General features: G+C 74.1%; 50 protein-coding genes (2 of these 50 running past the window's edge). 26 read left to right on the top strand and 24 right to left on the bottom strand.

Annotated features, from left to right (window positions below):
- Positions 1 to 244, top strand: the 3' portion of a protein-coding gene (locus ACWF41_RS00740) for an SRPBCC family protein (protein WP_380316794.1). The gene continues 215 nt to the left of window position 1, outside the view; only the last 244 of its 459 coding nucleotides appear in the window; its start codon lies off the left edge, out of view; the stop codon is at positions 242 to 244.
- A gap of 71 nt (positions 245 to 315) precedes the next feature.
- On the opposite strand, the gene ACWF41_RS00735 is transcribed toward ACWF41_RS00740, so the two are convergent.
- A complete protein-coding gene (locus ACWF41_RS00735) occupies positions 316 to 1,347 on the bottom strand; it encodes an acetylxylan esterase (protein ID WP_380316797.1) in 1,032 nt (343 codons plus the stop codon).
- A 96-nt stretch (positions 1,348 to 1,443) separates the two neighbouring features.
- Between ACWF41_RS00735 and ACWF41_RS00730 the strand changes: the two genes are divergently transcribed.
- Positions 1,444 to 2,241 (top strand): DeoR/GlpR family DNA-binding transcription regulator, encoded by a 798-nt coding sequence (locus ACWF41_RS00730; RefSeq protein WP_380316800.1) that lies wholly within the window; start codon positions 1,444 to 1,446, stop codon positions 2,239 to 2,241.
- Positions 2,242 to 2,279: 38 nt separating this feature from the next.
- Here the strand turns inward: ACWF41_RS00730 and ACWF41_RS00725 are convergent, their stop codons facing one another.
- From ACWF41_RS00725 to ACWF41_RS00690, 8 genes are all read right to left on the bottom strand, one after another.
- A complete protein-coding gene (locus ACWF41_RS00725) occupies positions 2,280 to 3,134 on the bottom strand; it encodes a LacI family DNA-binding transcriptional regulator (RefSeq protein WP_380316803.1) in 855 nt (284 codons plus the stop codon).
- A gap of 74 nt (positions 3,135 to 3,208) precedes the next feature.
- On the bottom strand, positions 3,209 to 5,500 hold the full coding sequence (locus ACWF41_RS00720; protein ID WP_380316806.1) for an FAD-dependent oxidoreductase: 2,292 nt from the start codon (positions 5,498 to 5,500) through the stop codon (positions 3,209 to 3,211).
- A gap of 90 nt (positions 5,501 to 5,590) precedes the next feature.
- The gene (locus ACWF41_RS00715; protein WP_380316809.1) at positions 5,591 to 7,507 is read right to left on the bottom strand and encodes a BNR-4 repeat-containing protein; all 1,917 of its coding nucleotides are present in this window, start codon (positions 7,505 to 7,507) and stop codon (positions 5,591 to 5,593) included.
- 80 nt (positions 7,508 to 7,587) lie between these two features.
- Entirely contained in the window at positions 7,588 to 8,907 is a 1,320-nt protein-coding gene (locus ACWF41_RS00710; protein WP_380316812.1) for an extracellular solute-binding protein, read from the bottom strand.
- Positions 8,908 to 8,975: 68 nt separating this feature from the next.
- Positions 8,976 to 9,917 (bottom strand): carbohydrate ABC transporter permease, encoded by a 942-nt coding sequence (locus ACWF41_RS00705; protein WP_380316815.1) that lies wholly within the window; start codon positions 9,915 to 9,917, stop codon positions 8,976 to 8,978.
- Positions 9,914 to 10,837, bottom strand: coding sequence for a carbohydrate ABC transporter permease (locus ACWF41_RS00700; protein ID WP_380316818.1), 924 nt, complete (start codon positions 10,835 to 10,837; stop codon positions 9,914 to 9,916). The genes ACWF41_RS00705 and ACWF41_RS00700 overlap by 4 nt, the downstream gene beginning before the upstream one ends.
- Positions 10,838 to 11,071: 234 nt before the next feature.
- Positions 11,072 to 13,348 carry an alpha-galactosidase gene (locus tag ACWF41_RS00695; protein WP_380316821.1) on the bottom strand — a complete coding sequence of 759 codons (2,277 nt, stop codon included), beginning with the start codon at positions 13,346 to 13,348 and terminating at the stop codon, positions 11,072 to 11,074.
- Positions 13,349 to 13,383: 35 nt separating this feature from the next.
- Positions 13,384 to 13,782 carry a RidA family protein gene (locus ACWF41_RS00690; RefSeq protein ID WP_380316824.1) on the bottom strand — a complete coding sequence of 133 codons (399 nt, stop codon included), beginning with the start codon at positions 13,780 to 13,782 and terminating at the stop codon, positions 13,384 to 13,386.
- Positions 13,783 to 13,869: 87 nt separating this feature from the next.
- Between ACWF41_RS00690 and ACWF41_RS00685 the strand changes: the two genes are divergently transcribed.
- The 5 genes from ACWF41_RS00685 (at position 13,870) to ACWF41_RS00665 (ending at position 19,195) form a co-directional block, all read left to right on the top strand.
- A complete protein-coding gene (locus ACWF41_RS00685) occupies positions 13,870 to 14,958 on the top strand; it encodes a hypothetical protein (RefSeq protein ID WP_380316827.1) in 1,089 nt (362 codons plus the stop codon).
- 75 nt (positions 14,959 to 15,033) lie between these two features.
- Positions 15,034 to 15,300 carry a DUF805 domain-containing protein gene (locus ACWF41_RS00680; protein WP_380316830.1) on the top strand — a complete coding sequence of 89 codons (267 nt, stop codon included), beginning with the start codon at positions 15,034 to 15,036 and terminating at the stop codon, positions 15,298 to 15,300.
- Between the two features lie 225 nt (positions 15,301 to 15,525).
- Positions 15,526 to 16,692, top strand: coding sequence for a pyruvate dehydrogenase (acetyl-transferring) E1 component subunit alpha (gene pdhA, locus ACWF41_RS00675; protein WP_380316833.1), 1,167 nt, complete (start codon positions 15,526 to 15,528; stop codon positions 16,690 to 16,692).
- The gene (locus ACWF41_RS00670; RefSeq protein WP_380316836.1) at positions 16,689 to 17,690 is read left to right on the top strand and encodes an alpha-ketoacid dehydrogenase subunit beta; all 1,002 of its coding nucleotides are present in this window, start codon (positions 16,689 to 16,691) and stop codon (positions 17,688 to 17,690) included. Before pdhA ends, ACWF41_RS00670 begins: the two co-directional genes overlap by 4 nt.
- Before the next feature lie 20 nt (positions 17,691 to 17,710).
- Entirely contained in the window at positions 17,711 to 19,195 is a 1,485-nt protein-coding gene (locus tag ACWF41_RS00665; protein ID WP_380316839.1) for a dihydrolipoamide acetyltransferase family protein, read from the top strand.
- Between the two features lie 167 nt (positions 19,196 to 19,362).
- Here ACWF41_RS00665 and ACWF41_RS00660 read toward each other — a convergent pair whose 3' ends face one another.
- From ACWF41_RS00660 to ACWF41_RS00630, 7 genes are read right to left on the bottom strand one after another with little or no spacing between them, the layout of a single operon-like run.
- The gene (locus ACWF41_RS00660) at positions 19,363 to 20,847 is read right to left on the bottom strand and encodes an NAD-dependent succinate-semialdehyde dehydrogenase (protein WP_380316842.1); all 1,485 of its coding nucleotides are present in this window, start codon (positions 20,845 to 20,847) and stop codon (positions 19,363 to 19,365) included.
- Entirely contained in the window at positions 20,844 to 21,677 is an 834-nt protein-coding gene (locus ACWF41_RS00655; protein ID WP_380316845.1) for an HpcH/HpaI aldolase family protein, read from the bottom strand. Before ACWF41_RS00655 ends, ACWF41_RS00660 begins: the two co-directional genes overlap by 4 nt.
- Positions 21,662 to 22,477, bottom strand: coding sequence for a fumarylacetoacetate hydrolase family protein (locus ACWF41_RS00650; RefSeq protein WP_380316848.1), 816 nt, complete (start codon positions 22,475 to 22,477; stop codon positions 21,662 to 21,664). The genes ACWF41_RS00655 and ACWF41_RS00650 overlap by 16 nt, the downstream gene beginning before the upstream one ends.
- Positions 22,474 to 23,628, bottom strand: a complete 1,155-nt coding sequence (gene hpaD / locus ACWF41_RS00645) for a 3,4-dihydroxyphenylacetate 2,3-dioxygenase (protein ID WP_380316851.1) — start codon at positions 23,626 to 23,628, stop codon at positions 22,474 to 22,476. The genes ACWF41_RS00650 and hpaD overlap by 4 nt, the downstream gene beginning before the upstream one ends.
- Before the next feature lie 20 nt (positions 23,629 to 23,648).
- Entirely contained in the window at positions 23,649 to 25,157 is a 1,509-nt protein-coding gene (gene hpaE, locus ACWF41_RS00640) for a 5-carboxymethyl-2-hydroxymuconate semialdehyde dehydrogenase (protein ID WP_380316854.1), read from the bottom strand.
- A complete protein-coding gene (locus ACWF41_RS00635) occupies positions 25,157 to 25,855 on the bottom strand; it encodes a GntR family transcriptional regulator (RefSeq protein ID WP_380316857.1) in 699 nt (232 codons plus the stop codon). Before ACWF41_RS00635 ends, hpaE begins: the two co-directional genes overlap by 1 nt.
- Complete coding sequence (locus ACWF41_RS00630; protein WP_380316860.1) at positions 25,852 to 27,327, bottom strand: fumarylacetoacetate hydrolase family protein; 1,476 nt, start codon at positions 27,325 to 27,327, stop codon at positions 25,852 to 25,854. The genes ACWF41_RS00635 and ACWF41_RS00630 overlap by 4 nt, the downstream gene beginning before the upstream one ends.
- A gap of 101 nt (positions 27,328 to 27,428) precedes the next feature.
- On the opposite strand from ACWF41_RS00630, the gene ACWF41_RS00625 reads away from it, so the two are divergent.
- Positions 27,429 to 28,826 carry an MFS transporter gene (locus ACWF41_RS00625; protein WP_380316863.1) on the top strand — a complete coding sequence of 466 codons (1,398 nt, stop codon included), beginning with the start codon at positions 27,429 to 27,431 and terminating at the stop codon, positions 28,824 to 28,826.
- A 31-nt stretch (positions 28,827 to 28,857) separates the two neighbouring features.
- On the opposite strand, the gene ACWF41_RS00620 is transcribed toward ACWF41_RS00625, so the two are convergent.
- Complete coding sequence (locus ACWF41_RS00620) at positions 28,858 to 29,697, bottom strand: hypothetical protein (protein WP_380316866.1); 840 nt, start codon at positions 29,695 to 29,697, stop codon at positions 28,858 to 28,860.
- Positions 29,698 to 29,933: 236 nt separating this feature from the next.
- Here ACWF41_RS00620 and ACWF41_RS00615 point away from each other — a divergent pair, with 236 nt between their 5' ends.
- Together ACWF41_RS00615 and ACWF41_RS00610 are read left to right on the top strand one after the other, a co-directional pair.
- Entirely contained in the window at positions 29,934 to 31,361 is a 1,428-nt protein-coding gene (locus tag ACWF41_RS00615) for an aldehyde dehydrogenase family protein (RefSeq protein ID WP_380316869.1), read from the top strand.
- Positions 31,362 to 31,372: 11 nt separating this feature from the next.
- Positions 31,373 to 32,911 carry a GMC family oxidoreductase gene (locus ACWF41_RS00610; RefSeq protein WP_380316872.1) on the top strand — a complete coding sequence of 513 codons (1,539 nt, stop codon included), beginning with the start codon at positions 31,373 to 31,375 and terminating at the stop codon, positions 32,909 to 32,911.
- 3 nt (positions 32,912 to 32,914) lie between these two features.
- On the opposite strand, the gene ACWF41_RS00605 is transcribed toward ACWF41_RS00610, so the two are convergent.
- Positions 32,915 to 33,619: an IclR family transcriptional regulator gene (locus ACWF41_RS00605; protein ID WP_380316875.1), complete on the bottom strand. Its 705-nt coding sequence runs from the start codon at positions 33,617 to 33,619 to the stop codon at positions 32,915 to 32,917.
- Positions 33,620 to 33,741: 122 nt separating this feature from the next.
- Here ACWF41_RS00605 and ACWF41_RS00600 point away from each other — a divergent pair, with 122 nt between their 5' ends.
- The 4 genes from ACWF41_RS00600 (at position 33,742) to ACWF41_RS00585 (ending at position 37,692) form a co-directional block, all read left to right on the top strand.
- Positions 33,742 to 35,634: an FAD-binding monooxygenase gene (locus ACWF41_RS00600; RefSeq protein WP_380316878.1), complete on the top strand. Its 1,893-nt coding sequence runs from the start codon at positions 33,742 to 33,744 to the stop codon at positions 35,632 to 35,634.
- Between the two features lie 42 nt (positions 35,635 to 35,676).
- On the top strand, positions 35,677 to 36,273 hold the full coding sequence (locus tag ACWF41_RS00595) for a gamma carbonic anhydrase family protein (protein ID WP_380316881.1): 597 nt from the start codon (positions 35,677 to 35,679) through the stop codon (positions 36,271 to 36,273).
- A gap of 46 nt (positions 36,274 to 36,319) precedes the next feature.
- The gene (locus ACWF41_RS00590; RefSeq protein ID WP_380316884.1) at positions 36,320 to 37,048 is read left to right on the top strand and encodes an alpha/beta fold hydrolase; all 729 of its coding nucleotides are present in this window, start codon (positions 36,320 to 36,322) and stop codon (positions 37,046 to 37,048) included.
- A 77-nt stretch (positions 37,049 to 37,125) separates the two neighbouring features.
- Positions 37,126 to 37,692, top strand: a complete 567-nt coding sequence (locus ACWF41_RS00585; RefSeq protein WP_380316887.1) for a dihydrofolate reductase family protein — start codon at positions 37,126 to 37,128, stop codon at positions 37,690 to 37,692.
- A 21-nt stretch (positions 37,693 to 37,713) separates the two neighbouring features.
- Here the strand turns inward: ACWF41_RS00585 and ACWF41_RS00580 are convergent, their stop codons facing one another.
- Complete coding sequence (locus tag ACWF41_RS00580; RefSeq protein WP_380347042.1) at positions 37,714 to 39,249, bottom strand: HNH endonuclease signature motif containing protein; 1,536 nt, start codon at positions 39,247 to 39,249, stop codon at positions 37,714 to 37,716.
- 159 nt (positions 39,250 to 39,408) lie between these two features.
- Between ACWF41_RS00580 and ACWF41_RS00575 the strand changes: the two genes are divergently transcribed.
- Positions 39,409 to 39,831: an HIT family protein gene (locus ACWF41_RS00575; RefSeq protein WP_380326623.1), complete on the top strand. Its 423-nt coding sequence runs from the start codon at positions 39,409 to 39,411 to the stop codon at positions 39,829 to 39,831.
- A gap of 49 nt (positions 39,832 to 39,880) precedes the next feature.
- Here the strand turns inward: ACWF41_RS00575 and ACWF41_RS00570 are convergent, their stop codons facing one another.
- Positions 39,881 to 41,545 carry a thiamine pyrophosphate-binding protein gene (locus ACWF41_RS00570; protein ID WP_380326620.1) on the bottom strand — a complete coding sequence of 555 codons (1,665 nt, stop codon included), beginning with the start codon at positions 41,543 to 41,545 and terminating at the stop codon, positions 39,881 to 39,883.
- Between the two features lie 241 nt (positions 41,546 to 41,786).
- On the opposite strand from ACWF41_RS00570, the gene ACWF41_RS00565 reads away from it, so the two are divergent.
- Genes ACWF41_RS00565 through ACWF41_RS00555 form a run of 3 tightly spaced genes read left to right on the top strand, consistent with a single transcriptional unit; the run spans position 41,787 to position 43,298 of the window.
- Entirely contained in the window at positions 41,787 to 42,107 is a 321-nt protein-coding gene (locus ACWF41_RS00565) for an ArsR/SmtB family transcription factor (protein WP_380326617.1), read from the top strand.
- Positions 42,088 to 42,612 carry an SRPBCC family protein gene (locus tag ACWF41_RS00560; RefSeq protein WP_380326614.1) on the top strand — a complete coding sequence of 175 codons (525 nt, stop codon included), beginning with the start codon at positions 42,088 to 42,090 and terminating at the stop codon, positions 42,610 to 42,612. Before ACWF41_RS00565 ends, ACWF41_RS00560 begins: the two co-directional genes overlap by 20 nt.
- A complete protein-coding gene (locus ACWF41_RS00555; protein WP_380326611.1) occupies positions 42,609 to 43,298 on the top strand; it encodes an antibiotic biosynthesis monooxygenase family protein in 690 nt (229 codons plus the stop codon). The genes ACWF41_RS00560 and ACWF41_RS00555 overlap by 4 nt, the downstream gene beginning before the upstream one ends.
- 52 nt (positions 43,299 to 43,350) lie before the next feature.
- On the opposite strand, the gene ACWF41_RS00550 is transcribed toward ACWF41_RS00555, so the two are convergent.
- Together ACWF41_RS00550 and ACWF41_RS00545 are read right to left on the bottom strand one after the other, a co-directional pair.
- Entirely contained in the window at positions 43,351 to 43,548 is a 198-nt protein-coding gene (locus ACWF41_RS00550) for a hypothetical protein (protein WP_380319118.1), read from the bottom strand.
- Positions 43,549 to 43,727: 179 nt separating this feature from the next.
- On the bottom strand, positions 43,728 to 45,758 hold the full coding sequence (locus ACWF41_RS00545) for a primary-amine oxidase (RefSeq protein ID WP_380319120.1): 2,031 nt from the start codon (positions 45,756 to 45,758) through the stop codon (positions 43,728 to 43,730).
- 243 nt (positions 45,759 to 46,001) lie between these two features.
- On the opposite strand from ACWF41_RS00545, the gene ACWF41_RS00540 reads away from it, so the two are divergent.
- Positions 46,002 to 47,555 carry an APC family permease gene (locus ACWF41_RS00540; RefSeq protein WP_380319123.1) on the top strand — a complete coding sequence of 518 codons (1,554 nt, stop codon included), beginning with the start codon at positions 46,002 to 46,004 and terminating at the stop codon, positions 47,553 to 47,555.
- A 4-nt stretch (positions 47,556 to 47,559) separates the two neighbouring features.
- On the opposite strand, the gene ACWF41_RS00535 is transcribed toward ACWF41_RS00540, so the two are convergent.
- Together ACWF41_RS00535 and ACWF41_RS00530 are read right to left on the bottom strand one after the other, a co-directional pair.
- A complete protein-coding gene (locus ACWF41_RS00535; RefSeq protein ID WP_380319126.1) occupies positions 47,560 to 48,495 on the bottom strand; it encodes an AraC-like ligand-binding domain-containing protein in 936 nt (311 codons plus the stop codon).
- A 134-nt stretch (positions 48,496 to 48,629) separates the two neighbouring features.
- Complete coding sequence (locus ACWF41_RS00530; protein ID WP_380319129.1) at positions 48,630 to 49,949, bottom strand: alpha-L-fucosidase; 1,320 nt, start codon at positions 49,947 to 49,949, stop codon at positions 48,630 to 48,632.
- Positions 49,950 to 50,112: 163 nt separating this feature from the next.
- On the opposite strand from ACWF41_RS00530, the gene ACWF41_RS00525 reads away from it, so the two are divergent.
- The 7 genes from ACWF41_RS00525 to ACWF41_RS00495 all read left to right on the top strand — a co-directional run.
- Positions 50,113 to 51,045 (top strand): amidohydrolase family protein, encoded by a 933-nt coding sequence (locus ACWF41_RS00525; RefSeq protein ID WP_380319132.1) that lies wholly within the window; start codon positions 50,113 to 50,115, stop codon positions 51,043 to 51,045.
- On the top strand, positions 51,042 to 51,824 hold the full coding sequence (locus tag ACWF41_RS00520) for an SDR family NAD(P)-dependent oxidoreductase (RefSeq protein ID WP_380319135.1): 783 nt from the start codon (positions 51,042 to 51,044) through the stop codon (positions 51,822 to 51,824). Before ACWF41_RS00525 ends, ACWF41_RS00520 begins: the two co-directional genes overlap by 4 nt.
- On the top strand, positions 51,821 to 52,840 hold the full coding sequence (locus tag ACWF41_RS00515) for an aldo/keto reductase (RefSeq protein WP_380319138.1): 1,020 nt from the start codon (positions 51,821 to 51,823) through the stop codon (positions 52,838 to 52,840). Before ACWF41_RS00520 ends, ACWF41_RS00515 begins: the two co-directional genes overlap by 4 nt.
- A gap of 87 nt (positions 52,841 to 52,927) precedes the next feature.
- Positions 52,928 to 53,821 carry a fumarylacetoacetate hydrolase family protein gene (locus ACWF41_RS00510; RefSeq protein ID WP_380319141.1) on the top strand — a complete coding sequence of 298 codons (894 nt, stop codon included), beginning with the start codon at positions 52,928 to 52,930 and terminating at the stop codon, positions 53,819 to 53,821.
- 1 nt (position 53,822) lies between these two features.
- Complete coding sequence (locus tag ACWF41_RS00505) at positions 53,823 to 54,269, top strand: RbsD/FucU domain-containing protein (protein ID WP_380319145.1); 447 nt, start codon at positions 53,823 to 53,825, stop codon at positions 54,267 to 54,269.
- Between the two features lie 190 nt (positions 54,270 to 54,459).
- Entirely contained in the window at positions 54,460 to 55,635 is a 1,176-nt protein-coding gene (locus tag ACWF41_RS00500) for an ROK family transcriptional regulator (RefSeq protein WP_380319148.1), read from the top strand.
- Between the two features lie 160 nt (positions 55,636 to 55,795).
- Positions 55,796 to 55,959, top strand: the 5' end (the start) of a protein-coding gene (locus tag ACWF41_RS00495) for an extracellular solute-binding protein (protein ID WP_380319151.1). 1,252 nt of this gene lie beyond the right edge of the window; 164 of the gene's 1,416 nt are visible here — the first part of the coding sequence; it begins with the start codon at positions 55,796 to 55,798; its stop codon lies off the right edge, out of view.

The raw sequence follows: 55,959 nt of genomic DNA, 5'->3' as shown, positions 1-55,959 counted from the left end.
CGTGGTGTGGCGGGTGGTCGACGGCCCCGCGGAGTGGGTCGGCACGACGGTCGAGTGGGACCTGCGCCAGGACGGCGACTGGACGATCGTGCTGTTCGCACACCGCGGCTGGCGCGAGCCCGTCGAGTTCATGCACCACTGCAGCACCAAGTGGGCCGTGTTCCTGCAGAGCCTCAAGGCCCTGGTCGAGGGCGGCGACGCCGCGCCGTCGCCCCGCGACGTGAAGATCGACGACTGGAACTGAGCCCACTCCCCGAGGTAGTGCCTCCCGTCCTCCGGTAGTGCCCGCCGTGCACGACCGGAGGACGGGAGGCACTACCGCGTCGCGCGGACCACGGCGTGCGCGACGTGCGCGCGCGTTGCCGCGAACGCCGCCGCCAGCTCGCGCGCCTGGCCGGGGTACTCCGCGTGCCCGGCGGAGTGCACCGCCAGCTCCAGCTCGGCCCCGGTGCCGGACAGGCCGGCGACCCGGACCCCGGCGGCGACGCCGAACTGCCCCGGCGGGGGCACGTGCGCGTCCCACAGGGCGCACTCGACGCGCGTCGGGACGCGCAGGTAGGTCGCCGCCACGGACGCGTCGGTGAGCGCGAGCACCGCACGGGCCTCCGGGTGCCGCGCCACGTACCCGCGCTGCGCCTCGCCGCTGCCCGTGCAGGGCACGGCGAGGCGCTCGTCGTACTGGCCGAAGCTCGGCACCTCCAGCGTGGCGCCCACGAACCGGTCGTCCCATGGCACGGCCAGGGCGCCGACCCCGCCGCCGAAGCTGCTGCCCACGTAGTACAGGGGCAGGTCGGCGGGGATGCCCGGGACGTCGGTCAGCGCCTCCTGCAGCGCGGTGGCCGCGTGCCACAGGTCGACGGCGCACCGGCCCAGCACGTACGTCTCGACGTCCTCGATGCCCGCCAGCACGTGCGCCGTCGAGACGTCCGGGGCGCCGACACCCGCGTTCAGGACACCGAGCCCCCGGGCGACGGGGAAGATGACGGCGGCGTCGTGCGGCACCCGCTCGAACGACGGCGCGTCGCGGCCGCCGTAGCCGTGCCCGTGCACGATCCCGACCCGCACCTCGACGTCCACAGGCAGCGCCAGCCAGGCGCGCAGCCGCAGGCCGCCGGCGGCGGTGAACGTCACGACCGACACCTCGTGCGCCCCCTGCCGGCCCACCGGCTCGGCCACGACGTCCGCCGGCACGCCCCGCGCGTCGTCGTGCCAGGACCGCCACAGGTCGGCGAAGCCCTCCGGCTCCGCGGAGGCCGGCACGGCCAGCAGGCCGTCCCGGTCGTACCCGTACGTGCCATCGATGGGGCTGTCGGGGAACCAGGCGTCGTAGGGGGCGGGCAGCGTCACGGAGATCTCCAGGGCGGGACGGGGCAGAGCCAGAACGAGGCGGCGTCGGTCACGACGTCGCGTGACAGACTGTGCCGCGGGTCGAAAGGGGAGCGGGTGCTCGTCGCAGAACGCAGGTCACGGATCGTGGCCGAGGTGCGCCGTCGGGGCGCCGCGAGCGTCACCGAGCTGGCCGAGGAGCTGGGCGTCAGCGCGATGACGGTGCGCCGGGACATCGAGGCGCTCGCGGACGCGGGGGAGCTGGACCGGGTGCGCGGCGGCGCCACGACCCGCGGCGACGCGGGCGGGACGCAGGAGCGCGGCTTCGCGTCGCGGGTGCAGCAGCAGGTCGCGGCCAAGCAGGCCATCGCGCGCCGGGCGGCGCAGCTGGTGGAGCCCGGCATGGCGGTGGGCCTCTCGGGCGGCACGACGACGTGGGTCCTCGCGCAGGAGCTGCGCGCCGTCCCGGACCTCACCGTCGTCACCAACTCGCTGCCCGTCGCGGAGGTGTTCCGCCGCCCCGACCGCGCCGACGAGCCGTACACCCAGTCCGTGGTGCTCACCGGCGGGGTGCGCACGCCGTCCGACGCGCTGGTGGGGCCGGTCGCCGTGCGCTCGCTGGAGCACCTGCACCTCGACGTCGCGTTCCTCGGCGTGCACGGGGTGGACCTGCACGCGGGCCTCACCACGCCCAACCTGCTGGAGGCGGAGACCGACCGCGCGCTCCTGGCCGCCGGCCAGGACGCCGTCGTGCTCGCCGACCACACGAAGTGGGGCGTCGTCGGCCTCACGACGATCGTCGACCTGCACGAGGTGGAGCGCCTCGTCACCGACGACGGCCTGGACGCCGACGCCCGCGAGCTGATCGAGGCGCACGTGGGCGAGCTCTGGGTGGTCCCCGCCGACCCTGCCTGACGGCACTGCCGACCGCACCGCCGATCGCGCCACCGGGCTCAGCGGGTGGTGCTCGCGCGCTGCACGACGCGCGCCGGCACCACCACGTGCTGCACCGGCAGGTTCGCGCCGGGCGGCGTGGCGATCTGCCGCTCCAGCTCCCCGAGGGCGCGCTCGACCAGCGCCTCCTTGTCGGGCGAGACGGAGGTGAGCGACGGCGTCGTGAACCGCGCGCCGCGCACGTCGTCGATGCCGACGACGGCGACGTCCTCGGGGATGCGCCGCCCGGCCTCGTGCAGGGCGGGCAGGGCGCCGAAGGCGACCGAGTCGTTGGAGCAGACGATGCCGTCGAGCTCGACGCCGCGCTCCAGCAGGCCGCGCACGGCCCGCTGCCCCTCGGCGGGGGTGAACGCCTCGACCTGGGCCACGAGGTCCGGGTCGTCGACGATCCCGAGCGCGGCCACGGCCTCGCGGTAGCCGGCGTACCGGCGGTCCGCGGCGTCCGACGGACGGGCGTCGCGGGGGCCGACGAACGCGACCCGCCGGCAGCCGACGGACGCCAGGTGCTCGGTCGCGGCGTACGACGCGGCCCGGTTGTCGATCGTCACGTGCGTGAACGGGCTGACGAGGATGTGCTCGCCCAGCAGCACCAGCGGCCCGGGGGAGGTGCGCCGCGTCAGGTCCGCCACGGACAGCGCGCGCGGGATGTGGATGAGCCCGTCGGTCGGGGGCAGCCCGATGCCGTTGGCGACGTCCACCTCGCGCTCGTGGTCGCCCGCGGTCTGCTGGATGAGGATCGACAGCCCGCGCTCGTCGGCGCGCCGCACCAGCAGCGCCGTGAGCTCGGCGAAGTACGGCTCCTCGAGGTCCGGCACGGCGAGCGCCACGATGCCGGTGCGCTCCTTCCTGTGCACGGCGGTCAGCGTAGCCCGGGCCTGCGTGGTCGCGCTGCCGCGCACCGGGCGGGCGAGCCCTGCGTGCGCCACCGTCACTCCTGCACGCGCAGCGCGACCACGCGGGCCTGCGCTGCGCCGTTCGTGGCGCCGACGACGAGGCGGACGGCGCGCAGCGGGCCGACGTCGGCGGGCAGCGGGTGGGTGCGCAGCCGCCACCGGTTGTCGGTCTCGTCGGCGACGGTCACCCAGCCGCCCTCGTCGGGGGTGCCGGCGGGCAACACCTCGAGGCGGTAGTCCTTGACGAGCGTCGGCATGATCTCGTCGGGCGTACGGTGGTGGTGCAGGGTGTTGAGCTCGACGTCGAGGTCGTCGTCGAGCACGACCCGCACCTCGCGCGCCGTCACCGGCTCGTCCCAGTCGAGGCGCAACCACTCGTCGCGGCCGGGCACCATCGGCGACGACGCCCACAGGTGCGGGCCGCCGTGGTTGCGGTGGTACCCGCTCGTGGCGCGCTCGGGCGCGAGGGCGCGGGTGTCGGGGCCGGCGCGGAACACGACGGACCGGCCGCGCAGCGGCTTGGTGGGCCACTGCACCAGCAGCTCCTCGGAGCTGATCTGCACGTTCTGGTCGTCGTTGTCGACCCGGTGCACCAGCGTGAGCACCCCCGCCGGCAGCGGGGACGTGAGGCGGACCGCTACGTCCGGGTTGGCGCGCAGCACGACGACGGCGTTCTGCGGGACCTCGGGCGCGAACGGCACGTGCGCGGTGACCCAGCGCTCGTCGCCGGCGGGCACGACGACGTCGGTCTTGGTCTCGAGGTGCGCGGGCACCACGTTCTGCGGCTTGCCGGTGGAGAACACCTCGACCGACAGCGTGGTGTCGCGGCGGGCGGAGACGAGCAGCTCGACCGTGTCGAGGCGCGGGTCCACGGGGAGCACGATGCCGAGGTCGACGTCGAGGTCGTAGACGTCGTACGCGTCGTAGGGGTCGCCGTCGGCCGGCTCGACGACGGGCGCGGCGATCCGCGTCGTCGTGCTGGAGGCGGTGACGGTGGCCCGGCGGGCGAGGTCGTGCGGGTCGGTGTTCGCGATGCCGACGGCGGGCGCGTCCCAGCGCAGCAGCGTCTGGCGCAGCTCGTCGAGGTGGTCGGTGTAGATGCCGCGCGGGGTGGTGCCGTGCTCCACGCACAGCGCCGCCGCGGTGCCGGCCGCCTGGCCCATCGCCCCGCAGGTGGCCATGACGCGCGCGGCGCCGAAGGCGATGTGCGTGGCGGAGACGTCGCGGCCGGCGAACAGCATGTTCTCCACGTTCACCGAGTACAGGGAGCGGTAGGGGATCTCGAAGACGCCCTCGGAGAACCGCTGCAGCGCGCCCGCGCCCTCGGCGTACATGCCCTGGGCGGGGTGCAGGTCGATGGACCAGCCGCCGAACGCGACGCCGTCGTCGAACACCGTCTGGTCGATCACGTCGCCCTGGTGCAGCGTGTAGTCGCCGACGAACCGGCGGTACTCGCGCTTGCCGGGCACGTTGCCGATCCACTCGAGGGTGAGGTTGTCGGCGTCGAACTTGCCGGAGTTCTTGATGTAGTCCCAGATGCCGAGGATGACGCCGCGCAGCTCGTCGCGGATGCGCTCGTTGTCGTCGACGATGTCCATCTCGCCGCCCCACTCGATCCACCAGTAGTGGGCGCCCGAGTCACCGCTGCGGATGACGCGGTTCATGGGGATGGGCGTGGACGTGATGTCGATCGCGGTCTCCGGCGCGACGTACTTCACCGGGTGGCCGAGGTCCTTGGTGTAGAAGAGCAGCGTGGAGCCGAGGAACTCGCGCACCGGCTCCGGCGGCGCCCACTCCTCGCCGAACTCGGCCTGCGACTCCTTCCCGAGCCGGTAGCGCGCGCCCGCCAGGGCGCCGACGAGCCCGTCGCCCGTGCAGTCGAGGAAGACCGGGGCGGTGAACGTCGTGAGGATCTCCGAGCCCATCGTCCAGCCCGTCACGGACTCGATGCGGCGGGCGTCCTCGGGGCCGGTGGCGACGACGTCGCGCACGTCCGTGTTGAGGAAGAGCCGGATGTTCTTCTCCCGGCGGACGGTGTCGAGCACGACGTCGTCCCAGTACACGGGGTTGCCCTCGGGGTTGCGGTACTGGTTCTCGACGTACATCTCGCCGACGATCCCGGTCTCGCGGGCCCAGCGCTGGTTGCCGTGGGCGGTGGCGCCGCACACCCACACCCGCACCTCGGAGGAGGAGTTGCCGCCCAGCACCGGTCGGTTGCCCGCCAGCACCACCTGGCGGCCCAGCCGCGCGGCGGCGACCGCCGCGCTGACGCCGGCGAGCCCCCCTCCGACGACGACGACGTCCGCCTCGACGGTCTGCGTACGCATGATCTCTCAGTCCTCGATCCGATGGTTGTGCTGGTCGAACAGGGTGTTTCGGGTGGTGCGGGGGCGGGTGTGCGGCGCCGGTCGCGGGCGTCAGCCGGCGGCCAGCACCTCGATCTCGAAGACCCGGGCCACGTCCGTCTCGGACGCCGACGGGTCGGTGGCGACCAGGCGGACCTGGTCGGCCGTGACACCGGTGACCGGGAGGGTGACGATCCCTGCCGTGCTTCCCGTGACCGCGCCCACCTCCACCCAGCCGTCCGCGGTGTGCAGCTCGACGGAGAAGTCGCGCAGCACGGCCGAGGCCGGGTCGACGGCGGCGCGGTAGCCGCTGTGCACCCGGACCGACGCCACCGGGGCGGCGTCGTCCCAGGCGACGGTGAGGGTGGGGGTCGCGTCGTCAGCGGCCGAGATCCAGCGGCTGTCGTCGGTGAGCCGGCCGTCCACGGCCTTCTCCCCGCCCGTGTCGGCGCGCAGCGCGGACGACGCGGTGACGGAGCCGCCGAGCGCGAGGTTGCCGGTGGGTCCCGGGGTGCCCGGGTCGCCGCCGCCGTCCTCGCCGCCGTCGTCGTCGCGGACCCCCGCGACGACGTCCGCGAGGGGGCTGCCGACCAGCGGCCCGCCCGTGCGGGGCACGCGGGCGTGGAACAGCGTGCCCGACGTCGGACCCGACTCGGCGGCGCTCACGTACAGCACGTCCGTGCCCGACGCGGGGCCGGTGCGGATCGTGCGCGCCGCGAGGCGCTGCTGACCCACCTGCACGTCCCCGAGCCCGGCGAACCGCCAGGTGCCGCCGTCGAGCCCCCGCTCCGCGCGGACCACCTGCGTGCGCACCTGGCCGGCGACCGTGCCCTGCACGACCGCGTACGCGCGGGTCGTGCCCGCCGCGGACGTGGCGTCGAGGGCGGCCACGGTGTCGGTCCCGGCGCCGAGGTCGTCGGCGTCGATCACGGTCTCCCGCTGCCAGGCGGCGCCGTCCCAGCGGGCGAAGCGCACGTCGAAGCGGTCGGGCGTGCCGTCGGCCTTCGCCCCGGCGTACCGGTAGACGACGCCCGCGAGGGTGTCGCCGTGCACGGCCAGCTTGGCGGTCTGCACCGTCGGGCCGTCCGTCTGGAGCGACTCGCCGTCCACGAACGGCTGGTAGACGACGGCCCCGCCCGCGGACGGGGAGATCGGCGTGCTCAGGGCGTTCCCCGCGGCGTCGTGCCACGAGTCGTCCGCCGGGTCGTAGACCGCGTACGAGCCGAGGTGGCGGTACGGGCCCGCGGCCCAGCGGTGCCACTCCCACAGCACGTGCAGGCGGCCGTCCATGCCGACCTCGAGGTCGTCCGGGTAGACCGACGCGCCGACGCCCGAGGCGAAGACCGCCACCCGGGACCAGGTGCCCGTCGCGGTGTCGAAGCGGTACAGGCGCCCGTCGCGCACCGTGGCCTCGTCGCGGCCGCCGCGCACCATGACGTACGCGTCGCCGTCGGCGCCGCGCGCGGTGACGGGGTACGTCATCGGCACGCCCTGGTCGGGCAGGTCCGCGCTCGCGTCGACCAGCGACGTGATGTCCCCGGGCGTGGTGGAGCGGAAGTACTGCCACGGCACGTGGTGCATCGACACGAACGCGTGGATGGTGCCCTCGCCGTCCACGACGATCGACGGCTGGTCGTGCCCGCTGTCGTCGAGGAAGGTCGCGCACGAGCCGTCGTCGGCGCGCAGGCAGCCGGCGGCCCACCCGCCGTCGGGGCCCTGCGCGGCGATGTGCACCTCGTGGCGCGCGGGGTCCGCGGCGGGCGAGTCGAACGCCATGTAGGTGACGCCGTCGACCACGTCGAGCGGCGTCCACCAGCCCGCGTTGTTGGAACGGTCCACGGGGAACGGCAGCTGCTCCACGGACTCGGCGTGCTTGCCGGGGGTGGCCGGGGCCGCCAGGGCGGCCGCGGCGGGGACGGTGGCGGCGGCCACCGCGGCCGCCGCGAGGGCGGCCGCGGTGCGCAGCACGGGGGTGGGGCGTCGTCGCATGGTTCCTCCTCGAACCGTGGTCGTGACTCCGGGGTGGGCGGGGACGGGCGGGGTGAGGACGGGCAGGGCGGGGAGGTGCGTCAGCCGACGAGCTTCTGCGCGGCCTCGCCGGCCTTCTGCATGGCCGTCTTCGGGTCGGTCTTGCCGACGAGGACGGCCTGCACCTGCTCGGCGATGACGGTCTCGATCTGCGAGTACGCGGTGAACGCCCAGAACGGGTTGGACGAGGACGTCGCGGTGATGCGCTCGCTGAACTGCGACCCGAACTCGTCGGACGCGACGACGTCGGACTGCTGCGCCTCGGTGGTGACGGGCGGCAGGCCGCGCACCTCGTAGTCGGCGAGCACGGTGTCGAGGTCGGACGTCGCGAACTGCGCGAAGTCGGCCGCGGTGGCCGCGCCCTCGCCGTCGACGACGGCGATCGCGCCGCCCCACACCAGCGCGCGGGGGGTGTCGCCGGCCTTGAGCACCGGGCGGGAGACGGGGACGAGCTTGCTGCCGAGGTCCTTGTCGGGGGACTCCTCGGTGACGGCGCCGCGGCCGACGGGGGCGTCGTCGTAGATCGCGGCGCGGCCCTGTGCGAACAGGGAGCGGGCGTCGAAGCGGTCGACGTCGGCGGCGATGAGCTTCTGGTCGTAGAGACCCTTGTACCAGGTCACGGCCTCGACGGAGGCGTCGTCGCCGATGGTGACGGTGTCGCCGTCGACGAGCGGGCTGCCGAAGGTCTGCATCCAGATGAGGATGTCCTTGAGCTGGGCCGCCTTCGTGGACGCGGCGTAGGGGATGAGCCCGTCGCCGAGGCCCTTGAGGTCCTTGAGCGACTTCTCGAACTCGTCGACCGTCGTCGGGAAGGCGTCGGCGTCGATGCCGGCCTTCGTCAGCAGCTCCGAGTTCGTGACGAGGCCGATGGCGCCGATCGTCCACGGCAGGCCGTACTGCACGCCGTCGAACTGGGCCGCCGACAGCGCCGCGTCGGTGTACCCGCGGCCCTCGGTCAGGGCCGACAGGTCCTGCAGCTTGCCCATGGCGGCGAGCGAGCCGAGCCACGCGACGTCCACGTGCGCGGCACCGGTGAACTGACCGCCCTTCACCTGGAGCGTGAGCTGGTTGATGTACTCGTTGTAGGGGAACGAGACGTCCTTGATCGTGACGCCGTTCTTGTCCTGGTAGGCCTTGACGATCGCCTCGAGGGCCGGCGCCGCGGCCTCCTCGGTGAAGGACCAGGACGAGAACGCGAAGTCGGTCTTGGCGCCGCCGGTCGCGGCGGCCGAGGCCGCGCCGCCCGCCGGGGACGGGGCCGACGGGGCGCAGGCGGCGAGGGCGGCGGTGCCGGCGCCGAGGCCGAGCAGCTGCAGCACGCGACGTCGCGACATGGCGCTCTGGGGAAGGGTGAGAGACATGGGGATCCTCCGCATCGAGGGTCGTTCGGGGTGGTGGACGGTGGAGCGGGGCGGGACGGTGGGCGCCGTCAGCCCTTGACGGCGCCGGCGGTGAGGCCGCCGACCAGGTACTTCTGCAGGGCGATGAAGGCGATCGCGACGGGCAGCGACACGACGAGCGACGCGGCCATGAGCTCGGGCCACGCGGTGGAGGCCTCGCCGATGAACGTGTTCACCAGGCCGGGCGGCAGGGTCTGCTTCTCCGGGCCGGCCAGCGTGAGGGCGAAGACGAAGTCGTTCCAGCCGCGGACGAAGGCGAACAGCCCCGCCGCGATCAGGCCGGGCGCCGCGAGCGGCAGCACGATCGAGTGGATGATCCGCAGCCGGGACGCGCCGTCGACGCGGGCCGCCTCGATGAGCTCGTCCGGGATGGTGTCGAAGAAGCCCTTGAGCATCCACACGCACAGCGGCAGCGTGAACGTGGTGAAGCTCAGCACCAGCGCCGTGTACGTGTTGAGCAGGCCGTACGCGCTGAACACGGTGTAGAGCGTGACCAGGAGCAGCGCCTGCGGGAACATCTGCGACGCGAGCACCAGGTACATCAGCGAGCGGCGGCCGCGGTAGCGGAACTTGGAGAACGAGTACCCCATGTACGCCGAGACCAGGACCGACAGCACGGCGGTGATCACCGAGACGATCACGCTGTTGCGCAGGTAGCCGAACAGCTGGTCGTTGGAGGCGAGCGACGCGAACGCGTCCAGGGTGGGCGCGGCCGGGAAGAACCGCGGCGGGTACGCGAACACCTGGTCGCGCGGCGTGAGCGACGTGGCCAGCAGCCAGTAGACGGGCAGGAGGCCGAAGCCGCCGCACACCACGACGGTGGCCCAGGCGGCGACCCGGACGCCGGGCCGCTCGGAGCGCAGGGCGCTGCTGCGGCGGCGGCGCTGCGGCGGGCGCGGGGTCTCGCCGGCCGAGGCCGACGCGGCGGAGTGCGGGGTGGGCGCGGCGGGGAGCTGCGTCGTCGCGCTCATCGCTCCTCTCCCTTCTCCGAGAAGCGGACGTACACGACGACGAGCGCCATGAGCAGGATCATCCACAGCAGGCCCAGTGCGCCGGCCTTGCCGAGGTCGTAGCCCTGGAAGGCGGTCTCGTACACCGCGGTGGCGAACGTCTGGGTGGCGCCCGCGGGGCCGCCGCCGGTGAGGACGTAGATGATGTCGAAGTGCTGGAAGTTCCAGATGAACTCCAGCAGCACCACGAGGCCGACGATGCCCTTGAGGTGCGGCAGCGTGATGGCGAAGAAGCGGCGGACCGTGCCCGCGCCGTCCATCTCGGCGGCCTCGTGCAGCTCGACCGGCACCGTCTGCAGGCCCGCGAGCAGCATGACCATCATCCACGGGAACGACTGCCAGGTCTTCGCCAGCACGACGGCGCCCATGGCCGTGGCGGGCTGGGCGAGCCAGGCCTGCGGGTCGTCGATCAGGCCGATCGACTGCAGCAGCGCGTTCATCACGCCGTAGTTGGCGTTGAAGATCCACATCCACAGGAACGACACGACGACGCCGGGCACGAGCCAGGGGATGAGCATGAGACCGCGCAGCACCTTGGCGCCGCGGATCCGGGTGTTCAGCGCGAGCGCCAGGGCGAACCCGATGACAAACGGCAGGATCGTCGTGCCGAGCGTGAAGACCAGCGTCTGCCGCAGCAGGCGCAGGAAGTCGCCCTGCAGCACGTCGACGATGTTCTGCAGCCCGACGAACGTCCGTCCGGGCAGCACGAGGCTCTGCTCGAAGAAGGCCGTGACGAGCGCGGCGATCAGCGGGTAGAGGACCACGCCGGCCAGCAGCGCGACGCCCGGCAGCAGCAGCAGGACGGCGAACTGCCCGTCGCTGAGCCGGCGCGGTGCCGTCTGTGACTTTCTGTGTTCAAGAGTGTGAGTTTGTGAACTCATCGTGTCCACGTCCCTGTGGGTCAACCTCGGCAACGAGGGTGATGATCTGGTGTCCGCGACACACTCTGGCGGAACGTGGCCGATCTGGTCAAACCCCTACGGTCTCGGTGCGGTAACAACTGCGCTCCTTGGTGAACAGAAGAACACAGAAGTTCACATCAAATGTGAGCGCGCGAGAGCCCGGTGTGGGTCGTGCGGAGTATCGCGGGCACCCGGCGGGGCCGGCGCGGAGCGTCAGTCCACGGCCTCCACGAGCAGCACCAGCGAGGTCTCGGGCGGGGCCTCGGGTGCCTGCAGGCCGGCGACGGCGAGCGCACGGCCGGTGAGCACGGTGCCGCGGGGCAGGTCGTCGGGCTGCGCGGGCCGGGGCAGGGGCGTGACGCCGTCGGACGCCACGGCGCCGTCGGCCGAGGGCAGCCCGAACCACGGCGGCACCGTCCAGACGCCGAAGGCCTCGCGGCTCAACGGCAGGGGTGTGACGCGATAGCGGCGCCCGGGGTCCAGGCCGCGCAGCGTGAGGCGGCCGGGCGGGGCCGACGCCGGGCGGGTGAGGGTGGCGACCTGGAACAGGGCGCGGGAACGGTCGGCGGCGACCACGCCCCACACCTGCGGGGCGTCGGGGGCGGGGGAGTCCTGGCGCACGAGGGTGCCGGTGTGCAGCAGGCCGCGCTCGGCCTTGTAGAGCTCGATCCAGCGGGCCAGGTCGGCGAGCTGCTCGGGCGTCGACCGCGTGAGGTCCCACTCGATGCCGAAGTGGCCGAACAGCGCCGTCGCCGCACGGAACGCGAGCGAGTGCGCGCGGCGGGTCTGGTGGCTGACGTCCGCCGCGACGTGCGCGCCCAGGTACTCCAGCGGCAGCAGCTGCGCCGTCCACGGCTGCATCTGCTGCCGCTCCAGCGGGTCCGTGCAGTCCGACACCCACACGCGCTGCGTGTGCTCGGCGACGCCCAGGTCGACCCGAGCGCCGCCCGACGAGCACGACTCGATCTCCAGCCCGGGGTGCCGGCGGCGCAGCTCGGCCATGATCCCGTAGGCCGCGAGCGTCTGGGCGTGCACGACGGGCCGCCCGTCCCGCCCGGAGCCCGGGTCCACGAGGTCGCGGTTGTGGTCCCACTTCACGTAGTCGACGCCGTGCGCGCCGATGACGGCGCTCATCCGCTCGAGCACGTAGGCGGCGGCGTCCGGGTTCGACAGGTCGAGCACGTGCTGGTGCCGCGACGGCACCGGGACGCGGCCGCCGGCCCCCATGACCCAGTCCGGGTGGGCGCGCGCGAGGTCGCTGTCGAGGTTGACCATCTCCGGCTCGAACCACAGGCCGAACTGCATGCCGAGGCCGTGCACGTGGTCCGCGATCGGGTCCAGCCCGTCGGGCCACACCTCCTCGTCGACGTACCAGTCGCCCAGACCGCGGGTGTCGTCGCGGCGGCCACGGAACCAGCCGTCGTCGAGCACGTACCGCTCCACGCCGAGCTCGGCGGCGGCGTCGGCCAGCGCGGTGAGGCGCGCCAGGTCGTGGTCGAAGTAGACGGCCTCCCACACGTTGAGCGTCACGGGCCGCGGGGTGCGCGGGTGCGCGGTGCGGCGGCGCAGCATCCGGTGCAGGCGCGCGGCCTGTGCGTCCAGGCCGTGGCCGTGCACGCCGTACACCCACGGGGTCCCGTACTCCTCGCCGCCCGCGAGCGTCACCTCGCCGGGCAGCAGCAGCTCACCGCCGCCCAGCACCTGGTCGCCGGTGGGGAGCCGCTCCGCCCAGTGCCGGTGGTTGCCCGACCAGCCCACGTGCAGGCCCCACACCTCGCCGCGCGCGAAGCCGAACCCGGGCTCGCCGACCGTGAGCAGCGTGGCCGCGTCGGCGCCGGTGCGGCCCCGTCGCCCCTCGCGCAGGTGCGTGCCGACCGTGAGGTCGTGGCGCTGCGGCACGCGCTCCTTGCCCCACCGGCCGGTGAGGTCCAGCACCTCGCGTGCCCGCGGCGGCACGGGCAGGACGACGGCGAGCTCGTGCAGCCGGTACGGGCCCCCGTCGTTGCGCAGGGCGGCGCGGGCGCGCAGCACGCCGTCGGGCGTGAGCTCGACGTCGAGGACGAGCGTGAGGCGGGCGGTCGTGTCCGTCGCCTCGACGCGCAGCGCCCCCGCGCCTCCCTCCGTGAGCCCGGTGGCCAGGGTGCCGCCGCACAGCGTCGCGACCCTGGTCGTGAAGCGCGGCGACCAGGCGTCGCCGTCGCGCTCGCCCACGATCCCGGGACGCCCGAGCCACCCCGTGCGCGGCTCGGGCACCAGCGCCACGCGGGTCGGCTCGTCCGGGCCGTTGTTCGCGAGCGGCGGCGTCGCGGCCAGGGCCACCGCGGCGGCGTCGTCGGCGGAGAGCGGGCCGAGGTCGTCTCCCCAGTGCACGACGGCGGGCAGCTCACCGCCACGGGCGTCGATCAGCACGCTGACGCCGTCGGCGCGCAGGTGGACGAGGGCGTCGACGGCGGCGGGCGTGGAGGTGGCGGGCGCTGTGGTGGCGGTCACGCGCCGAGCCTGCCACCTCCCGGCCCGTCCCGGCGTCAGGCCTCCGGGACCGTCGCGATCGCCTCGACCTCGACGAGTGCGCCGCGCCGGGCGGGTGCGACGGCGAGCACCGTGACGGCGGTGCGCGCCTGCCAGACCCGGCCGGACGCGGCGTAGGCCTCGTTCGGGTCGATGGTGGGGTCGAGGTAGATCGTCAGCTTCGCGACGTGCTCGATGTCGGTGCCCGCCTCGGTGAGCACTGCGATCACGTTGCGCAGCGCCTGCTCGGTCTGGGGACCGAGGCCGCCCTCGACGAGCGCGCCGTCGGGCCCCGTCCCGTTCTGGCCGCCCACGTACAGCGTGCGCCCGGCGGGCAGGATCATGCCCCACGCGAACGCGGGGTTCTGGTGCAGCTCGGGCGGGTTGACGGGCGTCGGCGTCGACTGCGCGGCCATGGGGTGTCCCTTCGTCGAGGTGAGCCCCCAGCCTCCCGCCGGCCACCGACACCCGCCCGCCTCGCCGGGGGCTCCTAGGGTGGGCGCATGCCCGGGACCACCCGCCTCGATGCCGCCGCGCTGCTGTCCGGGCCGCGCGGCCGCAGGCTGTGCCTGGAGCTCGCGCAGGCGCAGGACGACGACGTGCGGCTGGCGATCTTCTACGCCGCGTACGACCTGGACCCCGGCGCCGGGACCTCGCGGGTGATGTTCGGGCAGGGCGTCGCGGACCGGCCGCGCCTGGTGCCCGGCGACGTGGTGCGGCGCCTGCAGGGCGCGACGTTCACCGTGCCCGACGAGCGGCAGCTGCTCCGGGCCCTCGAGTCGGCGGTCGGCAACGCCCGCTACTGGCAGGAGCCGGACGGCGAGGACGTGCTCGCCGCGACGCCGGAGGTGGCGGCCGCCCTCGGCCCGGTGGCCGAGGCGCTGCTCGCCGCGCCGTCGGCCGCCTGGTGGTCCACGGCGGCGCCGGCCACCACCCAGCGCGAGGTGGTCTGGTACGACGACGGTCGGCTCGGCCCGCCCGGCACGACGGCGGCGGGCCGGCCCGACGCCCTCGCCGCGTGGCGCTCCGAGACCCACGCGGGCGAGCGGACCGCGGCACGCGAACGACCGGCCGACCCGCGCGCGAGCTGGAGCGGTGAGTGGTGGTCGGTGCCGCCCCACGAGCTGCTGCGCACCACCCGCGACCTGGGCGCCGTCGGGCCGGTCGGGCTGTGGCTCGTGGAGGACGACTCCGGCTGGGAGCGCGGCAGCGTGCGCGCGGTCGCGGTGGCCGACGACGCCCGGGTGCTGGAGGTCGACGGGCCGGGGGACTGGGCCGACCTGTGCCGCCGGCACCCGCTGGAGGTGACCGCCTCGCGGCGGCACGACTGGTACCGCGCCACCGGCCGCGACGGCACGTGGGTGCTCCCCGACTGGTCCGCGGTGGCGCGCGAGGCGGACGCCGTGCACCTCACGACGCGCGGGTACCTCACGACGGCGGGGCTGCCCGTACCGGTGTCGGACGGCGTCGCGTCGGTGCTCGCCGACTGGGACCCGGACGCGACGTTCTGGTTCGCAGGGGCGGCGGCGGACCCGGGCACCGCGCGCGACTGGCGGCTCGACGACGACACGGACTCCTGGCGGGCCGCCTGATCGCCGTGCTGCCGTGCTGCCTGACCCCGTGCGTCCGGGTTGCGACCTGGCCGCGGCCGGGAAGACTCGCTGCCCATGGACACCTGGGACTACGACCAGCTCACGGACGACTACGGCTGGCTGTTCGGCACGGCCGCGATCGTCGTCTACCTCGCGATCGCCGTGCTCTTCCTGATCGCGTACATCCGGATCATCCAGAAGGCGGGCTATTCGGGCTGGTGGATCCTCGTCGGCATCGTGCCGATCCTCAACGTGGTGATGTTCCTCGTGTTCGCGTTCTCGCGCTGGCCGGTGCTGCGGGAGCGGGACGCGCTGCGGGTGGGCCAGGCATACCCGCGCTGACCTGCGGGGGCGGCCGCGGGCCGCGGCGGCTTTGGAGGAACCCTCCAAACTGAGCGGGGGGACATTGGTAGCGCCGTCGGGGGGTGCGCCCCATGGACGGCAACCTACGCTGGCGTAGGCTACGAAGGCGTAGGTTCCGGTGGGTCCACCGTTCGGGTGGCACCGGGACCTCGTCCGTGCCGGAGCAGCCCGCCCCGCCCGGGGGCCGCCAGCGAAGGAGAACGCGTGCCGCAGACCACCACCGGCGAGCCCGACGTCGCGCCCGCCGACGTCACGCCTGACGTCGAACCCCTGATCCAGCTCGTCTCGCCCACCGGCGAGCGTGTCGTCGAACCCGACAACGCGACCTACCGCTCGCGTGTCGACCACCTCACCTCCGAGGACCTGCGCGCCCTGTACCGCGACATGGTGCTGACGCGACGGTTCGACGACGAGGCCACGGCCCTGCAGCGGCAGGGCGAGCTCGCGCTGTACGCGCAGGGCCGTGGCCAGGAGGCCGCCCAGGTCGGGTCGGCGTACGCCCTGTCGCCGCAGGACTACGTGTTCCCCTCGTACCGGGAGCACGGGGTGCTGCAGGCGCGCGGCGTCGACCCGGTCGACCGTCTCCGCCTGTACCGCGGCGAGGACCACGGCGGCTGGGACCCGGCCGAGCACAACGTGCACCTGTACACGCTCGTCATCGGCTCGCACGTGCTGCACGCGACCGGCTACGCGATGGGCGTCCAGCGCGACGGCGCCGTCGGCACCGGCGACCCGGAGCGCGACGCTGCCGTCGTGACCTACTTCGGCGACGGCGCCACCAGCCAGGGCGACGTGAGCGAGGCGCTGGTGTTCGCGGCCGTGAACAACGCGCCCGTCGTGTTCTTCCTGCAGAACAACCAGTGGGCGATCTCCGAGCCGACGTCGCGCCAGACGCGCTCGCCTCTGTACCGGCGCGGGGAGGGCTTCGGCATCCCCAGCGTCCGCGTGGACGGCAACGACGTCCTCGCCTGCTACGCCGTCACCGCCGAGGCGATCGAGCGCGCGCACTCCGGCGGCGGCCCCACCTTCGTCGAGGCGTACACGTACCGCATGGGCGCGCACACCACCTCCGACGACCCGACCCGGTACCGGTCGCGCGCCGAGGAGGACTACTGGGCCCGGCGTGACCCGATCGACCGCCTCGCTGCGCTGCTGCGGGCCGAGGACGCCTGGGACGACGACTGGGCGGCCGGCATCGAGGCCGAGGCCGACGCACTCGGCGAGCGGCTGCGCACGGAGGTCCGCGAGCTGGGCGCCCCGCCCACCGCGACGATGTTCGAGCACGTGTACGCCACCGAGCACGCGCAGGTCACGGCCGAGCGGGCGTGGTTCGAGCAGTACGAGAACGAGACGAGCGAGGCGACCCGATGAGCGAGACCCTCACCTTCGCGCGCGCCATCACGGAGGGCCTGCGCTCCGCCCTCGAGTCCGACCCGAAGGTCCTCGTCATGGGCGAGGACGTGGGCCGCAACGGCGGCGTCTTCCGCGTCACCGACGGGCTGCAGAAGGACTTCGGCGAGGACCGCGTGGTCGACACGCCGCTCGCGGAGTCCGGCATCGTCGGCACCGCGATCGGCATGGCGCTGCGCGGCTACCGGCCGGTGTGCGAGATCCAGTTCGACGGGTTCGTCTTCCCGGCCTACGACCAGATCACGACCCAGCTCGCCAAGATGCACTACCGGTCGCGCGGTCGGCTGCAGGTGCCCGTCGTCATCCGCATCCCCTACGGCGGCGGCATCGGCGCGGTGGAGCACCACTCGGAGAGCCCGGAGGCGCTGTTCGCGCACACGCCCGGCCTGCGCGTCGTGTCGCCGTCCACCCCGCAGGACGCCTACGACATGATCCGCGCGGCCGTCGCGTCGCCGGACCCGGTGCTGTTCTTCGAGCCGAAGGGCCGCTACTGGTCCAAGGGCGAGGTCGAGCGCAGGGCCTACCCGACCGTGGCCGCCGCGGGCGCCGCGGACGTGCTCAACCGGGCGCGCGTCGCCCGGCCCGGCACCGACGTCACGCTCGTCGCCTACGGGCCCACCGTCGCGACGGCGCTCAAGGCCGCCGACACCCTGGCCGCCGAGGGCACCAGCGCGGAGGTCGTCGACCTGCGCTCGATCTCGCCGCTCGACGTGACCGCCGTCGCGGAGTCGGTGAAGCGCACCGGCCGCTGCGTCGTCGTGCACGAGGCGCCCACGTTCCTCGGCTCGGGCGCCGAGGTCGCGGCGCGCGTCAGCGAGGAATGCTTCTACTCGCTCGAGGCGCCCGTGCTGCGGGTGGGCGGCTTCCACGCGCCGTACCCCGTCGCGAAGCTGGAGCACGAGTACCTGCCGAGCGTCGACCGCGTCGTGGACGCCGTCGACCGCGTGCTGGCCCACTGAGAGCGGAGCCGAGGAGACCGATGAGCACCCAGCGTTTCCCCCTGCCCGACGTGGGCGAGGGCCTCACCGAGGCCGAGATCGTCGAGTGGCGCGTCGCCGTCGGCGACACCGTCGCCGTCAACCAGGTGATCGTGGAGATCGAGAGCGCCAAGTCGCTCGTCGAGCTGCCGTCGCCGTGGGCCGGCACCGTCACGGCGCTGCTCGCGGAGGAGGGCACGACGGTCGACGTCGGCACCGCGATCATCGAGATCACCACCGACGCGCCGGCCCCCGGGGGCTCCGACGCGCCCACCTACTACGGCTCGGGCGACGCGTCCGAGGAGGCGTCGGCAGGGGGCTCCGGCTCCGTGCTGGTCGGGTACGGCACGGGTGATGGCGCGGGCGGCGGCCGACGACGGCGCCGTCGCGGCGCGGCCCCCGAGGCCGAGGTCCCGAGCCCGGCGCCCGCGGCCCCTGCCGCCCCGGTCGCGCCGACATCTGTGCCGGCCGCAGCTCCGACGCCGGCCCCGGTACCCGCCCCGGCGGGCCCGGCGATCGAGAAGCCGATGGCCAGCGTGCCGTCGTCGTCCGGCGCCGCGTCCACCCCCACTGCCGAGCGCGCCCGCGTGCTGGCCAAGCCGCCGGTGCGCAAGCTCGCCAAGGACCTCGGCGTCGACCTCGCGTCCGTGCACCCCACGGGCCCGGGCGGGATCGTCACGCGGGAGGACGTCGTCGCGCACGCCGAGGGCGCCGCGCCGAAGCCGCTGGCCACGTACCCGGATGACGACCGGCCGTGGCTCGCGTCCGGCACGGTCAGCGGCGACGGCCGCCAGACGCGCGTGCCGGTGAAGTCGGTCCGCAAGCGCACGGCCGAGGCGATGGTGGCCAGCGCCTTCACCGCCCCGCACGTGACCGTCTTCCAGACGATCGACGTCACGAAGACGATGCGCCTGGTCGCCACCCTGAAGGAGGACCGCGACTTCGCGGACGTGCGCGTCACGCCGCTGCTCGTCGCCGCCAAGGCGATGCTGCTGGCGGTCAACCGGCACCCGCAGATCAACGCGAGCTGGGACGAGGCGTCGCAGGAGATCGTCTACAAGCACTACGTGAACCTGGGGATCGCGGCGGCGACGCCGCGCGGGCTCGTCGTGCCGAACATCAAGGACGCGCACACCCTCGACCTGCTCGGCCTGGCGAAGGCGATCGCGTCCCTCACCTCCACCGCGCGCGCCGGCCGCACGCAGCCCGCGGACATGGCCGACGGCTCGATCACCATCACCAACGTGGGCATCTTCGGCACCGACACCGGCACCCCGATCCTCAACCCGGGGGAGGCGGCGATCCTCGCGTTCGGCGCGATCCGCAAGCAGCCGTGGGTGCACAAGGGCAAGATCAAGGCGCGCTGGGTCACGCAGCTGGCGCTGTCCGTCGACCACCGCCTGGTCGACGGCGAGCTCGCCGCCCGCTACCTGGCCGACGTCGCGAAGGTGCTCGAGGACCCGTCGCGCGGCCTCGTCTGGGGCTGAGCCGCGAGTTAGTCCCGATCCCCGCGAGGTAGTTCCGAAAATGCCGAGGTAGTTCGAAACTCGGCGAGGTAGTCAACTACCTCGCGGATTCTCGAACTACCTCGGCATTTTCGGAACTACCTCGCGCAATCTCGAACTACCTCGCGGGGATCCGGACTACCTCGCGCTCAGAGGGGCATGCCGACGTACTGCGTCTCCTGGTACTCGGAGATGCCCTCGAAGCCGCCCTCGCGGCCGGTGCCGGACTGCTTCATGCCGCCGAACGGCGCGGCCGCGTTGGAGATGACTCCCGCGTTGAGGCCCAGCAGGCCGAACTCGAGTCGCTCGGCGAACGCGAGCCCACGACGGACGTCCCCGGTGAACACGTACGACGCCAGCCCGTACTCGGTGGAGTTGGCGAGCTCGGCCGCCTCGTCCTCGGTGCGGAACGTGGCGACGGGGGCGACGGGGCCGAAGATCTCCTCGGTCATGCAGCGGGCGTCGGCGGGGACGTCGCGCAGCAGGGTGGCCGGGTAGAAGTGGCCAGGGCCGTCGGGGCGCGTGCCGCCGACGACGACCTGCGCGCCGCGCGTGACGGCGTCGTCCACGAGCGCGGCGACGGAGTCCACGGCCTTGGCCTCGACGAGCGGGCCGAGGGTCGTGCCGTCGTCCAGGCCGTTCCCGACGGCGACGGCGCGGAAGCGCTCGGCGAGGCGGGAGACGAACTCGTCGGCCACGGACTCGTGCACGTAGAAGCGGTTCGCCGCGGTGCACGCCTCCCCGCCGTTGCGGAGCTTGGCGGCCATGGCGCCGTCGACGGCGGCGTCCAGGTCGGCGTCCTCGAAGACGATCAGCGGGGCGTTGCCGCCCAGCTCCATCGAGGTGCGCAGCACGTTCTCGGCGGCGGCCCGCAGCAGGTTCTGCCCGACCGGCGTCGAGCCGGTGAACGAGACCTTCCGCAGCCGCCGGTCGGCCATCAGCGGCTCGCTGACGGCCGCCGCGGAGGCCGACGGCACCACGTTGAGCACGCCGTCGGGCAGCCCGGCCTCGACCATGAGCTGCGCGAACAGCAGCGACGTCAGCGGCGTGAGCCGGGCCGGCTTGAGCACCATGGTGCAGCCGGCGGCGACGGCGGGCGCCACCTTGCGGGTGGCCATCGCGAGGGGGAAGTTCCACGGCGTGATGAGCAGCGACGGGCCTACCGGGCGGCGCTGCACGAGAAGGCGCAGCGTGCCCTCGGGGGAGTGCGCGTACCGGCTGTCGTCGTGGGTGACCTGCTCCGCGAACCAGCGCAGGAACTCGCCGCCGTAGGTGACCTCGCCGCGGGCCTCGGCCAGGGGCTTGCCCATCTCCAACGTCATGAGCAGGGCGAGGTCCTCGCGGCGCTCCTGCACGAGGGCGAACCCGCGTCGCAGGATTTCGGCGCGCTCCCGCGCGGAGGTCGCGCCCCACGACTCCTGCGCCGCCGCGGCCGCGTCGAGGGCAGCGCGCGCGTCGTCGCTCGTCGCGGAGGCGACCCGCGCCAGCGTCTCCTCGGTGGCGGGGTTCTCGACGGCGAACGTGCCGCCGTCCGACGCGTCGCGCCAGGCACCCCCGATCAGCAGCCCGGTGGGCGTGGTGGTCAGGAGCTCGGCCGCGCGCTCGCGGGCCGAGACTGTCGACACGGTCGTCATCGGGTCTCACCGTCCTTGCTGTCGTTGTCCTTGCTGTCGTTGCGCGAGGCGACGCGCGCGGCGAGCTGCTCCGTGCCGCGCGCGAGCAGGGTGACGTCGGCGCCGACGACGACGTACGACGCGCCGGCGTCGAGGTAGCGGTCGGCCATGGCCGGGTCGAAGGCGTTGACGCCGACGGGCGTGCCGGCGGCGCGGCACGCGGCGATCGCGCCGAGCACCGCGTCGACGACCTCCGGGTGGTCCTGCTGCCCGAGGTGGCCGAGGGACGCCGCGAGGTCCGCGGGCCCGATGAGCACGGCGCCGACGCCATCGGTCCCGGCGATGCCTGCAGCGTCCTCGATCGCGGCCCGCGTCTCGAGCTGCACGACCAGCGTGATGCCGTCGTCCGCACCGCCCAGGTACCCGGGCACGCGGCTCCACCGCGAGGAGCGGGCGAGCGCGCTGCCGACGCCGCGCACGCCGGCGGGCGGGTAGCGGACGGCGCGGACGGCGTCCGCGGCCTCGGCGGCGGAGTCGACCATGGGCACCAGGACGTTGGTGGCGCCGAGGTCGAGCACCCGCTTGAGGCCGACGGGGTCGCCCGACGGCACCCGCACCAGCGTGGCGACGGGGTACGCGGCGGTCGCCTGGAGCTGCGCGAGGACCGTGGTGAGGTCGTTGGGCCCGTGCTCGCCGTCGACCAGCACGACGTCCAGGCCGCTGCCGGCCAGGATCTCCGCGGCCACGGGGCTGCCCATCGACGACCAGGCGCCGACGAGCGGGCGGCCCTCGTCCCCGGCCTCCGCGAGCATCGCGGCGAGCGAGCGGTCCGGTGTCAGACGAAGCGGCATGTCACGGCCCCCAGGGATCCAGTTCCGGCGTGATAGTCGGCGTGCACGGTGTCGCCGGGGTGCACCCACGTGGGGCGCGTGAACGACCCGGCCAGGACGGTCTCGCCCGCGGCGAGCGAGTCGCCGTGCGCGGCCAGCTTGTTGGCGAGCCAGGCGACGCCGGCGGCAGGGTGCCCCAGCACGCCCGCGGCGACGCCCGTCTCCTCGATCGTCTCGTTGCGGTACAGCAGCGCGGACACCCACCGGAGGTCGACGTCGTCGACCCGGACGGGCCGCCCGCCCACCACCATCGCACCCATCGCGGCGTTGTCGCTGATCGTGTCGACGATGGTGCGGCCCGGCATCTCGACGCGGGCGTCGAGGATCTCCAGCGCCGGCACGACGCGGTCGGTGGCACGCAGCACGTCGGTGACGGTGACGCCGGGGCCCTCCAGCCGGGTGGCGAGGACGAACGCCAGCTCCACCTCGACGCGCACGTTGGAGTACGCGGCGTGCTCCACGACGCTGCCGGACTCGAGCACCATGTCGTCGAAGATCACGCCGTAGTCCGGCTCGGTGATGCCGGTCGCGGCCTGCATGGCCTTCGACGTGAGGCCGATCTTGTGCCCGACGACGCGACGCCCGCGCGCCTCGCCGCGCTCGCGCCAGGTGCGCTGCACGGCGTACGCGTCGGCGACCGTCATCCCCTCGTGCCGCGCGGTGAGCAGCGGCACGGGGGTGCGGGTGCGGTCGGCCTCGGCGAGCTCGTCCGCGATCGCGACGACGGCCGCGTCGTCGAGGGTGCGCTCGCCGTCGCTCACAGCGTCTCCCCGAGCTTGAATCCCTGCACGCCGCCGCCGTCGGCGTCGTCCCGGCGGGTGTAGGAGAAGCCGTCGGCGCCGACCGTCACCTCCATCTCGGAGTCGTCGGTGCGGGCGACGACGGGCTGCGGGTTGCCGTCGAGGTCGAGCACGAGGGACGCCTCGGTGTACCAGCTCGGCACGACGGGGTTGCCCCACCAGTCGCGGCGCTGGTTGTCGTGCACGTCCCACGTGACGACGGGGTTGTCCGGGTCGCCGGTGTAGTAGTCCTGCGTGTAGATCTCGACGCGGTGCCCGTCGGGGTCGCGCAGGTAGAGGTAGAACGCGTTCGAGACGCCGTGGCGGCCCGGGCCGCGCTCGATGGCGTCCGAGCGGCGCAGCGCGCCGAGCTTGTCGCAGATGGCGAGGATGTTGTGCTTCTCGTGCGTCGCGAAGGCCACGTGGTGCATGCGCGGGCCGTCGCCGCCGGTCATGGCCGTGTCGTGCACGGTGGGCTTGCGGCGCATCCACGCCGCGTAGACCGTGCCGGCGTCGTCCTGGATGTCCTCGGTGACGCGGAAGCCCAGGTCCTGCATGAACTTCACGGCGCGCGGCACGTCCGGCGTGACCTGGTTGAAGTGGTCCAGGCGCACCAGCTCGCCGGGGGTGTGCAGGTCGTAGCGCCACGACAGCCGCTCGACGTGCTCGGTCTGGTAGAAGAACTCGTACGGGAAGCCGAGCGGGTCGATCACGCGGACCGACTCGCCGATGCCCTTCGTGAAGCCGCCCGGCTCGCGGCGCACCTCGCAGCCGAGCTCGGTGTAGAAGGCGACGGCCTTGTCGAGGTCCTCCGGCGTGCGCACGCGGTAGGAGAACGCGGCGACGGCGGCCACGTCGCCCTGGCGCAGCACCAGGTTGTGGTGGATGAACTCCTCGGTGGAGCGCAGGTAGACGGTGCGCTCGTCCTCCTCGGTGACGTACAGGCCGAGCACGTCGACGTAGAACTCGCGCGAGGCGGCGAGGTCCGTGACGACGAGCTCCATGTACGCGCAGCGCAGGATGTCGGGCGCGGGGCTCGACGGCGTGGGGACCGGGTTGTCCGAGTGGATCGGCGCCTCCTGGGAGACGTAGAAGCCCGAGGAGGTGAGGGTGCGGTCGTTCAGGTGGGTCATCGTGGGCGTCCTTGCCGTTCTCAGTTCTTGCCGAAGGTGGGGTTGTGGACCTTGCCGAGAGTGATGTGCACGGCCTGCTGGTCGGTGTAGAAGTCGATGGAGCGGTAGCCGCCCTCGTGGCCCAGGCCGGACGCCTTGACGCCGCCGAACGGGGTGCGCAGGTCGCGCACGTTGTTCGAGTTCAGCCAGACCATCCCGGCCTCGACGGCCTGGGAGAAGTTGTGGGCCCGCTTGAGGTCGTTGGTCCAGATGTACGCCGCGAGGCCGTACTTCACGCCGTTGGCGAGCTCGAGCGCCTCCTCCTCGGTGTCGAACGGCGTGATGGCGACGACGGGGCCGAAGATCTCCTCCTGGAAGATCCGGGCGTCGGGCTTCACGTCGGCGAAGACCGTCGGGGCGACGAAGTTGCCCGTCTCGAAGCCCTCGGGGCGGCCGCCGCCGGCCACGAGCCGGCCCTCGGTCTTGCCGAGCTCGACGTAGCTCATGACCTTCTCGAAGTGCTCCGGGTGCACCAGCGCGCCCACCTCGGTGTCCTTCTCGTGCGGGTACCCGACGCGCACGCGCTTCGCCTGGGCGGCGTACCGCTCGACGAACTCGTCGTAGACGGCGCGCTCCACGAGGATGCGCGAGCCGGCGGTGCAGCGCTCGCCGTTGAGGGAGAAGACGCCGAAGATCGTCGCGTCGATCGCGGCGTCGAGGTCGGCGTCGGCGAAGACGACGGCGGGGGACTTGCCGCCCAGCTCCATCGACAGGCCCTTGAGGTACGGGGCGGCGTTGCCGAAGATCAGCTGGCCGGTGCTGCTCTCGCCGGTGAAGGAGATGAGCGGCACGTCGGGGTGCTTGACCAGCGCGTCGCCGGCCTCCTCGCCCAGGCCGTTGACGAGGTTGAACACGCCCTGCGGCAGCCCGGCCTCCTCGAAGATCCCGGCCCACAGGGACGCGGACAGCGGCGTGAACTCGGCGGGCTTGAGCACCACCGTGTTGCCGGTGGCGAGCGCGGGGGCGAGCTTCCACGACTCGAGCATGAACGGGGTGTTCCACGGCGTGATGAGGCCGGCGACGCCGATGGGCTTGCGGTTGACGTAGTTGATCTGGCGGCCGGGCACCTTGTAGGTGTCGTCGGCCTGCGCCACGATCAGGTCCGCGAAGAAGCGGAAGTTCTCGGCGGCGCGACGCGCCTGGCCCAGCGCCTGGGTGATCGGCAGGCCGGAGTCGAACGACTCCAGCTCGGCGAGGCGGGCGTCGCGCGACTCCACGAGGTCGGCGATCTTGTGCAGCACCCGCGAGCGCTCGCGCGGCAGCATCTTCGGCCACGGGCCCTCGGTGAAGGCGCGGCGGGCCGCGGCGACGGCGGCGTCGACGTCGGCCTTCTTGCCCGCGGCGGCCTGGAGGTACGTCTCGTTCGAGACCGGGTCCAGCACGTCGAAGGTGGCGCCGTCGACGGAGTCGACGAAGCGGCCGTCGACGTAGTGCCGGATCGCCGTGGGCAGGTCGGCGGGACGGTGGGTCTGCGTGGTCTGGTCGGTCATCACTTCTCCTGCGTGTGCGAGCGGTGCTGCTCCTGGAAGGCGAGCACGGCGTCGAGGGTGTGGGTGCGGTGGTGGCGGGCGGCGAGCTCGACCTCGTCCGGGGTGGCGTCGCCGGCCTGCAGCCGGACGACGAGGTCGAGGATCGCGTCGTGCTCCGCGACGGACTCGTGGGCCCGGCCGGGCACGAACGAGAACGACGAGTCGCGCAGCACGGTCATCCGCCGCCAGCCGCGGTGGACGAGGTCGAGCACGTGCGGGTTGGGGCACGGCTCGAACAGCACGGCGTGGAACTCCAGGTTGAGCTCCGTGAAGCGGTGCGGGTCGAAGTCGGCGAGGCACTCCCGCATCCGCGCGTTGACGGCGCGGGCGGCGTCGAGCTGCGCGGCCGACAGGTGCGGGGCGGACAGCGCGGTGGCGAAGCCCTCGACGAGGGCGAGGGTCTCCATCGTGTGCTGGTACTCGGCCTCCTTGATGAGGGCGACCTGCGCGCCGACGTTGCGCTCGAACGTCACCAGGCCCTCCGCCTCGAGGCGGCGGATCGCCTCGCGCACCGGCACCACGGACATGTCGAGGTTGCCCGCGAGCTGCGCCAGCACGAGGCGGTAGCCGGGCACGAAGCGCCCGTCCTCGATCCGCTCGCGCAGGTAGGCGTACGCGCGCTGGGACTTGCTCACGCCCACCGCGGTCGGGGTGCTCATCCGGCGCTCGTCTCCCGCTCGTACCGCGCCCGCCACTGCGCGTTCATGGGGAACAGCCCGTCGACGGGGGCCCCGGCGGCGACCTGCTGGGTGACCCACGCGTCGGCGGCCTCCTGGGCCTCGGCCTCGGCGAGCACCTCCTCGACGAGGGCCGGCGGGATGACGAGGACGCCGTCGCCGTCGCCGACGACGACGTCGCCCGGCTGGACGGCCGCGCCGCCGCAGGCGACGGTCACGTCGGTCTCCCACGGCACGTGCTTGCGCCCGAGGACGGACGGGTGCGGGCCCTGGGAGAACACGGGGATGCCGATCTCGGCCACGGCGTCGGCGTCGCGGACGCCGCCGTCCGTGACGATCGCGGCGGCGCCGCGCACCTGGGCGCGCAGGGCGAGGACGTCGCCCACGGTGCCGGTGCCGCGCTCGCCGCGGGCCTCGACGACGATCACCTCGCCCGGCTCGACGGCGTCGAACGCGCGCTTCTGCGCGTTGAAGCCGCCGCCGTGGGAGGCGAACAGGTCGGGGCGGAAGGGGATGAGCCGCAGCGTGCGGGCGGTGCCGACGAACCGGTCGCCGGGGTGGTTGCCGTGCACGCCCTCGACGAAGACGTCGGTGTAGCCGCGCTTGCGCAGCGCGGCGGACAGCGTGGCGACGGCGACGCCGGCGAACCGCTCGCGCATCGCGTCGGTGAGGACGAAGGCGGGCTCGGGTGCCGGCGCGGGGGTGCCCCAGGCCTCGGCGCGCTGCGTGTCGTCGACGGCGGGCTTCGAGCCGAAGTCCCCGAAGGCGTGGGTGCCGGCGGTGACGGTGGTGACGAGGCGGCCGCTCGACAGTGGTTCCGAGGCGCGCGCCCCGGGCGTCCCCGGGGCGTCCACCTCGACCTCGACGACCTGCCCGGGCCCGACGACGGACGACCCCGCCGGGGTACCGGTGAGGATGACGTCGCCCGGCTCGAGCGTGAGGTGCTGCGACAGGTCGGCGACGAGGCGGCCGAAGTCGAACAGCAGGGTGCCGGTGGAGTCGTCCTGCACCAGCTCGCCGTCCACCCAGGTGCGCACGCGCAGGCCCGCCGGGTCGACGTCGGCGGCGGGGATCCAGCGCGGGCCGAGCGGCGTGTAGCCGTCGCCGCCCTTGTTGCGCAGGTTGGAGCCCTTGTCGGCGGCGCGCAGGTCGTAGAGGCCGAAGTCGTTGGCCGCGGTGACGGCGTCGACGTGCGACCAGCCCTCGCGAGGGGAGACCCAGCGCGCGGCGGTGCCGATGCGGATCGCGACCTCGCCCTCGAAGGCCAGGAGCTCGGTGCCCAGCGGGCGCTCGATCGTGCCGCCGGTCCCGGCGAGGGACGACGCGGGCTTGAGGAAGTAGGACGGCTGGCTCGGCGTCCGGCCCCGCTGTGCCGCGCGGGACGGGTAGTTCAGGTGGACGGCGATGATCTTGCCGGGCCGGGTCGTGTGCGCAGGCTGGTCGTCGGTGACCACGGGTACCTCACTGTCAGGTCGAGGCTGTCATGTCGTATCTCGGATGATATACGATCTTGCGCACTGCACCACCCGCGGACTGACAGAGAGGTCTTCCGGACATGACCACCGGCACCGCCGCCGCCCCCCACGGCACCGCACCTCGTGGCACCGAGAGCCGCGAGCTCCGACGGGTCGCCTTCGCGACCGTCATCGGCACCACCATCGAGTGGTACGACTTCTTCCTCTACGCCAGCGCCGCCGGACTCGTGTTCGGCACGCTGTTCTTCGAGCCGGCCGGCAAGAGCGCGGCCACCCTGCTGTCGTTCGCGACCGTGGGGATCAGCTTCCTGTTCCGCCCCCTCGGGGCGTTCCTCGCCGGCCACTTCGGCGACAAGATCGGGCGCAAGGCGATGCTCGTCGTCACGCTCGTGCTCATGGGCGGCGCGACGACCCTCATCGGCGTCCTGCCCACCTACGAGACGATCGGCATCGCCGCGCCCGCGCTCCTCGTGCTGCTGCGCATCGTCCAGGGCCTGTCGACCGGCGGCGAGTGGGGCGGCGCCGTCCTCATGGCCGTCGAGCACGCGCCCGACGGCCGCCGTGGCCGCATGGGCGCGTTCCCGCAGATCGGCGTGCCGATCGGCCTGCTCCTCGCCTCCGGCGTGCTGGCGCTCATGACCGGCGTCGTCTCCCCGGGCGACGCGTTCCTCCAGTGGGGCTGGCGCATCCCGTTCCTGCTGAGCGTGGTGCTGATCGTCGTGGGGATGATCGTGCGGCGGTCGGTGGAGGAGAGCCCCGTCTTCCTCGAGATCGCGGAGAAGAAGGCGGCCGCCAAGACGCCGATCCTCGTGCTGTTCCGCAAGCACTGGCTGCTCGTGCTGCTCGCGGCCCTCACGTTCGCCGGCAACAACGCGGCCGGCTACATGACCACCGGCGGGTACCTGCAGAACTACGCGACCACGCCGCTGGCCGACGGCGGCCTCGTCGGGATGGACCGCACCCCGGTGCTGCTCGCCGTCGCGGGCGCGTCGGTCGTCTGGCTGGCCTGCACGTTCGCGGCGGGCGCCGTCTCCGACCGCATCGGCCGCCGCAACACGTACATCATCGGCTGGGTCGCGTTCCTGGCCACCGTGTTCCTGCTGTTCCCGCTGGTGAACACCGGCAACCCGTGGCTGCTGTTCCTCGGCGTCTCGCTGTTCGCCGTCGGCAACGGGTTCACCTACGGGCAGCAGGCCGCGTACTTCGCCGAGCTGTTCCCCGCCTCGATCCGCTACTCCGGCGTGTCCATCACCTACGCGATCGGCGCGATCCTGGGCGGCGCGTTCGCGCCGACCATCGCCACCTGGCTGGTGCAGCGGACGGGCACCGCCACGTCCGTCGCGTTCTACGTGGCCGGCGTCATGGTGGTCGCGTTCGCCGCCACGCTGCTGCTGCGCGACCGCACCGGCATCCCGCTCGGCCCGGAGCACGAGCAGGAGCAGGCCGCGAGCCCGATCTACGGCGTCTCGAAGGCCTGACGGCGCTCGCACCAGCACCGGCGCGCCCCGGTCACCGGAGCAGCTTCTTGCGTACTCCGAGGTACGAGCTCTCGGTGGCCGGGCCCCACGTGCCGGTCGCGGACACGGACAGCACCCGCTGCAGCGCGGCGACGGTCTTGTCGTGCGCGGCCCGGGACTTCGGGCCCCAGACGCCGTCGGCGGTGACGCCCACCGCGCGCTGCGCCGTCCTCACGCCGTAGGGGAACTTCGTGCCGTGCATGCGGGAGGCGGCGCGGATCGCCTGCAGCCGCTGGTCGGTGTTCGTGCCCCACAGGTTGTCGCTCTGCGCCCACGGGAAGTGGGCCACCCGCTGGAGCCGCTGGGCGGTGCGAGAGCCGGTGGGCGCGAGCACGGTGCCGCGGCCGTAGTTGGACGTCGTGCCGACGTCGACGTGCACGTGGTTGCGGTGGCTCGCGGCCGACCCCGCCGTCCCGTCGCGCGCGTAGATCACGCCCAGGCCCATCGAGTCCGCCACCTTGATCGCCGTGCGCGCCCGCGTGCGCTCCGACGCGGGGGCCCCGGCCGGACCGTAGTTGAGGTCCGCGGCGAGGCCGTCGTAGTGCCACGAGCTCGTCGCGTGCGCCCCGCGGGTCACGCCGCCGTACGACGGGTGCTCCGAGACCCGGAACCCGTACGCGCGCGCCCAGCTCAGGTACGCCTCGAGGGTCGCGGACGAGCTCTTCTGGCGGCCGATCCGCAGGGCCAGGGAGCCCTCGACCGGCTGCGCGGCGGAGTCGGCGACGGCCGGTACGGCGCCGAGCGGCGCGAGCAGGACGGCGCAGACGCCGGCCGCCACGAGGTGCCGGCGGGGCACGCGGGCACGGGCGGGGACGGGCGGTCGTGAGCTCATGGGGACACCTCGCTCCTCGGCGTGGACCTCGGGTTCCGGCGAGCGCCGTCGCCCTGGGCCACCATGCCTGCGGACGGTCGGTTCTGCCAGGCGACCGTGCCTCCTGCGACATCGACGGTGCGCTGCGCGACAAGCCTCGAGGGCCCGTGCGTCCCGAGAATGACGGGACCGGTGCCGCGCGTGCGGCGCCGCCGCGCACCGCCGCACCACGCACCACACGCACCGAGGAGACGCTGATGTCCGGACCCACCCAGGCGCTCGACGAGCGCACCCTGCTCGCCCGCGTCCAGCCGCCGGAAGGGGAGGGTCGCGAGATCCTCGACGCCGCCACGCGGGAGGTGATCGGCCGCGCCCCCGAGCACACCGTCGCCGACCTGGAGGCCGCGCTCGCGACCGCGCGCGCGGCGCAGCCGGGCTGGGCCGCCCTCGGGCACGAGCGCCGCAGCGCGCTGCTGCTGGAGGCCGCCGACGCGATCGACGCGCACGCGGAGCCGCTCGCGCGCCTGCTGTCGCGCGAGCAGGGCAAGCCGCTCAACGGGCCGAACGCCCGCTTCGAGGTGGGCGCCGTCTCCGCCTGGCTGCGCACCGCCGCGACCACGGCGCTGGAGCCGGAGGTGCTCGTCGACGACGAGACGACGCACGCCGAGCTCGTGTACCGCCCGGTGGGCGTCGTCGGCGCCATCGGCCCGTGGAACTGGCCGATGATGATCGGCATCTGGCAGATCGCGCCGTCGCTGCGGATGGGCAACACCGTGGTCACGAAGCCGAGCGAGCACACCCCGCTGAGCGTCCTGGCGATGGTCGCGGTGCTCAACGACGTCCTGCCCGACGGCGTGCTGACCGCCGTCTCCGGCGACCGCGAGGTGGGCGCCCGCCTGGCCGCGCACCCCGACGTCGACAAGGTGATGTTCACGGGCTCCACCGCCACCGGCCGCCGCATCGTCGAGGCGTCGGCGGGCAACCTCGCCCGGCTCACGCTCGAGCTGGGCGGCAACGACGCCGGCATCGTGCTGCCGGGCGCGGACCCGAAGGCCATCGCCCAGGACCTGTTCTGGGGCGCGTTCATCAACACCGGACAGACGTGCGCGGCCCTCAAGCGGCTTTACGTGCACGACTCGCTCTACGAGGACGTCGTCGCCGAGCTCGCGGCGATCGCCGCCGGGACGCCCATGGGCGTCGGGCTCGACGAGGAGAACGTGCTGGGCCCGCTGCAGAACGCGCAGCAGCTCGACGTCGTCTCCCGCCTGGTCGAGGACGCGAAGGCTCGCGGCGCGCGCGTCGTCACGGGCGGCGAGGCCGCGCCCGAGCTCGGCCCGCTGTTCTACCGCGCCACGATCGTGGCCGACGTCGCCGACGGCGTGCCGCTGGTCGACGAGGAGCAGTTCGGCCCGGCGCTGCCCGTGATCCGGTACACGGACGTGGACGACGCCGTCGCGTCGGCGAACGGGCTCGATGTCGGCCTCGGCGCGTCCGTGTGGTCGGCCGACCGCGACGAGGCGCGCGCCGTCGCCGCCCGCCTGCAGGCCGGCACGGTCTGGATCAACGGCCACGGCGGCCTGCACCCGATGGTCCCGTTCGGCGGCGTGAAGTCCTCCGGCTACGGCCTGGAGTTCGGCGTCGAGGGGCTGAAGTCCGTGGCCGTGCCGCAGGTCATCAACGGTTGAGAGGGAACGACATGACGACAGCGATCGTGGTGGGCGGCGGCTCGGCGGGTTCCGTCGTGGCCCGCAGGCTGGTGGACGCCGGGGTGCAGGTCACCCTCCTGGAAGCCGGGGGAGAGGACACCAACCCGGCCATCCACGACCCGGCGCGGCAGGGCGAGCTCTGGCACAGCGCCGACGACTGGGACTACCGCACCGTGCCGCAGGAGCACGCGGCCGGCCGCCGCCTGCACCTGCCGCGCGGCAAGGTGCTGGGCGGCTCGCACGCCCTCAACGCGATGATCTGGGTGCGCGGCGCCGCGGCCGACTTCGACCACTGGGCCGAGCTCGGCAACGAGGGCTGGTCGTGGCAGGACGTGCTGCCGGTGTACCGCGACATCGAGGCGTACTCGGGCGCGCCGTCGCCGTTGCGCGGCACCGACGGCCCGCTGTGCGTCGAGGACGGGTACCCGCTCGACCCGATCCAGGAGTCGATCGTCGCCGCCGCCGTCGAGGAGGGGCTGGAGCACAACCCCGACTACAACGGCGACCACCTGGACGGCGTCTCCCAGCAGCAGGTCACGCTCCGCGACGGCCGCCGCGTCAACACGTGGACCGCCTACCTGCAGCCGGTGCGCGACCGGCTCACGATCGAGACCGGGTGCCACGTGCACTCGGTGATCGTCGAGGACGGGCGGGCCGTCGGCGTGCGCTACCGCGCCGCCGGCGAGGACCGCGAGCTGCGCGCCGACGAGGTCGTGCTCGCCGCGGGCGCGCTGGACTCGCCGGCGATCCTGCTGCGGTCCGGCATCGGGCCCGCGGACGAGCTGGCCGCGCTGGGGATCGACGTCGTCCGCGACGCCCCCGGCGTGGGGCGCAACCTGCACGACCACCTGCTGGCGCCCGTCGTCTTCCGCACGACCGAGCGCCCGGTGGGCCCGCCGCGGTCCGGGGTGTCCGTGACCCAGACGCACCTGTTCTGGCGCAGCCGCCCCGACCTCGAGGTGCCCGACACCCAGCCGATCCACTTCTCCGTCCCCATGTACGGCGAGGAGCTGGAGCCGGTGGGCGACGACGGCTTCTCGCTCCTGGCGGGGATCGTCTCGCCCCGCAGCCGCGGTGCGCTGACGCTGTCCGGCCCCGGGCTCGACGACCCGGTGCGCATCGACCTGCAGGCGCTCGCGGACCCCGAGGACGTGCGCGCGCTGGTCGCGTCGGTGCGGCAGATGCGGTCGATCGGCGCGCGCCCGGCGCTCGCCGAGGGCTGGGGCGCCGAGGAGGTCTACCCGGGCCCGGACGTGTCGGACGACGAGCTGGAGGACTACGTGCGGCGCACCGTCGTCACCTACCACCACCAGGTCGGCACCTGCCGGATGGGCGTGGACGAGGACGCCGTCGTCGACCCGCGCCTGCGGGTGCATGGGATCGAGCACCTGCGGGTGGTGGACGCGTCCGTCATGCCGCGCGTCACCACGGGCAACACGAACGCACCGTCGGTCCTCATCGGCGAGCAGGGCGCCCGGTTCCTGCTGGAGGACGTCGGCGCGCTCGGGGCGGACGAGCGGGCGGCGTAGCCCTCAGCCGCCCAGCGCGTCGCGGACGGCGCTCGCGGAGGCCGTGAGCCGGTCCGCGATGCGCTGGGCGTCGAGCGGGCTCGCGACGTGCACGACGGCGATGGCGGCGGGCCCGCGCCCCCGCAGCGCCAGGGGCACCGCCACCGACTCCAGGCTGGGGATGACCTCGTCGCGGCTCGTCGCGAACCCGCGCTCCGCGGCCTCCGCGACCGTGGCACGCAGGGGCTCGGGGGCGCCGTCGGGCCACTGCGCGGGCGGCAGCTGCGTGAGGATCGCCTTGCCCGGCGCCCCCACCGTGACGGGGTGGCGGGCGCCCGGGTGCTGGGCCACGGGCGCGACGGCGTGCCGCGGCTCGACGCTGACGAGCGTCACGCACTCGTCGTGGTCGAGGACGGCGAGGAAGCACGTCATCCCCAGCTCGTTCGCGACGGCGGTGAGCTCGGGCAGCGCCTCGGCCTGCAGGTCGTGGGCGACGCCCGCGGCGAGCGCGGCCATGCGCGGGCCGAGCGCGACGCCGCCGTGCGCGTCGCGGACGACGAGCCCGTGGTGCTCGAGCGTGCGCAGCAGCCGGTAGGCGATCGAGCGGTGCACGCCGAGCAGCCCGGCGACGTCGTCGATGGTCAGGGGCCCGCGGGCGTCGGCGAGGACCTCCAGGATGCGGATGCCGCGGCTGAGGGTCTGCGACGGGGGAGGGCCGGCGTCCGGCATGGGAGTCCTTCCGGTGGGTTACGCTTCATTCAATAGTAGAACGACGTGTTCGAATATCGAACACTAGCGTAGGTGCCCGACGCGGACGTCGGGTGGCGCATCGACGACGATGAGGAGAGCTCGTGCAGTTCCACCACCACGGTTACGTCTCCGGCGACCCGCGGGTCCAGCCGCCCGCCGGCACCGGTGTGGACCGGCCCGCCGAGCTGCCCGACGAGGTCGACGTGCTCGTCGTCGGGTCGGGGCCGGCGGGCATGCTCCTCGCCGCTCAGATGTCGCAGTACCCGGGCGTCACCACCCGCATCATCGAGAAGCGCGAGGGCCGCCTGGTGCTCGGCCAGGCGGACGGCATCCAGCCGCGCAGCGTCGAGACCTTCGACGCGTTCGGCTTCGCGGAGCGCATCATCGCCGAGGCCTACAACATCGGCTGGATGAACTTCTGGGGCCCGGACCCCGAGAACCCGAAGCAGATCGTGCGCACCACGCGCACCGAGGACTACGGCCTCAAGATCAGCGAGTTCCCGCACCTCATCGTCAACCAGGCGCGCGTGCTCGACTACTTCGCCGAGGCCGCCGCGCTCGGGCCGGGCCGCATCGTGCCCGACTACGGCGTCGAGTTTCTCGGCCTCACCGTGCACGACGGCGACGAGTACCCCGTGGAGGTGCGCGTGCGGTACTGCGCGGGCGAGCGGACCGGCGAGGAGCGCACCGTGCGCGCCAAGTACGTCGCCGGGTGCGACGGCGCCCGCAGCGCCGTGCGCGAGTCGATCGGCCGCAAGCACGTGGGCGAGTTCGCCGCGCACGCCTGGGGCGTCATGGACGTGCTCGTCAACACCGACTTCCCCGACTGGCGCACCAAGTGCGCGATCAACTCCGAGGCCGGGAACATCCTGCACATCCCCCGCGAGGGCGGGTACCTCTGCCGCCTGTACGTGGACCTCGGCGAGGTCGCCGCGGACGATCACCACCAGGTGCGCAGGACGCCCATCGAGGAGATCATCCGCCGCGCCAACGAGATCCTCAGCCCCTACACGCTCGACGTGAAGGAGGTCGCCTGGCACAGCGTCTACGAGGTCGGCCACCGCGTGACCGACAAGTTCGACGACGTGCCCGACGGCGAGGAGCACCGCACCCCGCGCGTCTTCCTCACCGGCGACGCCTGCCACACCCACAGCGCCAAGGCCGGCCAGGGGATGAACGTGTCCATGCAGGACGGGTTCAACCTCGGCTGGAAGCTCGGGTCCGTGCTCACCGGGCTGAGCCCCGAGTCGCTCCTGGCCACCTACTCCGCCGAGCGGCAGCCCGTGGCGCAGCAGCTCATCGACTTCGACCGCGAGTGGTCCAGCCTCATGGCCCGCAAGCCCGAGGAGATCTCCGACCCGCAGGAGCTCGCCGACTACTACCTCGCGACGTCGGAGTTCCCGTCCGGCTTCATGACCCAGTACGCGCCGTCGTCGATCGTCGGCACCGGCGCGCGCCAGGAGCTCGCCGGCGGGTTCCCGCTCGGCAAGCGGTTCAAGTCCGCCCAGGTGACGCGGGTGTGCGACGGCAACGCCGTCCACCTCGGTCACCACGCCAAGGCCGACGGGCGGTGGCGGATCTACGCGTTCGCCGACGCCGCCGCGCCGGGCGAGGGCTCGGCCGTGGACGCGTTCGCCGCGTGGCTCGCGTCGCCCGAGTCGCCCGTGTCGCGGTACACGCCGGAGGGGGCGGACGTCGACGCCGTCTTCGACGTCAAGGTCGTCTACCAGCAGGCGTACGAGGACGTGGACGTCGCCGTCGTGCCCGACGTGTTCCGCCCGCAGACCGGCCCGCTCGGCCTCACCGACTGGGAGAAGGTGTACGCGGCCGCCCCGTCCGCCTGGAACCCGGACGACATCTTCGCCGAGCGCGAGCTGTCCCGCGACGGCGTGGTCGTCGTCGTGCGCCCCGACCAGTACGTCGCGCACATCCTGCCGCTCGACGCCACCGACGAGCTCGCCGCGTTCTTCGCCGGGGTGTTCGTCGGCCGCTGAGCCGGGACGAGGCCGGAGGGCGCGGCTGGTACGGTCCCGGCCATGCTGGTCCGTCATCGAGGAGACACGCCCACCGTCGACCCGTCGGCGTACGTCGCACCGACGGCGGTGCTGGTCGGCGACGTGCACGTGGCGGCCGGGGCGCGGATCCTGCACGGTGCCGTCCTCTCCGCCGAGGACGGCACCGTCGTCGTCGGCCGCGACACCGTGGTGATGGAGCAGGCGCTCGTGCGCGGCCGCAGCGGCCACGACGCGCGCCTGGGCGACGCCGTGCTGGTGGGCCCGCACGCCCACGTCAACGGCAGCACGGTCGAGGACGAGGCGTTCGTCGCGACCGGTGCCGCGCTGTTCCCGGGCAGCCGGATCGGCGCCGGGGCCGAGGTACGCATCCACGGCGTCGTGCACGTCAACACCGTCCTCCCGCCCGGCGCGGTCGTGCCGATCGGGTGGGTCGCCGTGGGCGACCCGGCCCGGATCCTGCCGCCCGGCAGCCACGACGAGATCTGGGCCGTGCAGCGCGAGCTCGACTTCCCGGGCACCGTCTACGGGGCGACGCGGGACACGCCGATGCGCGAGACGATGCGGCGCCAGTCGGAGTTCTACGGCACGCACCGCGACGACGAGGTGCTGCCGCAATGACGTACCGGCGCAAGGACGGGACCGCGACCCGGCCCGTGCGCGGCCGATGAACGGCGACCTGCCGCGGCTGCACGTGCGTGAGTGGGGCGGCGGCGACCGCACGGCCCTGCTGCTGCACGGGTTCATGGGGTCGGGGGACTCCTGGTGGCGCGTCGGGCCGGCGCTCGCGGAGTCGGGGTGGCGGGTCCTGGCACCGGACCTGCCCGGGCACGGCAGCTCCCCGCGGGACCCTCAGCTCACCGTGCCGCGGGCGGCGCGGGCCGTCGTCGCGACCTTCCGGGAGCGGTCGACTGCCGGGCCCGAGATCGCCGTCGGCCACTCGTACGGAGGAGTGGTGCTCGCCGCCGCGCGCGCGGAGCTCCGGCCGGCCAGGACGGTGCTGGTCGACGCCCTGCCGCGGTTCCGCGGCGGCGGCGACCCGGTGGAGCTCCGCGCGGACTACGAGCGCGACCGCCGGGCCCGCACGTACGACGATCTCCGGCGCACGCGCCCGCACTACGGCGAGCAGGACGCGCGGGTCGAGGCCGCGGCCGCGGAGGCGTTCGACCCGGTCACCGCCGCGGCCGTCGTGTCGTCGCCGGACGGGGACTGGCCGCTGCCCGCCGGCGCGGCCGTGATCCGTCCCGCGCCGAGCGCCTTCGTCCCCGACGACGACGCGGCACGCCTCGCGGCGGGCGGGGTGGTCGTGCGCGACGTGCCCGGGGCGGCGCACTCGGTCTGGTACGGCCACTACGAGGAGTTCATGGCCGCGCTCCGCGAGGTGCTGCCGCGCTGAGGCCCGCGGGCGACGGCGTCCGGCGGTGGCGATACTGGGGGCGACCAGGAGTGGCCAGCGGCCGAGGAGGCCCCGCGATGGCAGACCTGATGATCGACTACATCACCTCGCTCGACGGGTTCGGCTCCGCCGAGGGGTGGCCCGGCCTGTGGGGCATGGGCGGGCCGGACTACTTCGCGTTCCTCGAGGAGGACGGCCGGCAGGAGTGGACGACGCTGCTGGGCGCCACGACCTACCGGCTGTTCGCGCGGTTCGCGGAGACCGGCGAGGAGGAGATGGCCGAGGTCACGGCGCGGCCGAAGGTCGTGTTCTCCCGGACCCTCACCGAGCCGCTGGAATGGGCCAACACCACGCTCGTCGCGGGCGACGCCGTCGCGGCCGTGCGCGCGATGAAGGAGGGCGACGTGCCGCTCCGGACCATCGGCAGCCGGGGGCTGGCCCGCTCGCTGCTGACCGCGGGACTTGTCGACCGGATCCGTGTGGTGGTGTTCCCCGTGGTCAACGGCGCCAGCGGCGGCGACCGCCTCTACGACGGCTGGCCCGACGTTCGCCTGGAGCTCCTCGACAGCCGCACCCTCGACGGCCGGTTGCAGCTGCTCGAGTACGCCCCGACGGTGCTGGACGGCCCGCCCGGCGTCGGCTGAGCGGCCGTCCTGGCGGCGTCGTCAGAACGGCGGGTCGCCGGGTTCGGGACCTGCTCGTCCGGGGCTCACGCGCTCGGCTGGAGGGGAATACCCCGCCCGTTCGGGCGCCGGTGTCTCGGTCTCGGTTGCCGACGCCTCGGCCGCGGTCTGGAGGGCGAGGTGCTGTGTCTCGGTGGCCCAGGCGTCGAGGTGGTCGAGGGTGTGGTCCGCGGATCCGGGCTCGGTGAGGTAGGTGCGGCCGCGGGGTGAGGTCCAGGCCAGGACGCCGGTGCCGGGCCGGCCGCCCGGCCGGTCGTGGAGGTGTTCGACGGTCCATCGGGACTCGTGCTTCAACGTGTGGTGACGGCGGCACAGTGCGGCGAGGTTGGTGGCGTCGGTGGTGCCGCCGTGCTCCCAGGCGGTGGTGTGGTCGAGGTCGCAGCGTCGTGTGGGGATGCGGCAGCCGGGGAACCGGCAGGTGAGGTCGCGTTGGGTGAGGAAGGCGCGTAGGTCGGCGGGCACGACGTAGGAGCGTCGGTCGACGGTGAGCATCGCGCCGGTGACGGGGTCGGTGAGCAGGCGTCGCAGGGTGGGGGCGCGGGCGGTGAGGTGGCGTGCGGTCTCCGCGTCGATGGGGATGGTGCCGTCCAGCAGGCCCGGACTCTCGCTGGTGCCGGTGAGGGTGGTGATCGGGACGGTCACGTGCACCACGGGCCGGACGGTGCGCGCCAGCGTGGCGAGCGGATCGGGCAGGTCCGGTAGATCTGGTGGTGCCGTCCCTGGCGGGGTGTTCGGGTTGGTTGCCGCGCCTGGCGGTCCTGCGGCGTGCGTGGCGTGCGAATCCGTCACCTGGTGGTCGTCGAGGAGGAGGGCGGCCAGGGCCGCGGCGCGCAGCTGCCCGACCCTGCGCGGGTCACCGTCCGTCTTGGCGCGGGTGGCGGTGCGGTGCAGGCGGTCGTAGACGGCACGCGCGACGGGGGTCGGCAGGTGCGCGGTGAGCCAGGACATCCCGTCGGTGCCGTCGTCGACCCATACGTCCGCCTTCAGGGCGGCGGCCTGGTGGCGGACCTCGGCGGGCACCGGGTGCAGCCGGTCCCGCGCGGCGCGGACGAGCGCCCCGAACCGTGCCGCCGTCATCCCGGGTGCCCGGTCCAGGACCGCGCGCTCGACCCGCACGGCGACGCTCGGGGGCAGGCCTGCGACCGCGTCCGCGAGCTTGGCCGCGTGCTGGTAGCTGATCGTTCCCGCGCACAACGCCTCCAGCGTCGCGGTCGCCTTCGAGGCCAGGACCTCGGCGTCGGCGAGCCAGCCGGCCGCGACGTGCTCGCTGACCCCGAGCGCGCACGCGACCTCCGCGACCAGCGCACGGTGCGCGACCGAGCCGCGACGCTCCGGAGAAGCCGACGACACCCGCTCCACGCCCAGGTCCAGCATCGCCGACTCGTGCGTCGTGGCGAGGACCTCGGCCAGCGCGACCGTGCGCCGTCCCGCCGCCGCGTTCACCGCCGCCTGCTCGTCCGCCGCCCGGTCCAGCGCAGCATCAAGCCGCGAAGCGGCGGTGCTGGGCGGGGTGGCCATACGAGCACTCAACCACCCGCCACCGACACGTTCTCGAACAGGTGTTCGACGACGAGCAGGTCATCGTCGGCCTGCCCGGCGGCGCCCCCGGACGGGGCGGTCGCATGGCAGGATGCCCACGGCCTCCGGGCCAGGACGGACCGAGCGGAAGGCTGTGGAGTGGGCGACCCGACGACGTGCGTGTTCTGCGGGCTGATCGCGTCAGGGGAGGGGTCCTGGGTCGCGCGCGAGCCGGACGCGGTCGCCTTCCTGCCGCGGCCGGGCGGGGAGCTCGCGCCGGGCCACACGCTCGTCGTCCCCCGTGATCACTGCGTCGGGGTGCTGGACGCGAGCCCCCAGGTCATGGCCGCGACGATGGCGCTCGTGCAGCGCGTCTCGGTGGCCATGACCAGGGCGCTCGGGGCGACCGGCGTGGTGCTGCTCAACGCGAGCGGGCCGTTCTCGGGGCAGTCGGTCGACCACCTGCACGTCCACGTCGTGCCGCGCTGGCCGGGCGACGAGGCGACGCTCTGGCCGAGCGACCGGTCGTCCCACGAGCCGATCCCCGCCGCCGCCGCGTTGCTGTCCGCCGAGCTGCGGTAGGCGCCCCAGGCTTCCGGGCGCACCTCGACGTCGAACGCGAGGGGCCCTCTCAACGCGTGCGGCTCACCCGCAGGACCTCCTCCTGCCACGGCGCGACGACGGTGGGCGAGACGTGGCAGTCGAGCATGAGGAAGCGGCGCTGGTCGACGGGCTCGCGCGCCCAGGTCCCGAGGCGGTCGAGGTCGTCGAGGGTGCGCACGACCACGCCCTCGGCGCCGACGGCGGCGGCGAGCGCGGCGAAGTCGGTCTCGGGGATGCGCATGGGCTCCTCGGCGAGGCCCTGCCGCCCGTAGACGTGCACCTCGGCGCCGTACACGGCGTCGTTCCAGACGACGGCGACGCCCCGGCCGCCGGCGGTGCGCACGGCGGTCTCGAGGTCGGCGAGGGCCATGAGGCCGCCGCCGTCGCCGGTGGTGAGGACGACGGTGGCGTCGGGCAGGGCGGCGGCGGCGCCGGGCACGCTGGGGAAGCCGAGGCCGATGGACTGGTAGGCGGTGCCGACCATCATCATCCGGTCGGGGGAGGCCACCGGCCAGTACATGTTGGCCCAGCCGATGAAGTGGCCGCCGTCGGAGACGACGACGCGGTCGGCGGGCAGCAGGGCGCCGATGCGGCTCGCGACGCCGCGCGGGTCGAGCCGGCCGTCGGAGGCGATCCCGTCGGCGGGGCCGGTGTCGTAGGCGCGGGCCGCCGCGACGCCGACGGAGTCGCGCCAGCCGGACGGTGTGGCCCCGAGGGTGCGCAGCTCGTCGAGCAGCGCGCGGGTCACGAGGGCGGCGTCGCCGCGGATGAACGAGCCCACGTGACGGTGGGTGGCCGCCTCGGCGGTGTCGACCTGGACCACGCGCGTGCCGGGGGAGAAGAGGTCCCCGAACCGCATCGTGAACTGGTTGAGCGACGCGCCCACGACGACGGCGACGTCCGCCTCGCGCACGAGCGCCATCGCGCCGTCGGCGCCGAAGCCGCCGGCGACGCCGAGGTCGTAGCGGGCGTCGGGGAAGACGCCGCGGCCGAGGGCCGTCGACGCGGTGAGGGCGCCGGTGGCCTCGGCGAGCTCGCCCAGCGCCTCGCCCGCGCCGGCCAGCCACGCGCCCCGTCCGGCGAGGAGCAGCGGCCGCTCGGCCCCGGCGAGGGCGCGCGCGAGGTCGGTGATCGCGGCGGCGTCGAACGGACCGACGGGCGCGAGCGGGCCGGGGAGCGCGGGCTCGGGGGCCTCGGGCACGGGGCCGGCCTCGCGGGCGGCGACGTCGTAGGGGATCGCGAGCACGACCGGCACGCGGTAGGTCAGGGAGTGCTCGATCGCGATGACGGTGGTCGCGGCGGCGTCCGCGCGGCCGACGGTATAGGTGCGGGCGCCGACGGCGGCGGCCATGGCGATCTGGTCGACGTCCCACGGGCGCGGGCCGGATGTGGGCTCGTCGCCGGTGAGGAGCACGAGGGGCACCCGCGCCTGCGCGGCCTCCGCGAGCGCGGTGAGCGTGTTGGTGAAGCCGGCGCCGTAGGTGGCGGTGGCGGCGGCGATGCGGCCTGACGCGCGGAAGTAGGCGTCGGCGGCGACGACGCCGCCGGCCTCGTGCCGGACGGCGGTGAAGCGGGCGGAGGTGTGGCGCTCGACGTCGTCGAGGAACCAGGCGTTGCCGTTGCCCATGACGCCGAAGACGTGGTCGACGTGCTGGGCGAGGGTGCGGGCGACGTGGGCGGACACGGTGGGCACGGGGCCTCCAGGGAACAGTGACGGATGAGTGGTGTGCGTCCGTATGTGTCCCGTGCGGTCCCGACGCCGGGTCCGAGGTGCTGACTGTGCAGTGGTGACTGCCGGTGACCGGGCTGCCGTGCGCCCCTTTTTCGAGCGCGGGCGGCACCAGTCCGCCTCGACGACGGCGAGTATAGCCCCGCCGCTTCGCCCGTCGGGAGGGTTGTGGAGGCCATCCGTAAGCGGTAACTTACCGTTGGTGATGGCTGACCGATCCGGGTTCGCCGCCCTGGCGGATCCGACACGACGCGAGATCTTCGAGCGGGTCGCGGCCCGCCCCTCGTCGGTGAGCGTGCTCGCCGACGACCTCCCGGTGAGCCGTCCGGCGGTCTCCCAGCACCTGCGGGTGCTCAAGGACGCCGGGCTGGTGGTCGACGAGGCCGTGGGGACCCGGCGGGTGTACCGCGCCGACCCCGATGGGGTGGCGATGCTGCGCGACTACCTCGACCTCTTCTGGCGTCGCTCGCTCGACACCTTCGCGTCCGTCGCCGAGGAGACCTTCCATGAGCGTCCACACCCCTGAGCCCACCGCACCCACCGCCGTCTCCCACGCGGTGGACGTCGCGGCCCCGGTCGAGCACGTCTTCGACGTGTTCACCCTGCAGATGCCGCGCTGGTGGGACCCTGACCACCACCTGCTCGACGCCGTCGTCGACATGATCGTCGAGCCGCGCGTCGGCGGCACGATCACCGAGGTCGCCGCCACCGGGGAACGGTGCACGTTCGCCCGCGTGCTCGCGTTCGACCGCCCCACCCGGTTCGCCTTCAGCTGGGACGTCTCGCCACGCTGGGAGGTCGAGACCGACCCCGCCCGGTGCAGCGAGGTGCACGTCTCGTTCACCGCGACGGGCGACGCGACCACGCGCGTCGTCCTCGAGCACCGGCACCTCGACCGGCACGGCGAGGGCTGGGGCGGCATGCGCGACGCCGTCGGCGCCGACGACGGCTGGGCTCTCGACCTGCGGCGGTTCGCCGCGGTCGCGGGCGAGGAGGCGAGCCGGGCCGACGTCGAGGGGAGGACGTCGTGACCTTCGCGTTCGTCGCCATCCACCACCCGCGGCCGGAGCGGCGCCAGGAGCTGCTCGACGGGATGCTCGAGATGGGCACGGTCATGGCCGCCGCCCCGGGGTACCTCGGCGCGGGGCCGTGGGAGGACGCGCACACCGACCGCATCCTCGGCATCTCGTTCTGGGAGTCGGAGGCCGCGTTCCGGGCGGCCGTGCCGCCAGGGATCGGCGACCCTAGCGACGAGGTCCCGGAGGCCGAGACCCGCCCCCGCGACGTGTTCCTCCTGCAGTCGTACGAGCGGCCCGACGCCGACGGCTTCGCCGCGTTCTTCGAGGCGATGTCGGACGACGAGGGCGGCTCCGGGGCCGACGGGTTCGCCGAGCAGTTCCTCAGCCTCGACCCGTCGACCGTGGCGGTCGTGGGCCGCGAGCAGCTGCGCGCCGCGCTGCCCGCCCGGCACGCGATGTTCGGGTCGATCGGCGCGACGGGAACGCGGCTGAGCGGCCTCGACGTCACCCGCCTCGACGACCGGCACGTGCTCGCCCGCACCACGTGGGACGTGCTCTTCGCCGACGAGTCGGCCGAGCCGATGCGGCTCGAGTCGACGTACCTGTTGCGCCGCGACGGCGGGCGGTGGCAGGCGGTGGTCTACCTCAACCACCGGGACGTCGCCGCGGAGGTCGCCGCGCGGGCCGGCAGGGGATGACAGGGGGCTGGCCCGTCCCGCGCGCGGCGCGGGACGGGCCAGCCGTGTGCCGTCAGGCGGGAACGGCGCTGAAGCGCTGCTCCACGTCGTCAAACTCGACGACGCGCACGCGCACGGTGTCGCCCACCGTGGCGTCTCCGCCGCGGACGAGACCGGGCACGCCGTCCGCGGTCACGAGGACACCGAACGGCGCGACGGTAGTCACCACCGCCGTCGTCTCGGCGCCCGGGGTCATGAGGGGTCCGGACATGCTGCTCACCCCCTTCCCTGTCTCGGGGTGCGCCGGCGGCCGTGGTACCCGCCGTCCCTGTGTCCTCCGTCGTCGCGGGGCGGGCGGGCCCGGGCGGCCCCCGGGATGCACGGGCCGAACGTATCCCCGTGCGGGCGAGGGCGTCCAGCGTCGGGCCGGGTCGGGTGGTTCGGCCGCGGTCAGTGGGAGCAGGTGCAGCCGCCGCCGCCGCAGCAGCCGCCGCCGGTGCCGTCGGAGGACGTGCCGGGCGCGCAGTGCGAGGCCGCGCCGTCGGGCAGGTCCATCGCCGGGTTGCGGTCCAGGAAGCCGTAGGGCTTGAGGGTGAAGCCGGAGTAGTCGACCGGCATGATCGGCCAGTCCTCGGGCCGCGGGACGTGCGTGGGGCCGAAGACGTGCCACAGCACCAGGTCGGTGCCGTCGAGGTCGCGGTCGGCGGCCGTCCAGGCGGGCAGCCCGGCGCCGCCGGCGTGCGCGTTGGGGTAGTCGCCGGCGGGGAACCGCTCGGCGTCGTCGAACGCGGTGGCCCACAGGTGCTTGGTCGCGAACGTCGCGCGACCGTGCACGGTCGACTCGGGCTGCGCCATGAGCAGCGGCCCGCCCTGCGGCACCAGGTGGTAGGCGGTCGGCCTGCCCACGTGGTTGCGGCGGTGGGCGCTCGCGACCTCCCACACGCGGCCCGACGCCGGCGCGGCGAGGCGCTGCGCCTCCGACTCGCGCGTCAGCGGTGTGCTGCGCCACGTGAACGCGTTGCCGTACGGGTTGTCCTCGCCGGTGGGGATGCCGACGACGTCGACCTCGTGCAGCGTGTTGTCCTCCCCGTCGACCGCCATGTCGAGGCGCGCGCAGAACAGGTGCTGGTGCACGGGCGTGAACACGCCGGGTGCGATCTCCGGGGCGTGCGGGTTGTCGCTGCCGGGGATGCCGGCGCCGGCGAAGACGATGCCGGTCGCCTTGGCCTCCACCTGGATCGTGCCGTCGAGGTACAGGTACCAGAAGAAGCCGTAGTCGTAGTTGCCGATCGTGGCGAAGTAGCTGATCACCAGGCGGCGGCTGCGGCGCACCTCCGCCCTGCCCGCGAGGTCGGTGTGCTTCCAGAGGATCCCGTAGTCCTCCTCGTGCATGCACACGACCTGCGGGATCTTCACCGGGTGGCCGTGGTCGTCCGCGACGAACCCGTCGAAGTAGTGGATGACGCCGAGGCAGTCGCAGCCCAGCGCGAGCGAGTTCGCGTTCTTGCCCAGCAGGTACTCGCCGGCGTCGAAGTAGCTGATCCAGAACCGGGTGCTGGTCGTGTCGCCGTACGGCACCACCATCTCCGGCACGCTGCCGCGGTGCATGACCGGGCGCTCCTCGTCGCCGTCGCGGAACGTGACGGTGTTGAGCACCAGGCCCTCGCGGGCGTTGAAGCCCACGCGGAACCGCCAGTTCTCCCAGGTCACCTCGCTGCCGTCGACGGCGAAGCTCGGGCCCTCCGGCTGGGTGATCTCGATCGGCTTGAGCGACGTGCGGGCCGGGCCCTGCGCGGCGAGCGAGTAGTCGCCGGACGCCATCGGGACGGGCACGTCGCCGTCGTCCTCGACGCGGATCACCTCGCCCGCGGTGAGGTCGATGTGCACGATCAGCCCCTCGACGGGGTGCGCCCACGGGCTGTCGTCGGGGCGGGTGCGCAGGAACGTCAGCGACCGGATGACGCGGCGGCCCACCTCGTCCTCGCGGCCGAAGAACCCGGGAGCGAGCGGACCGCAGAACGCGTCCTCGACGTACTCGTCCAGCCCGCGGCGGTGCATCGCCGCCCGCCACTCCGGGGAGGCCTTGGCGATCTCGGCGGCCGCGTCGTACTCCTCGAACAGGTACTGCGGCTGCCCGTACGGCGGCGTGTCGTTCTCGAGCGGCGCGTGCCGGTCGACCTCCCGGCGCGTCACCGAGACGACGGCCTCGGCCGCCGCGCCCGTGGCACGGTCCAGGAGCGTCGCGACCACGCGCCGGTCCAGAGGGGCGCCCGGGCGCCACGCGGCCACCTCGTCCTTGGACGGCTCCACCGGCAGCAGCTGCGGCACCCGCACGGTCTCGCCGAGCAGGCCGGCCGACGCGAGCACCTCCCGGGCGGTCGCGATCTCGTCCGCGGTCAGCGGGTCCAGCGGGTGGGTGACGTCCACGGGCGTGCTCACGCGGGCGCCGTGGGTGTGCGTGGTGTCGGGGAGGTGCGTCATCGGGGTCCTCGGTCTCGCGGTCGGTCCGCCCAGTGTCGGCAGGCGACCGCCCGCCGGCCATGACCCTGCGCGCTCGACGCTTGACCGAGCGGGCAGCGTGCGCGGCCGCGCACCGCCCGCCGGCGGGCTGTGCCGTCGTGGTCAACCGGCGTGCGCCCTGGGGCCAGATCGTGCCCCGCGGGGCGGCCCAGAATCGGGCCCGTCCGCTGCGACGGCCGCCGCCGTCCGTCCGAAGGAGGAACGATGACCACTGGGCACCTCGCGAAGAGGCCGGCGCCCGACGCCCCGGCCGCACCCGCCGCCCCCGACTCCGCCGCCGCGCTGCGGGGCCGACGCAAGCTCGGCGTGATCGCCGTCGCGTTCATCATCGTCGCCGCGTCCGCGCCGCTCACCGTCGTCGCCGGGGGCGTGACGTCGACGTTCGCGGTGACGCACGTGGTCGGCGTCCCCGTGGGGTTCCTGGTGCTGGCCCTCGCGCTCGGCGTCTTCGCCGTCGGGTACGCGGCCATGAGCCGGCACATCACCAACGCGGGCGCCTTCTACGCGTACGTCGCGCAGGGCATCGGCCGCCCGGCCGGGGTGGGCGCCTCCCTCGTGGCGCTGGTCGCCTACAACATGATGCAGATCGGCATCTGGGGCATGTTCGGTTTCCAGGTGTCGTCGCTGCTGCAGGAGAAGACCGGCGCCGCCGTGCCGTGGTGGGTCGGCGTGCTCGTCGGCATCGTCGTCGTCGGGGTCATGGGCGTGCACCGCGTCGACCTGTCCGCGACCGTGCTCGGGGTGCTCGTCGCCCTGGAGTTCCTCGTCGTCATCGTGTTTGACGTCGTGGCGTTCGCGCAGCCGGCCGAGGGCTTCACGACCACGCCGATCGAGCCGTCCAGCCTCTTCGTCCCCGGTGTCGGCGCGGTGCTCGCGTTCGGCATCGCCGCGTTCATGGGCTTCGAGTCCGCCGCCATCTACGGCGAGGAGTCGAAGGACCCGCGCCGCACCATCCCGCGGGCCACGTTCCTCGCCGTCGGCGTCATCGGCGTCTTCTACGCGATCTCGTCGTGGGCGCTCGCGCTCGCCGTCGGCCCCGACAAGATCAGCGACCCGGCGGGCATCACGGCCGAGGAGGCCGGCCCGCCGCTGTTCTTCGGTTTCGTCGCCCAGCACCTGGGCACCCTGTGGGTGGACCTCATGTCCGTCCTGTTCATCACCAGCCTGTTCGCGGCGCTCGTCAGCTTCCACAACGCCGTCGCCCGCTACCTGTTCTCCCTCGGCCGGGAGGGCGTGCTGCCCGCGCGGCTCGCCGGCGTCCGCGCCCGGCACGGCGCCCCGTGGGTCGGGTCGGTGACGCAGACCGTGCTCGCGGTGGTGGTCGTGGGGGCGTTCGCGCTCGCCGAGCCCGGGTGGGACCCGGCCCGGGGGCCGTACCCGGTGATCACGCTGTTCACGTGGCTCACCAACACCGGCGCGCTCGGGCTCGTGCTGCTCATGGCCGTCGTGTCCGTGGCCGTCGTCGGGTACTTCCGGCGCGACGCGCACGGCGTCGGGCTCGGCTCGCGGATGGTGGCGCCGGTCGTGGCCGCCGTGGCGCTCGCGGCCGTGCTGGTGACGATCCTCGCCAACTTCACCGTGCTGCTCGGGCAGGAGCACGCGGACGCGACGACGTTCGTGCTGCCGGCGCTGATCGTCGTCCCGGGGGTCGTGGGCGTCCTGTGGGGGATGCGCGTGCGGCGCACCCGGCCCGGCGTCTACGCCGGGATCGGGCGCGGCGGCGCCGAAGCGCCCGCCGAGGACCCTGAGGACCGCTGAGCCGTCAGCCTGCCGTCGCGCGGTACTCGCGCGGCGGCAGGCCGTACTCCGCCTTGAACGCCCGGCTGAAGTGGGCGGCGTCGACGAAGCCCCAGCGCGCCGCGATCGCGGAGACCGGCACGTCGGCGAGGCGCGGCGTGAGCAGGTCCCGGCGGCAGCGCTCCAGCCGGCGGCGGCGGATCCACGTCGACACCGTGGCCCCCGTGCCCTGGAACAGCGCGTGCAGGTGCCGCACGGAGATGAAGTGCGCGGCCGCGATCGACGCCGGCGTGAGGTCGGGCGAGCCCAGCCGCTCCTCGACGTACGCGCGGATGCGCCCCAGCAGCTCCTCGTGCGGGTCGACGCGCGCCGCGTGGCCGAGCTCCGTCTGGAACAGGGTGGTGACCAGGTCGAGCGCGCTGTGCACGAGCCGCGGCCCGGGGGCCTGCGCCAGCTGCTCGATGTGGTCGGAGAGGCGCGCGAGGAACGGCGTCGTGATCGCCCCCACGCCGGTGTCGCCGGGCAGCCGCACCGCCGTGAGCTGCTCGACCAGCGCGGGCGGCAGGTCGAGGCGGCTCTGCGGGAACATCATCACCAGCGAGCGGAAGTCGCGCCCGAACTCCAGCGTGTACGGCCGGCGGGTGTCGTAGACGGCGAGGTCGCCGGGCCGCAGCAGCGCCTCGCGGCCGTCCTGCACCAGCAGCCCGGAGCCGGCCAGCATGAGGCTCACCTTGTACGACGGGTGCTCGTCGTGCGCGGCCAGCTGCGCGGTGCGCTCCACGACGTGCTGGCCGCCCTGCATGTCGTTCACGTGCACGTCGTCGACGGTCACCGCGCGGAGCACGCCGCGGAAGGCGTCGGGGGAGCTGCTGGACAGGCGCAGCGGCAGGAAGACACCGGCCACCGCTGCACGGAAGGCCTCGAAGCTCGGCGTCACGTGCGTGGCGAGCGTCCCGGACATCCGCGTCCACCTCCTTGTCCCCCGGCATCCCCGGAAGGTTCCCGGGCACCGACGCCCGCGCGGCCGACCGTAGCCCGCGCCCGAGGGCGATTCAAGGCGCGGGCTCGGGGCGCAGGTCAGGCGCGCGGGCCCGGTCAGGCCGGGTCGAGGAACAGCTCGACCACCGGGACCGCGACGTCGGGCCGCACGGTGGGCAGGTGCAGCGTGAGCGTGCCGGCGGGCTGCCCGCCGGGGTGGGTGTTCCACGCCTTCTGGTCGGGGTCGGTGCGGGACGTGCGCAGCTCGGACCCGTCGTTCAGCAGCTGGGCGTACGTCACCCGGTCGGCGAGGCCGCGCAGGTGCACGTGCCCGAACGGCCACGCGAACAGGTGCAGGTACAGGCGGTCGCCGCGCTGGGTGAGCACGGCGCCCGGCGGCAGGCCGGGCACGGCGTCGGCGGCGAGGTCGGCGTCGGCCGGGCCGGCGCCCCGGATCGACCGCTCGTGCAGCCGCATCCACCGGCCGAGGGCGGCGAGGGAGTCGGCGTCGCGCGCCGGGATCGCGCCCCGGCCGTCGGGCCCGACGTTGAGCAGCAGGTTGCCGCCCTTGGAGACCGTGTCGACGAGCATCCGCACCAGCAGGTCGGGGTCCTTGAACCGCGTGTTGTCGCGGTCGTAGCCCCAGCTGCCGTTGAGCGTCTGGCACGCCTCCCACACGACGAGGTCCCCGGCGTCGTCGCGCATCGGCGCGTCCGGCTGGTACTGCTCGGGGGTGACGAGGTCGCCGGGGATGCCCAGGCGGTCGTTCACGACGGCCTGCGGCTGCAGCTCGCGGACCATGGCGAGCAGCGCCTCGGCGTCCCAGTCCTCCGGGTACTTGCCGCGCCAGCCGTCCTTGTCCTCGGCGAACGTGAAGTCGAAGAAGACGTAGTCGACCGGGCCGTAGCCCGTGAGCAGCTCGCGCACCTGGACGTGCAGGTACTCGCGGTAGCGCGCCATGTCGCGGCCCTCGTTGAGCGCGTGCGCGTCGGGGTCGTCGCGCCGCGGGTGCACGTGGTCCACCGTGAAGTCGGGGTGGTGCCAGTCGATCACCGAGTGGTACATCCCCAGGTGCAGGCCCTCCTCCCGGACGGCCTCGGCGAGCTCGGCCACGAGGTCGCGCCCGCGCGTGCGGGCGATGCTGTAGTCGCTGACGGCGGAGTCCCACAGCGCGAAGCCGTCGTGGTGCTTGGTGGTCAGCACGACGTACCGCATCCCGGCGTCCTTGGCCGCGCGGACGAGGGCGCGCGCGTCGAACAGGTCCGGGTCGAACACCTCGGCGTAGCGTCCGTACTGCTCGACGGTCATGCGCTCGTTGCTCATCACCCACTCGTGCCGCGCGGCGGCGGAGTAGAGGCCGAAGTGCACGAAGAGGCCGAAGCGGGCCTCCGTGAACCAGGCCTGCTCGGGGCGCAGGGGCGGGGCGGCCGGGACCATACGGATCACTCCTCGTCGAGCGGGCAGCGGCGGTCACGATCCCGCCGGCAGAGATATGACGTATCTGGCGTGCTCTGTGAGCCTATCGGCCAGGAGCGGGGGTAGCGCAAGCAGTTCGGCGGCCTATAGATTGGATGAATTGCCCCAGGCCGAGGGAGTCCGGATGTCCGACGTCGTCGTCGACGCGCACCACCACCTGTGGGTCCGCGCGCGGACCCCGCAGGGCTGGATCGACCCTACGACGATGGCCGCGATCGACGCCGACTTCACGCCCGCCGACCTGCCCGCCGCCGCGCACGGGGTGGACGCCACCGTCGTCGTGCAGAGCGCGAGCACCTGGGCCGACACCGACGACCTGCTGGCCGTCGCGGCGTCGCCGGAGGGGCGCGCCGCGCGCGTGACGGGCGTCGTCGGCTGGGCCGACCTGTTCGCCCCCGACCTCGAGGACCGCCTCGCCGCCCTGCGCGAGGGCCCCGGCGGCGACCGCCTCGTCGGCATCCGCACGATGGTGCAGGCCGAGGCCGCCGACCACCTGGACCGCCCCGACGTGCACGCCGGCATCGCCGCCGTCGGCGCCGCGGGGCTGCCCTTCGACCTCGTGGTGCGCGCCGACCAGCTCCCGTCGTGCGCGCGGCTCGCCGCCGCCCTGCCGGGCGTGCGGTTCGTGCTCGACCACCTCGCCAAGCCGCCGCTCGCGGCGCTGCCCGCCGCCGGCCGTCCCGGGGACCCTGCCGCCCTCGACGCGTGGCGCCGCGACCTGGCCGCGCTCGCCGCCCGGCCGAACGTCGTCGCGAAGCTGTCCGGGCTGGTCACCGAGGCCCGCTGGGACGCGTGGACCACCGCCGACCTGCGGCCCGCCGCCGACCACGCGCTCGACGTCTTCGGCCCCGGCCGACTGCTGCTCGGCAGCGACTGGCCCGTCTGCCTGCTCGCGTCCGGCTACGGCCGCTGGTTCGCCGCCGCCGACGAGCTGCTGGCGTCCCTGTCCGACGACGAGCGGGCGGCCGTGCGCGGCCGCACCGCCGTCAGTACCTACGGTCTCGACACCTCCGGGGTCGACGTCGAGCCCGCCACCACGACGAAGGAGTACCCGTGAGCAGTGCCCCCCTCGAGAACCCGCCGGAGTTCGCCGGCATCCGCGCCGTCGTGACCGGGGGAGCGTCGGGCATCGGCGCCGCCGTGGTGCGTGCGCTCCTGGCGCGCGGCGCGCGCGTGGTCGCGATCGACCGCACCCGCGACGGCGTGCCCGAGGGCGCGGGCGCGGAGGTCGCGGACGTCACCGACGACGCCGGCGTGCGCGCCGCCGTCGAGGCCGCGGCCGCGACGCTCGGCGGCATCGACGTCGTCGTGAACAACGCCGGGATCGGCGCCCAGGGCACGGTGGCGGACAACGACGACGCCGAGTGGCTGCGGGTGCTCGACGTCAACGTGCTCGGCATCGTGCGCGTGACCCGCGCCGCGCTGCCGCACCTGCGGGCCTCGGAGCACGCGGCCGTGGTCAACATGGCGTCGATCGCGTCCTGGTCCGGCCTGCCGCAGCGCGCGCTGTACTCCGCGAGCAAGGGCGCCGTGCAGGCCCTGACCCTCGCGATGGCGGCCGACCACGTGCGCGAGGGCATCCGTGTGACCTGCGTGAACCCCGGCACCGTCGACACGCCGTGGGTGGGTCGCCTGCTCGACGCGGCGCCCGACCCGGCCGCGGAGCGCGCCGCGCTGGAGGCGCGCCAGCCCACCGGCCGGCTCGTCAGCCCCGAGGCCGTGGCGCACGCCGTCTGCTACCTCGCCAGCCCGCTCGCGACGTCGACCACGGGCACGGCGCTCGCCGTCGACGGCGGCATGCACGACCTGCGCGTGCGCGCGCCGGAGCAAGCGTGAGCGGCGCGACGACGGGCGTGCTGCCCGCGCGGGAGGTCCGCTCCACCGGGGTGCGGCTGACCAGCCTCGGGTACGGGGCGGCGCAGGCCGGCAACCTGTACCAGGCCACCACCGACGAGGAGACCGCCGCGGCGGTCGGGGCCGCGTGGGACGCCGGGGTGCGGTACTTCGACACCGCGCCGCACTACGGGCTCGGGCTGTCGGAGCGGCGGCTCGGGGCGAGCCTGGCCGGGCGTCCCCGCGACGAGTACGTCGTCTCGACCAAGGTGGGGCGCCTGCTGGTGCCCTCCCCCGAGACGGCCGACCGCCGGGACGACGACCTCTTCGACGTGCCCGCCGCCACCCGCCGCGAGTGGGACTTCTCCCGCGACGGCGTGCGGCGCTCGCTGGAGGCGAGCCTGGAGCGCACCGGCCTGGACCGCGTGGACGTCGTGTACCTGCACGACCCGGACGACCACGAGGAGCAGGCGTTCGCCGAGGCGGTCCCCGCGCTGCTCGAGCTGCGCGACCAGGGCGTGGTCGGCGCCGTCGGGGCGGGGATGAACCAGTCGGCCATGCTCGCCCGGTTCGTGCGCGAGACCGACGTCGACGTGGTGATGTGCGCCGGCCGGTTCACTCTCCTGGAGCAGCCGGCGCTCGCCGACCTGCTCCCCGCGGCCCTCGACCGGGGCGTCGCGGTGGTGGTGGCCGGCGCCTACAACTCCGGGCTGCTGGCCCGCGAGACCGTGCCCGACGACGCGACCTACGACTACGCGCCGGCCCCCGCGGCCCTGCTCGACCGCACCCGCGCCGTGGCGCGGGCGTGCGCCGACCACGGCGTGACGCTGCCGCAGGCGGCGCTGGCCTACGTGCGGGCGCACCCCGCCGTGGGGAGCACCGTCGTCGGGCTCCGCACCGCCGACCAGGTGCGCCAGGCCGTGGACCGGCACGCCGCCGTCGTCCCCGCCGCCCTGTGGGCCGACCTGGTGGACCGCGGGCTGCTCGCCCCCGAGGCCCACCCCGACGCCTTCGTCTGACGCCGTTCGTATCGCGGGACGGTTGTGACCGAGCCGCGGCCCGGGCGCATGATCGATGCGCCCCCCAGAGAGAACTAGAGGACACCGATGCAGCTGCTCCGCCTGGGCCCGGTGGGCCAGGAGATCCCTGCCGTCACCCACGACGGCGTCACCTACGACCTGCGGCCGCTGATCGCGGCCGTCCCCGGGAGCCACGACGTCGACGGCGCGTTCCTCGCGGCGGACGGCATCGCCCGCACCCGGGCCGCGCTGGCCGCCGGCGAGCTCCCCGTGCTCGAGGGCGCGGACGCCCTGCGCGTCGGCGCGCCGATCGCCCGCCCCACCGCCGTCGTGTGCGTGGGCCAGAACTACGCCGCGCACGCGCGGGAGTCCGGCGCGGAGCCCCCGCGCCTGCCGATCATCTTCTTCAAGCACCCCAACACCGTCGTCGGCCCCGACGACACGGTGCCGATCCCGCCCGGCTCGGACAAGGTCGACTGGGAGGTGGAGCTCGCGATCGTCGTCGGGAAGCAGGCGAGCTACCTGCCGTCCGTCGAGGCCGCCCTCGAGCACGTCGCCGGGTACACCGTGGTCGACGACGTGAGCGAGCGGGCCTGGCAGCTCGACGACTCCCTCGGCCAGTGGTCGAAGGGCAAGTGCGGCCCCGCGTTCCTGCCCACCGGTCCCGCGCTGGTGCCCGCCGACGAGGTGGACCCCGCCGGCCTGCGGCTGCGGTCGTCCGTCAACGGCGAGCCCCGCCAGGACTCGTCGACGACCGACATGATCTTCGACGTCGCGGCGATCGTGCACCACCTGTCGCAGTACATGACGCTCGAGGCAGGCGACCTGATCTGCACCGGCACCCCCGAGGGCGTCGCGCTGTCCGGCCGCTTCCCCTACCTCGCCGACGGCGACGTCGTCGAGGTCGAGATCGAGGGGCTCGGCCGCCAACGACACGCCTTCGCCGCGCAGGTCCCGGCCGCCTCGTCGGTCCCGGCCTGACGTGCTGCGCTACGAGCTGTTGCACCCTGGCCTCGTCGCGGCGCTCGCCGCGGCGGGGCACGGGTCGCGCGTCCTGCTGGCCGACGCCAACTACCCGCACTCCACGGGCGCACGGCCCGGCGCCGCGCGCGTGCACCTCAACCTGCGGCCCGGCCTGCTGACCGTGGACCAGGTGCTCGAGGTGCTCCTCGACGCCGTCCCGGTCGAGTCCGCCGCCGTCATGGTGCCCGGCGGCGTGGCGGGCGACGTCGTCGCCCCGGGCGAGGAGATCCCCGCCCACACCGGCTACCGGGCGATGCTCGGGCCCGACGTCGGCTGGGACGAGCTGGACCGCTTCGCGTTCTACGACGCCGCCCGGTCCGACGACGTCGCCCTGCTCGTCGCCACCGGCGACCAGCGCGTCTACGCGAACCTGCTGCTCACGATCGGCGTCCGCACGCCGGCGTAGGCACCGAATCATCAGAGGACTTGTCCCAGGTTCTCGAGCGATTCCCCAGGTCAGACGACTGCGGCCCGGCCCGCGCGCAAGGTCATCCGATCTTTATCGGCTCGGAGGGTCGTCTGGAGGTTATCTATCAGGTAGCCTGTCTGAAAGTAATAGTTCGCGGCCACCCGGCCGCCCGGACGAGATGGTCGCAATGACGCGAAAGACCCTGTCGGTGAACGAGCGGATGGTCCTCGACCTCCTCCTCGAGCATCAGTCGGCCTCCCGGGCCACGATCAGCAAGGCCACCGGCCTGTCGAAGCCGTCGACCGGCGATCTCGTCCTCCGGCTCGTCGAGGCCGGGCTCGTCGCCCCCGTGGGCGAGGTCTCGTCGGCGCAGCGGGGACCGAACGCGGTCCACTTCCGTGCCGTGACCGACCTCTGCCACGTCGTGGGCGTCGAGATGCAGCCGGGCCGGTTCGTGCACGCCGTCGTCTCCGACCTCTCGGGCGCCGCGCTCTCCGACGTCCGCGTCCCGCAGCACGGCGACGACCCGGTCGAGACCGTCGCCGAGGCGGTCGCCGCCGCGTGCGCGGAGGCCGGTGTCGAGCCGTCCAGCCTGTGGCAGGTGCTCGCGGGCACGCCGGGCGTCGTGAACCCCCAGGGAGACATGGACTTCGTCTCCGGGCATCCGGCGTGGCGAGCGGGACAGCGAGGCCGGCTCGCCGCGCGGCTCGGCTGCCCCGTCGCGCTCGAGAACGACGTCAACCTCGCCGCGCTCGCCGAGGCCGAGAGCGGCAACGCGGCCGGCATCGAGAGCTTCACTCTCCTGCGCCTCGACGAGGGCATCGGAGCCGCGACCGTCGTCAGCCGCACGCTGCTGCGGGGCGCGCACGGGTACGCGGGCGAGATCGGCCTCGCGCCGACGACGAGCGGCGGACCGCTCGGCTCGTCGTCCGCCGGCTTCCAGAGCCTCGTGGGCTCGGCCGCGCTCCAGGACGTGCTCGACGGGCTGGGGCTCGACGGGACCTCGCCGGAGGAGGCGCTCGGCGACGAGGGCCCGGGCGAGGCCCTCCACGCGTTCCGTCGGGAGGCCGCGCGCCGCGTCGCCCTCGTGGTCACCACGATCGCCACCGTCGTCGACCCGCACCGCGTCGTCCTCGCCGGGACGGTCGGGACGGCGGGGGGCAAGCGGTTCGCCGCGGAGGTCGAGGAGCTGCTCCGCACCGAGTCCCCGCTGCGGACCGAGGTGGTCCCGTCGTCGCTCGGCCCGGGCGGCGTGGTCCGCGGCGCGCTGACACTCCTGCGCGAGGCCGCGCGGGAGTCCGTCTACGGGATCGGCGCCGTCGCCTCCCCCGTCCGCACCTGGCCGGAGCTGCGCGAGCCCTGACACGACACCACCACGCGCGACCCACGCACGACCGACCACGCACGTCGCCCGAGAACGACCTCGCGCGACGGCACCGACCGCCACACCTGTGGATCACCACGGACCGACTCCAGGTCCGGCCCACCGTCGGGTAGACACCTCACGAGGAACGGCTGAACAGATGAGCACTCACACCTTCACGTCCCGACCGCACCGCCGCGGCCGCGCGCTCACGGGCGGCGTCGCCGGCGCCGTCGTCCTCTCGCTCGCACTGTCGGCGTGCGGCATCGGCGGAGGCTCCGACGAGGTCGGCGCCAACGGCAAGCCGACCACGGCGGGCCGGTG

The sequence above is a fragment of the Isoptericola sp. NPDC055063 genome, from assembly GCF_053608125.1.
This window is presented reverse-complemented; position numbering and strand designations above follow the sequence as displayed.

Bases quoted from the DNA above. Each gene is read 5' to 3' on its own strand.
- ACWF41_RS00720 (WP_380316806.1), bottom strand. From the start codon at position 5,500: ATGCGTACGCAGACCGTCGAGGCGGACGTCGTCGTCGTCGGAGGGGGG.
- ACWF41_RS00715 (WP_380316809.1), bottom strand. From the start codon at position 7,507: ATGCGACGACGCCCCACCCCCGTGCTGCGCACCGCGGCCGCCCTCGCG.
- ACWF41_RS00710 (WP_380316812.1), bottom strand. From the start codon at position 8,907: ATGTCTCTCACCCTTCCCCAGAGCGCCATGTCGCGACGTCGCGTGCTG.
- ACWF41_RS00705 (WP_380316815.1), bottom strand. From the start codon at position 9,917: ATGAGCGCGACGACGCAGCTCCCCGCCGCGCCCACCCCGCACTCCGCC.
- ACWF41_RS00700 (WP_380316818.1), bottom strand. From the start codon at position 10,837: ATGAGTTCACAAACTCACACTCTTGAACACAGAAAGTCACAGACGGCA.
- ACWF41_RS00690 (WP_380316824.1), bottom strand. From the start codon at position 13,782: ATGGCCGCGCAGTCGACGCCGACGCCCGTCAACCCGCCCGAGCTGCAC.
- ACWF41_RS00685 (WP_380316827.1), top strand. From the start codon at position 13,870: ATGCCCGGGACCACCCGCCTCGATGCCGCCGCGCTGCTGTCCGGGCCG.
- ACWF41_RS00680 (WP_380316830.1), top strand. From the start codon at position 15,034: ATGGACACCTGGGACTACGACCAGCTCACGGACGACTACGGCTGGCTG.
- ACWF41_RS00670 (WP_380316836.1), top strand. From the start codon at position 16,689: ATGAGCGAGACCCTCACCTTCGCGCGCGCCATCACGGAGGGCCTGCGC.
- ACWF41_RS00665 (WP_380316839.1), top strand. From the start codon at position 17,711: ATGAGCACCCAGCGTTTCCCCCTGCCCGACGTGGGCGAGGGCCTCACC.
- ACWF41_RS00660 (WP_380316842.1), bottom strand. From the start codon at position 20,847: ATGACGACCGTGTCGACAGTCTCGGCCCGCGAGCGCGCGGCCGAGCTC.
- ACWF41_RS00655 (WP_380316845.1), bottom strand. From the start codon at position 21,677: ATGCCGCTTCGTCTGACACCGGACCGCTCGCTCGCCGCGATGCTCGCG.
- hpaD (WP_380316851.1), bottom strand. From the start codon at position 23,628: ATGACCCACCTGAACGACCGCACCCTCACCTCCTCGGGCTTCTACGTC.
- hpaE (WP_380316854.1), bottom strand. From the start codon at position 25,157: ATGACCGACCAGACCACGCAGACCCACCGTCCCGCCGACCTGCCCACG.
- ACWF41_RS00635 (WP_380316857.1), bottom strand. From the start codon at position 25,855: ATGAGCACCCCGACCGCGGTGGGCGTGAGCAAGTCCCAGCGCGCGTAC.
- ACWF41_RS00625 (WP_380316863.1), top strand. From the start codon at position 27,429: ATGACCACCGGCACCGCCGCCGCCCCCCACGGCACCGCACCTCGTGGC.
- ACWF41_RS00620 (WP_380316866.1), bottom strand. From the start codon at position 29,697: ATGAGCTCACGACCGCCCGTCCCCGCCCGTGCCCGCGTGCCCCGCCGG.
- ACWF41_RS00615 (WP_380316869.1), top strand. From the start codon at position 29,934: ATGTCCGGACCCACCCAGGCGCTCGACGAGCGCACCCTGCTCGCCCGC.
- ACWF41_RS00610 (WP_380316872.1), top strand. From the start codon at position 31,373: ATGACGACAGCGATCGTGGTGGGCGGCGGCTCGGCGGGTTCCGTCGTG.
- ACWF41_RS00605 (WP_380316875.1), bottom strand. From the start codon at position 33,619: ATGCCGGACGCCGGCCCTCCCCCGTCGCAGACCCTCAGCCGCGGCATC.
- ACWF41_RS00595 (WP_380316881.1), top strand. From the start codon at position 35,677: ATGCTGGTCCGTCATCGAGGAGACACGCCCACCGTCGACCCGTCGGCG.
- ACWF41_RS00590 (WP_380316884.1), top strand. From the start codon at position 36,320: ATGAACGGCGACCTGCCGCGGCTGCACGTGCGTGAGTGGGGCGGCGGC.
- ACWF41_RS00585 (WP_380316887.1), top strand. From the start codon at position 37,126: ATGGCAGACCTGATGATCGACTACATCACCTCGCTCGACGGGTTCGGC.
- ACWF41_RS00580 (WP_380347042.1), bottom strand. From the start codon at position 39,249: ATGGCCACCCCGCCCAGCACCGCCGCTTCGCGGCTTGATGCTGCGCTG.
- ACWF41_RS00565 (WP_380326617.1), top strand. From the start codon at position 41,787: ATGGCTGACCGATCCGGGTTCGCCGCCCTGGCGGATCCGACACGACGC.
- ACWF41_RS00560 (WP_380326614.1), top strand. From the start codon at position 42,088: ATGAGCGTCCACACCCCTGAGCCCACCGCACCCACCGCCGTCTCCCAC.
- ACWF41_RS00550 (WP_380319118.1), bottom strand. From the start codon at position 43,548: ATGTCCGGACCCCTCATGACCCCGGGCGCCGAGACGACGGCGGTGGTG.
- ACWF41_RS00545 (WP_380319120.1), bottom strand. From the start codon at position 45,758: ATGACGCACCTCCCCGACACCACGCACACCCACGGCGCCCGCGTGAGC.
- ACWF41_RS00540 (WP_380319123.1), top strand. From the start codon at position 46,002: ATGACCACTGGGCACCTCGCGAAGAGGCCGGCGCCCGACGCCCCGGCC.
- ACWF41_RS00535 (WP_380319126.1), bottom strand. From the start codon at position 48,495: ATGTCCGGGACGCTCGCCACGCACGTGACGCCGAGCTTCGAGGCCTTC.
- ACWF41_RS00530 (WP_380319129.1), bottom strand. From the start codon at position 49,949: ATGGTCCCGGCCGCCCCGCCCCTGCGCCCCGAGCAGGCCTGGTTCACG.
- ACWF41_RS00525 (WP_380319132.1), top strand. From the start codon at position 50,113: ATGTCCGACGTCGTCGTCGACGCGCACCACCACCTGTGGGTCCGCGCG.
- ACWF41_RS00510 (WP_380319141.1), top strand. From the start codon at position 52,928: ATGCAGCTGCTCCGCCTGGGCCCGGTGGGCCAGGAGATCCCTGCCGTC.
- ACWF41_RS00500 (WP_380319148.1), top strand. From the start codon at position 54,460: ATGACGCGAAAGACCCTGTCGGTGAACGAGCGGATGGTCCTCGACCTC.